We start from the raw sequence: 56,731 nt of genomic DNA on the forward strand, positions 1-56,731 counted from the left end.
AGCCGGTCGCCGAGGCCGTCGAGGCCGAGGTCGCCCCTGAATCGATCGTCAAGATCGTCGAGGTCGAAGCATCCCCCGAGCCGGAGCCGGTCGCCGAGGCCGCTGAAGCCGAGGCCGCCCACGAGACCCCGGTCGTCGAGTCGGCCATCGTGCCCGAGCCGGTCGCCGAGGTCGTAGAGGCCGAGCCGGTCACCGAGGTCGCCGCAGCAGCCACGGCCCCCGCTGCCGGCGGTAAGCCCGCCGTCACCCTCGCCCGGGTCAAGGCCGCCGCGCCCGAGCTCGTCACCCCGTACAAGGCGGCGCAGGCCGGGCTCAAGGCGCACGGGCTCACCGCCCTCCGGGCGAACGTCTACCTGGTGCTCGACCGGTCCGGGTCGATGCGGTCGTTCTACAAGGACGGCAGCGCGCAGCACCTGGGCGACCGCACCCTGGCACTCGCCGCGCACCTGGACGAGAACGCCACCGTGCCCGTCGTCTTCTTCTCGACCGACATCGACGGCACCGGCGCGATCGACCTCACCGCCCACGAGGGCCGGATCGACGAGCTGCACGCGGGTCTCGGGCGCCTGGGACGTACCAATTACCACCGGGCCGTCGAGGAGATCGTCACGCACTACGAGAAGTCCGAGGCCACCGGCCCCGCTCTGGTGATCTTCCAGACGGACGGCGCTCCGGACGCCAAGCAGGCCGCGAAGCAGGCGCTGGCGGACGCGGCACGGCTGCCGCTGTTCTTCCAGTTCGTCGCGTTCGGTGACGAGGACGCGAAGGGCTTCGACTTCCTGCGCAGGCTGGACGTCGAGAACGCCGGGTTCTTCCACGCCGGTCCGGCCCCGCGCGAGGTGCCCGACGCGACGTTCTACCGCGAGGTGCTCGCCGGGCTCCCCGCCTGGGCCGCCGCCCGCGGAATCGTCGCCGGGGACTGATCCACCGGCGGCCGTACGGTCACGGCGAGCCCGCCCCCGGGCCGGGCAGCGCCGTGACCGTACCGCCGTGGCCACAGCAGAGGGCCGTCGACCGGGCCCAGGAGGGCAAGCGCCGCGCCCCCGCCGTACACGGTGGGATGTTCCGCAGAGCCCTCCGAGTGCCGGGCCGCCTTTATCGATGTGATCGGAACCCCCGAGGGCCGTTAGGATTTCGACCATGGCGGCCACTGGATCCGAGAAGCAAGGGGGCGACGGCGTGAAGAGTTTCTACGTATCGACCCCCATTTACTACGTCAACGACGCTCCTCACCTGGGGCACGCCTACACGACCGTCGCAGGCGACGTGCTCACCCGCTGGCACCGCCAGCGCGGCGAGAAGGTGTGGTACCTCACCGGCACGGACGAGCACGGTCAGAAGATCATGCGCACGGCCGAGGCGAACGACGTCACACCCCAGGCCTGGTGCGACAAGCTCGTCGAGGAGGCCTGGAAGCCCCTCTGGGAGCACCTCAACATCGCGAACGACGACTTCATCCGTACGACGGAGAAGCGGCACACCGACCGTGTGCAGGAGTTCGTGCAGGACCTGTACGACAAGGACCAGATCTACAAGGGCGGGTACGAAGGCCCGTACTGCGTGGGCTGCGAGGAGTACAAGCTCCCCGGCGACCTGATCGAGTCCGAGGACGGCACGAAGCTGTGCCCGATCCACAAGAAGCCGGTGGAGCTCCTCAAGGAGGAGAACTACTTCTTCAAGCTGAGCGAGTACGGCCCGAAGCTCATGGAGTTCTACGCGGCCAACCCGGGCTTCATCCAGCCCGAGTCCGCGCGCAACGAGATCGTGAACTTCGTCAAGCAGGGTCTGCAGGACCTGTCGATCTCGCGCTCCACGTTCGACTGGGGCGTCCCGGTGCCGTGGGACCCGAAGCACGTCATCTACGTGTGGATCGACGCGCTTCTCAACTACGCGACGGCGGTCGGCTACGGCGCCAACCAGGAGAAGTTCGACGGCACGTTCCCCGCGAACGTGCACCTGATCGGCAAGGACATCCTGCGCTTCCACTCGGTCATCTGGCCGGCGATGCTGATGGCGCAGGGCCTGCCGCTTCCCGGCAAGGTCGTCGCGAACGGCTGGCTGATGGTCGGCGGCGAGAAGATGTCCAAGTCGAACCTGACGGGCATCAAGCCGCAGGACCTGACCTCGCACTTCGGCGTGGACGCGTACCGCTGGTACTTCCTGCGGGCCATCGCGTACGGCAGCGACGGCTCGTTCTCCTGGGAGGACTTCAGCGCCCGCTACACCTCGGAGCTCGCCAATGACTACGGCAACCTCGCTTCGCGGGTCGCGGCCATGGTCGGCAAGTACTTCGGCGGCGCGCTCCCGGAGGCCACGGCCGCCGGTGACGCCGAGAGGGCGGTCCAGGAGGGCCTCGCGCAGGCCGTCGCCACGGCGGACCTGAAGATCGGCGAGGAGCTGGACTTCCAGGGCGGCATCCTGGCGATCTTCGACTTCGTGAAGCAGGTCAACGGCTACATCACGGAGCAGGAGCCGTGGAAGGTCGCCAAGGACGAGTCGCCCGAGGGCCAGGCCCGGCTCGCGACCATCCTGTACACGGCGGCCGAGTCGCTGCGCGGTGTCGCGGTCCTGCTCAACGCCGTGATGCCGGACACCTCGCAGAAGCTGTGGGAGTCCCTGGGCGCCGAGGTGTCGCTGGGCGCCCTGAGCGAGCAGCGGGTGCAGGACGCGGGCCGCTGGGGACAGCTGGCCGTGGGGACGACGGTGACGAAGGGCGCGGTGCTGTTCCCGCGCCTGGAGGAGAAGCCCGCCTAGGAGTACGCGGCCTTCCGCAGGCAGCAGCGGAGCCCGGGACCGGCCATCGGTCCCGGGCTCTCGTGCGTACGGTGCTCACACCCCCAGCGCAGCGGCGTCCCCCATCACGATCACGGGGTACTTCACCGGGTCCAGGATGAGCAGGAGCTCCCTCATCCGTTCCTCGGGAAGCGAGACACAGCCCTGCGTCGGGCCGCCGTGGTCCACGTGGATCCAGATGCCGCCGCCCCTCTCCTCGCCGAGCGGCCGGGTGCGGTCCAGCGGGGTGGTGCCCGGGATCCGGTTGTAGTTGATGGCGATGACATAGTCGAAGGAGCCGTCCAGGGGCTCCCCGTAGAAGCCCTCGCCGCTCACCGCGAAGCGCGGCTGCTCGTCGTACGGAAGCAGCGCGCCGGGATCGGGGAGGCGGCCGCCCGCGTCGGTGAGGCTGTGGACGCCGATGGGCGATCTGAGGTCGTCCGCCATGTGGAAGTCCGTCCACCCCTCCATGCCGTTGTGAGCGGGCCAGGGGCCTGCCTCCGGTCTCCAGCCGAGAGCGGGGTCGTCGCGGGTGTAGAGGACGGCCGTGGAGCGGTTGGCGTCGGGGCCCTCACCGGTCACCACGACGGCCTGCCGGGCCGAGTCCGGGATTTGCGCCCGGGTGTTCGGGCCCAGCCCCGGAATCTCCCGGGGAGGGACGGGCTCGGGAGAGGGGGACGCCGCGGCCGAGGACTCGGGACCGGCGGCACCACGGGGCGCCGAGGTCTGCACCGCACCGGCGGAGCAGCCGATGACCAGCAGGAACAGAACGACGAGAAGGGCATACGGGCGGCGCAGGAGTGACACGGTGCGGAGCTCCTCAATGACGGGCGGTGGGTCTTCCTCGGTGCCAGTCATTGCCGGGCCCCGCGGCGTCGAATCGGAACCGGGGCCATCCGGCTGTACGGGTTCCATGCGCCCGGGGCCGGGGAAGTTCCGCACGGCCGTCCGTGCGCGGCGGGAAGGGCCCGGAACCGTGCGGTTCCGGACCCTTCTCCAGGTGACGGAGAGCCCTAGAGACCGGTGCCGTCGTTGGTCTCGTCCGGGTCGACGCCCATCGTGATCGAGCCGGTCACACCGCGCGCCATGCGGCCCTTGCCGTAGCTGAGCTCGAGCAGCCCGCCCGTGACACCGCTCCGGTCGTAGATGGTGTCCTCGGTCAGCGTCGTGCGGGTGGTGGTGCTGGTCGAGTACGGCTCGATCCTGGCCGAGTCGAGGACCGCCGACTCCGCGAAGAAGAACTGGCCGGTGTGGCAGGTGTGTCCGCCCTCGTACCCGGCGTCGGTCATCTTCCCGCCGACGTGCACCTTGGTGTGGACGTGCACGGCACGGCCCTGGTACCAGCCGGGGAAGACCGTCCTGAACTCCACGTACCCGTGCTTGTCCGTGAGCTGTGTGCCCCGCAGGTACCGCTCGTCGTCGGTGGGCTCGCTGTGCCCGCCGCCTCCGCCGCCGGGGCCGCCGGACGGGGGAGTACCGGTCGGAGTGCCCGTGGGCGCGTCGGTGGGTGCGCCGCTCGGCGGGGTCCCGCCACCGCCGGGGCCGCCCTGGCTCATGCTCTCGTAACCGGAGTAGATCCCCAGCGCGTCGCAGTGCCAGATGTCGACGGCGGCCCGCTTCAGCGGCTTGCAGGTGTCGGAGTCGATCACCTTGAGCCGGAGGGTCAGCGGAATGCCCTCCTTGTCCTCCGTGATGTCCTTCCGGATCTTGTCGGCGTCGATGTAGTACGGGCCCTCGGTCGTCTCCGAGGTCAGCCGGTAGCACGCCTCGCCCTGAGCGGTCTTCTTGGTGGTGCCGCTCTTCCCCTCGCCGGCCGAGGCGGTCGCGACGACCCCGGCACCGATGCCCGCGGCGGCCACGGCCGCACCACCTGCGAGGATCACGCGTCGGCGGGTCAGATCCTTTTTGTGTGCGGGTCCCTGATTCTCTGTCATGAGGGGTGAGGCTAGGCAGCCCAGCTGGCAGGGACGTGGGCGCAGGCTGTGCGTTGCTGTGCGTATCCCGTGCGCGCACGAAACAGTCCCCGGCCTGAGCGGCCGGGGACTGTTTCACGTGGAACCGAAGCGGAACCGCTTACTTCGCGCCGGTGTCCCTGGCCACCGAGTCCTTGGCTTCCGCCTTCTCCTTGGCCGACGCGACGGGCTTGCGGAGCTGGATGTTCAGCTCGCGCAGGCGGGTCTCGTCCAGCTCGCTCGGGGCGCCCATCATCAGGTCCTGGGCGTTGCCGTTGAGCGGGAAGGCGATCGTCTCCCGGATGTTGGGCTCGTCGGCCAGCAGCATCACGATGCGGTCGACGCCCGGGGCGATGCCACCGTGCGGCGGGGCGCCGAGGCGGAACGCGCGCAGCATGCCCGCGAACTCCCTCTCGACGGTCTCCGCCTCGTAACCGGCGATCGCGAAGGCCTTCAGCATGACCTCGGGCTCGTGGTTACGGATGGCGCCGGAGGACAGCTCGATGCCGTTGCAGACGATGTCGTACTGCCACGCCAGGATGTCGAGCGGGTCCTTCTCCTCCAGGTCCTTCATGCCGCCCTGGGGCATGGAGAACGGGTTGTGCGAGAAGTCGATCTTTCCGGTGTCCTCGTCCTTCTCGTACATCGGGAAGTCGACGATCCAGCAGAAGCGGAAGACGCCCTCCTCGAAGTGGCCGGCGCGCTTGGCGGCCTCGACGCGGACGACGGACATGATCTTGGAAACCTCGTCGAACTCGCCCGCGCCGAAGAAGACGGCGTGGCCGGGGACGAGGGACAGACGCTCGGTGAGGGTCTTGACGTCGGTCTCGGTGAGGAACTTGGCGATCGGTCCCGCCAGCGTGCCGTCCTCACCGACGCGGACCCAGGCGAGGCCCTTGGCGCCGTGCTCGACCGCGTACGCACCGAGGCCGTCGAAGAACTTGCGGGACTGGCCCGCGGTGTCCGGCACCGGAAGGGCGCGGACGTGCTTGCCGGCGAAGGCCTTGAACTCCGAGTCCGCGAAGATGTCGGAGATGTCGACGAGTTCCAGCTGGGCACGCAGGTCCGGCTTGTCGTTGCCGTACTTCAGCATCGACTCGCGGAACGGGATGCGCGGGAACGGCGAGGTCACGGGGCGGCCGTTGCCGTACTCCTCGAAGAGCTCCGTCATGAGCTTCTCGATCGGCTGGAAGACGTCCTCCTGCTCGACGAACGACATCTCGACGTCGAGCTGGTAGAACTCGCCGGGCGAGCGGTCGGCGCGGGCGTCCTCGTCGCGGAAGCACGGCGCGATCTGGAAGTAGCGGTCGAAGCCGGAGATCATCAGGAGCTGCTTGAACTGCTGCGGCGCCTGCGGCAGGGCGTAGAACTTGCCCGGGTTCAGACGGGACGGGACCACGAAGTCGCGGGCGCCCTCGGGGGACGTCGCGGCGAGGATCGGGGTCGCCATCTCGTTGAAGCCGAGGGCCACCATCTTGGAGCGGATGGAGGCGATCACGGACGAGCGCAGCATGATGTTGCGGTGCATGCGCTCGCGGCGCAGGTCGAGGAAGCGGTACTCCAGGCGCCGCTCCTCGTTGACCCCGTCCTCGGTGTTGATCGTGAAGGGCAGCGGGGCGGCCTCGCCCAGCACCTCGACCTCGGTGACCTCGATCTCGATCTCGCCGGTCGGGAGCTCCGGGTTGACGTTGTCGGCGCCGCGTGCGGAGACCTTGCCGTCGATCCGGACGACGGTCTCCTTGGTCAGCTTCGACAGGGCGTCGTTGCCGGGAGTGCCGGGGCGGGCGACGAGCTGCACCAGACCGTAGTGGTCGCGCAGATCGATGAAGAGGATGCCACCCAGGTCTCGGCGATTGTGCAGCCAGCCGCTCAGCCGGACGTCGGTGCCGACGTCAGAGGCGCGGAGCTCGCCGCAGGTGTGGGACCTGTACCGATGCATCGTCGTTCATCCAGTCTTCGCGGTCGGGGTGGATTGACACCCCAGGCTACCGCCCGTAGGCGCACCACTTCATTGACATTGACCCCGCACGGGCTCCCGGGCCGCACCGGACGCAGCCGGTGACCCTGCGCGGACGGCCGTCGGGCGGCCGTCCCTCGGTGGCGTCCGTGGAGAACATCTTCCTAAAGTGGGGCAATGCGCACCGAGGAGATCCTGGCTGCGATCGTGACCGGTCTGTGGAGCTGGGACAGCTCAGCCGGCACCGTCACGCTCGACGCGGAGGCGGCCCGGCTGCTCGGTCTGCCTGCCGAGGCCTCGGTCTACCCGTCGGAGGAGGTACGCCCCCGCTTCCATCCGGCCGACTGGAACGAGATCGACGGGGTCGTGAACTTCGCGATCGCCGAGGACACCGTGGCCGAGGCCAGACTGCGGATCGTGGACGAGCAGGGCACCGTGCTCCGTACCGTGCGCAGCCGCTCGAAGCCCGTCCCCGTCAAGAGTCCGGGCCGCTTCGAGTACGTGCTGATGGGCATCCTCCAGGAGGTCGCCGAACCGTCGGCGGGAGTACCGGCAGCGCTCACCCCGATCACCGGGGACTGGCGCCGCTCGCGCGAGGCCTTCCTGCTGGACGCGGGGCGCGCGCTGGCCGAGGCCGGGTCCACCGAGGAGGTCCTGCGGGTCGCCGGGTCCCTGTCCATGCCCGGGTTCTCGCCGGACGGGCTGGCCGTCTTCGGCGTCTCGGGCGAGCGCCTGACGGTCGTCGGCCACCACGGGCACAACATGGGCGACGAGAAACCCTTCATCGACATGCCGCTGGAGACCGACTATCCGGCCGCCGAGGTGGTGCGGACGGGGCAGGCCATCTACCTCCCGTCGCCCGAGGCGTACCGGCAGCGCTTCCCGACCACGTGGCCGCTCGCCCGCGGCTTCGGACGCCGCTCCTGGGCCTTCGTGCCGCTGATCGTGTCGGGGCACACCATGGGCGCCTGGATGGCCGCGTTCCGGCACGCCGTGGCCTTCTCGCCGGACGAGCGGGCCGTGCTGACGACCGTGGCCAAGATGCTGGCACAGGCGCTGGCCCGCGCCGGGGCGGCCGAGACGGAGCGCGAGCTGTCGCTGGGGCTGCAGAAGGCGATGATGCCGTCCCTCGGCCCGGGTGTCCCCGGCCTGACGGTGGCCGCCCGCTACATCCCGACCGGCGGCGGGCTGCAGGTCGGCGGCGACTGGTACGACATGATTCCGCTCCCCAACGGCCGTATCGCCCTCGTCATCGGTGACGTCCAGGGCCACGACGTGCGGGCCGCGGGACTGATGGGCCAGCTGCGGATCGCCCTGCGGGCCTACGCCTCCGAGGGGCACCGCCCCGACGCCGTGCTCTCCCGGGCCTCGCGCTTCCTGTCCGGGCTCACCGAGGCGTACGACGTCGCGGAGGACGAGGACGAGCCCGCCGCGGCACGCTTCGCCACCTGTCTGTACGCGGAGGCCGACCCGGACACCGGCACCCTCGACATCGCCCGGGCCGGCCACCCCGACCCGGTGGTGATCAGCGTCGACGGCACCGCGGTGATCCGCCAGACCGCCGGAGGGCTGCCGCTCGGCATCGAGAAGGACGCGGACTATCCGACGACCCGCGTCGTCCTGGAACCGGGCGAGACGATCATGTTGTGCACGGACGGGCTCATCGAGACCGGCGGGCACGACATGGCCACCGGCTGGACCAGGCTCAGACCGATCCTCGAGGAACCCACCGAGGATCTGGAGAAGCTCGCCGACGCCCTGGTCCAGGCGGTGCACGGGCCGGGCTCGCACTACACGACCGGGCCCCTGGTGGACCGCCGCGAGGACGACATCGCGGTGCTCGTGCTGCGCCGGGAGGGCGCGACGACCCGCACGGCACCGGGGCGCCGCTCGGCGATGACCATCGCCCAGGCCGAGCCCGAGCGCATCGCCGCCGCCCGGCAGCAGCTGCGTGAGCTGCTGCACGACTGGTCCGACGGGGAGCAGATCGACGCGGCGGAGCTGCTGGTCTCGGAGATGTCGACGAACGTCCTGGTCCACACGGACGGGGACGCCCTGCTGGTCGCCGAGGTGAGCGGGGAGCGGGGCGAACGGCTGCTGCGCGTCGAGGTGGCCGACGCCAGCGACGAGCTCCCGCACAAGCGTCGTCCCGGCGAGATGGCGTCCAGCGGGCGGGGACTGGTCCTGATGGAGATGCTCGCCGACACGTGGGGGGTGGATCCGCGGGGGGAGGGGAAGTCGATCTGGTTCGAGCTGTGCGAGTCGACGGAACCACCGGAGTCCTGAGGCGTGCGGCCGTCGCCGGCCGGGCGGTCATGAGGGTTCAGCGGCCTCGTAGCCCTTGCGCAGCTCACCGATCACGCCGAACACCGCCGCGCAGAGCGGCACCGCGAGCAGCATGCCCAGCAGGCCCGCGACGCTCGCGCCCGCCGTCAGAGCGATCATGATCATGGCGGGGTGCATCTGGACCGTGCGGCTCTGGATGGCCGGCTGCAGGACATGGCCCTCCAGCACCTGGACCGCGAGCACCACCCCGAGCGCCCAGAGCGCGATCACGAACCCCCGGTCGGCGAGCGCGACCAGTACCGCGACCGCGCCGGAGAGGAAGGCCCCCAGATAGGGGATGTAGGCGCCCACGAAGACCAGCGCCCCCAGCCCCACCGCGCCGGGCACCCGCAGGATCAGCAGGCCCACCGTGATGCACAGGGCGTCGATGAGGGCGATGAACGTGGTACCGCGCATGAAACCCTCGACGGCCTCGAAGGCCCTGCGCCCCATGGCCTCCACGAGGGCGCCGGTACCGCGCGGGGCGATGCTGTGGGCGAGGCCCGCGGCCCGGTCGGAGTCACGCAGGAAGAAGAAGGTCAGCAGCAGCGCCAGCACACCGGTGGTGATGAGCGAGCCGATCAGGCTGATCCCACTGAGGAGTCCGCCCGCGGCACTCGCACCGAACTTCTCGACGAGGTTCTTGGCGTTGTCGACGAGGTCGTCCACGTCGGCGACCCCGGCGATGTCGAAGTGGTCGACGACCCACTGCGCGGTGTCCTTCAGCGAGTCGACGATCTGGGCACCCGTGTCGACGAGCGCCGTGACGACGATGTACCCGGCGCCGCCGACCACCCCGACGAGTGCCACGCAGGTGAGCCCGGCGGCCAGCGACCTGTTCACCCTGTGGGCGGTCAGCCAGCGGTGGACCGGCCCCAGCAGTGCCGTGCCGAGCAGGGCGAGCAGGACCGGGGTGACCGCCGTCTTGAGCACGACGACCAGCCAGATCGCCACTGCCGCGACACCGGCGGCCAGGAGCAGCACGCCGCACCAGGCGGCCGTCCGCCGCGCGATGTCGGGCAGGAGGGGCTTCCGGGTAGGCACCCTTCCACCCGATCACGGGGCCGACGCGGTGTCCCGCCCGCACGGGCGTACGGGTGACGGTCCGTCACCCGTACCCCCCGCGGTGCGGTCACATGCCGTGGACGGCGGGCACCGTGCCGAGGCGGCCCGCCTGGAAGTCCTCGAAGGCCTGCTTGAGCTCGTCCTGGGTGTTCATCACGAACGGCCCGTAGTGCGCCATCGGCTCACGGATGGGACGGCCGCCGAGCAGCACGACCTCCAGGTCCGGGGTGTTGCCGTCCTGCGCCTCGTCGGCACGGACGGTCAGCGAGGACCCCGTACCGAACACGGCGGTCTGCCCCATGCGGACCGGGCGGCGCTCCTGGCCGACGCTCCCGCGTCCTGCCAGGACGTACGCGAGGCCGTTGAAGTCCTCGCGCCACGGCAGGGTCACCTCGGCGCCCGGCCGGACCGTCGCGTGGACCATGGTGATCGGGGTGTGCGTGATCCCCGGGCCCTCGTGGCCGTCCAGGTCACCGGCGATCACGCGCAGGAGCGCGCCGCCGTCCGGGGAGGCGAGGAGCTGGACCTGGCCACCTCGGATGTCCTGGTAGCGCGGGGCCATCATCTTGTCGGCCTTGGGCAGGTTCACCCAGAGCTGGAGGCCGTGGAAGAGGCCGCCGGACATGACGAGGGACTCCGGCGGGGCCTCGATGTGGAGGAGGCCGGAGCCTGCCGTCATCCACTGGGTGTCGCCGTTCTCGATGGTGCCGCCGCCACCGTTGCTGTCCTGGTGGATGAAGGATCCGTCGATGAGGTAGGTGACGGTCTCGAAGCCGCGGTGCGGGTGCCAGGGGGTGCCCTTGGGCTCTCCGGCGGCGTACTCCACCTCACCCATCTGGTCCATCATGATGAACGGGTCGAGGTGCCGGTAGTTGATCCCGGCGAAGGCGCGCCGCACCGGGAAGCCCTCACCCTCGAATCCGCTCGGCGCGGTCGTGACGGTCAGCACGGGACGGGCCACGGCATCGGCCGGGGCGGCGACCTTGGGCAGGGTCAGCGGGTTTTCAACGGTCACTGCGGGCATGGGAGCCACCTCCGGAGGTCTTCTGCATTCAATTTAGTTGAATGGTGAACATCTAGCAAGGCGACATTCATTCCCGCCCGGCCCCGGACCGCACGAAGGGGCCCGTACCCAGTCGGTACGGGCCCCTCCCCGGGTCCCGCGATCAGCCGCGGCGACGTACGCCTCGAGCCTGCGCCACCCTCAGCCGTACATGCGGCGCATGGCGAAGTCGACCATCTGCTCCACGGCCTTGGCGTCGAAGACCATGCGGTGATCGCCCTCCATGTCCAGGACGAAGCCGTAGCCGGTCGGCAGCAGGTCGATCACCTCGGCCCCGGTGATCACGAAGTACTTGGACTCCTTGCCCGCATAACGCCGCAGCTCCTTGAGCGTGGTGAACATGGGGATCACCGGCTGCTGGGTGTTGTGCAGAGCCAGGAATCCGGGGTTGTCACCGCGTGGGCAGTAGACCTTCGACGTCGCGAAGATCTGCTGGAAGTCCTCCGCCGACAGGGACCCGGTCGTGAAGGCCCGTACCGCGTCGGCCAGGGAGGGCGGCGAGGGTTCGGGATACAGCGGCTGCTCGCCGTAGCCGCCACCCATCTGCTGCTGTGCACCCGGGTTCTGGTCGTAGCCATACATGCCGCAAAGAGTAATCGGACACATCGAGCCTTGAGGGGTTGCGTCTTATTACTGACGGGTAGCATCATCGTAGGGGTCAGCTGATATACCCACGTCCGCCCGTCGCCCGATCCTCACTCCTCCACGGGGCGCTGCGCGCCACTGCTATTGATTACGGAGCCTTCCCATGGGGCACTACAAGTCGAATCTCCGCGACATCGAGTTCAACCTCTTCGAGGTCCTCGGGCGCGACAAGCTGTACGGCACCGGCCCGTTCGCGGAGATGGACGTCGACACGGCGAAGACCATCCTCGACGAGATCAACCGGCTCGCGGAGAACGAGCTCGCCGACTCCTACGCCGACGCCGACCGCAACCCGCCGGTCTTCGACCCGGAGACCAACACCGCGCCGGTCCCCGACACCTTCAAGAAGTCGTACCAGGCCTTCATGGACTCCGAGTACTGGCGCCTGGGCCTTCCCGAGGAGATCGGCGGCACCACCTCCCCCCGCTCCCTGATCTGGGGTTACGCGGAGCTGCTGCTCGGTTCCAACCCGGCCGTCTGGATGTACTCGTCCGGCCCGGCGTTCGCCGGCATCCTCTTCGACGAGGGCAACGAGGCGCAGAAGAAGGTCGCGGAGATCGCCGTCGAGAAGCAGTGGGGCTCGACGATGGTGCTGACCGAGCCGGACGCCGGTTCGGACGTGGGCGCCGGCCGCACCAAGGCCGTCGAGCAGGAGGACGGCTCCTGGCACATCGAGGGTGTGAAGCGCTTCATCACCTCGGGCGAGCACGACATGTCCGAGAACATCCTCCACTACGTGCTGGCACGCCCCGAGGGCGCGGGCCCGGGCACCAAGGGGCTCTCCCTCTTCCTGGTCCCCAAGTTCGAGTTCGACTGGACCACCGGTGAGCTCGGTGCGCGCAACGGCGTCTACGCGACGAACGTCGAGCACAAGATGGGCCTCAAGGCGTCCAACACCTGCGAGATGACCTTCGGCGACCAGCACCCCGCGAAGGGCTGGCTCATCGGTGACAAGCACGAGGGCATCCGCCAGATGTTCCGCATCATCGAGTTCGCCCGCATGATGGTCGGCACGAAGGCCATCGCCGCCCTGTCGACCGGCTACCTCAACGCGCTGGAGTACGCCAAGGAGCGCGTCCAGGGCACCGACCTTTCGCAGTTCATGGACAAGACGGCCCCCAAGGTCACCATCACGCACCACCCCGACGTGCGCCGCTCCCTCATGACGCAGAAGGCGTACGCGGAGGGCATGCGCTCCCTCGTGCTGTACACCGCCTCCGTCCAGGACGCGATCCAGGTGCAGGAGGCCGCGGGTGAGGACGCCAAGGCGCTGAACGGCCTCAACGACCTGCTGCTCCCGATCGTGAAGGGCTACGGCTCCGAGAAGTCCTACGAGCAGCTCGCGCAGTCGCTCCAGACCTTCGGCGGCTCCGGCTACCTCCAGGAGTACCCGGTCGAGCAGTACATCCGTGACGCCAAGATCGACACCCTGTACGAGGGCACGACGGCGATCCAGGGCCAGGACTTCTTCTTCCGGAAGATCGTCCGCGACCAGGGCGCCTCGCTGAACACCCTCTCCGAGGAGATGAAGAAGTTCCTCGCGGGTGCTCAGGGCAACGAGGAGCTGTCCGGCGCGCTGGACAGCCTCGCCAAGGCCGTCGTGGACCTCGAGGCGATCGTCGGCACGATGATCACCGACCTCACCGCGACCGGCGAGGACGTCAAGAACATCTACAAGGTCGGCCTCAACACCACCCGCCTGCTCATGGCCTCCGGCGACGTCGTCGTCGGTTACCTGCTGCTGAAGGGTGCGGCCGTGGCAGCCGAGAAGCTGCCGAGCGCCTCCGCGAAGGACGTCGCCTTCTACCAGGGCAAGATCGCCGCCGCGAAGTTCTTCGCCGCGAACGTCCTGCCGGGTGTCTCGGCCGAGCGCGCGCTCGCCGAGGCCGTGGACAACTCGCTGATGGAGCTGGACGAGGCCGCGTTCTAAGGTCTCCCGTTCGGCCTTCGGCAGAGACGGCCCGCCCCGGGTACCCGGGGCGGGCCGTCTCCATGACCGGCGCACGGGCGGCGGCCTTTTCCGGACGATGGGCCGCGGCCCTCGTCCGACGCGGCGAATGATCCCGTTCAGCCGTCGTTAAAGTGAAGAGCATGAGTTCTCCCCTCCGCTTCGACCGCGGTCACACCGACGACCTGATGGCCTTCCTGATGGCCGGCCCCTCCCCGTACCACGCCGTGGCCGCCGCCGCGGCCCGGCTGGAGAAGGCAGGTTTCCGGCAGGTGGAGGAGACCGCGGAATGGGACGCCACCACGGGCGGGAAGTACGTCCTGCGCGGCGGGGCGATCGTGGCCTGGTACGTGCCGGAGGGGGCCACGGCCCACACCCCGTTCCGGATCGCGGGTGCGCACACCGACTCCCCCAACCTGCGGGTCAAGCCGATGCCCGACACGGGGTCCTACGGCTGGCGGCAGATCGCCGTCGAGATCTACGGCGGAACGCTCCTCAACACCTGGCTCGACCGCGACCTCGGCCTCGCCGGCCGGATCTCGCTCCGGGACGGTACGCACCGGCTGGTGAACATCGACCGCCCGCTGCTGCGCGTGCCGCAGCTGGCCGTGCACCTGGACCGGTCGGCCAACACCGAAGGGCTCAAGCTCGACCGTCAGAAGCACATGCAGCCGATCTGGGGGCTCGGTGAGGTCGAGGAGGGCGACCTCATCCGCTTCGTCGCCGAGGAGGCCGGCGTCGACGCCGACGACGTCACCGGATGGGACCTGATGCCGCACGCCGTCGAGGCGCCCGCCTACCTGGGCCGCGACCGCGAGCTGGTGGCCGGACCCCGCATGGACAACCTGCTCTCCGTACACGCCGCGACGGCCGCGCTGGCCGCCGTGGCCGGGCTGAACGACGACGAGATCCCGTACATCCCCGTGCTGGCCGCCTTCGACCACGAGGAGAACGGCTCCCAGTCCGACACCGGCGCGGACGGCCCGCTGCTCGGCGCGGTCCTGGAGCGCTCCGTGTTCGCCCGTGGCGGCAGCTACGAGGACCGTGCCAGGGCGTTCGCCGGAACCATCTGCCTCTCCTCCGACACCGGTCACGCCATCCACCCCAACTACGGCGAGCGCCACGACCCGACGCACCACCCGGTGGTCAACGGCGGTCCGATCCTCAAGGTCAACGTCAACATGCGGTACGCGACGGACGGCAGCGGCCGGGCCGTGTTCGCGGCGGCGTGCGAGAAGGCGGGCGTGCAGTGGCAGACGTTCGTCTCCAACAACGCGATGCCCTGCGGCACGACGATCGGCCCGATCACCGCCGCCCGGCACGGCATCCAGACCGTCGACGTCGGCGTCGCGATCCTGTCGATGCACAGCGCCCGCGAACTGTGCGGCGCCGACGACCCCTACCTGCTGGCGAACGCCCTGGCGGCGTTCCTCGCCGGCTGACCCTCCGCCGCCTCAACGGGGCACCGGGACATGGTTGTTGCCGGGCCGGGTACGCGACCGGTACACCGGCCCGGATTCACCGGGTCGTCGAGGAGGCGGAAATCATGGGGCTCGGAGGATGCATTCTCCTGATCGGTGCCGGGGCGATTCTCGCTTTCGCCACCGACTGGAAGCTGGACACGGTCAACGTCGACATGGTCGGCTGGATCATGATGCTGGTCGGCCTCGTCGGGGTCTTCGTCTACATGAGCATCGCGCGCCGTCGCCGCATGGTCGTGCCGCCCACCACCACGGTCGTGTCGGACAACGAGCGCCCCTACCAGTGACCCGAGTACGCGGACGCGGCGTCGTACGGGGTGGAGCCGGCCCCCGGGGCGACGCGTTCCCGGGACCCTGTTCGACTCACGGCGGTTCGGGGAACGGCTGATGCGGCGCCGTTGCGCAGCCCGACGCCACGGGCTGCGCAACGGCGCCGACGGCTTCCGCGTCCTCAGCCCCGGTCGTCCATGCCTGCCAGCACCAGCGGGAGCCTGGACACCCCGTCGGCGGTGACGCGGACGGGCACCCCCCAGTCCTGCTGGTGCACATGGCAGGCCGGGTACTCGTTCTCCGGGTCGTCGTCGCAGGACGCCGCCATCGCGGAGACGTGCAGGACGCCCTCGGTGACACCGTCCGCCAGGACCAGGTCGCGCCCCAGGTCCGTACCCGGCCCCGAACCCTCCGCCAGCATCTCCGGCGGGGTCGAGGAGACCAGCAGCCGGGTCGAGGGACCGTACCGGGTGTCCAGCTTCTGGCCCGCGGGTGCCTGGAAGACCACGTCCAGCCGCAGCGTTCCGTCGGCGATCTCGGTGGCGGCGCGCTTGGTGCGGTGCGCCTGGTCGGCAACACGTACCGCCTCTTCGGGCAGCCGCAGCCTGGTCAGCCGGTGCCGGGCCGACTCGACGACGACCAGATCGCCGTCGACGAGCACGGCGTCACTCGGCTCACGCAGATCCGTGGCGAGCGTGGTGACCTCACCGCTCCCGGGGTCGTAACGCCTCAGGGCGTGGTTGTACGTGTCGCTGACGGCGACGGAGCCGTCGGGCAGGGCCGTGACACCCAGCGGGTGCTGGAACAGGGCCTGGCCGGCCGGGCCGTCGCGGTGGCCGAAGTCGAAGAGTCCGGTACCGACCGCGGTGTGTACGGCGCCCTCCCGGTCGACGTAGCGCAGCGAGGACGTCTCCGAGTCGGCGACCCAGAGCCGGTCCTCGGCCGCGGCGAGACCGGACGGCTGCGCGAACCACGCCTCGGCGCCGGGTCCGTCCACCAGCCCCTCGTTGGTCGTCCCCGCGGCGACCCGCACCGTGTCCCCGGCCGGGTCGTACGTCCACAGCTGGTGCACCCCGGCCATGGCGATCCACAGCCGGTCACCGAACCAGGCGATGTCCCACGGCGAGGAGAGGTCCACGTCCCGGGCCGGACCGCTGGTCGCGGAGCCCTGCCACCACTGACGGCCGGTTCCGGCGAGTGTCGTCGTGAGTCCGGTCGTGAGGTCGAGCGCACGGATCGCGTGGTTCACCGTGTCCGCGACCGCGATCCTGCCGTCGGGCAGGACCGCGAGCCCTTGCGGCTCGCTGAACCGGACCTCGTCCGGACCGCCGTCCACGAGCCCGCGCTCACCGGCACCGAAGTGCCTGCGGACCGTCTCACCGTCCGCGTCGAGCTCGACCAGACGGTGCCGGGTGGTGTCGGAGACGAGGAAGCCACCGTCGGACAGCAGCAGCGCCTTGCCGGGGAAGCGCAGATGCGTGGCGACGGGCTCGGGCGCCACGTACGGGCCGTCGCCGCGGCGCAGCGTGCCCTTCTCCGCGTGCTCGGCCTCCAGCTCCTCGACGAGCTTCTCGATGGCGTGCGCGTGCCCCTCACCCGCGTGCTGGGCGACGATGTAGCCCTCGGGGTCGACGACGACGAGCGTCGGCCAGGCCCGCACGGCGTACTGCTTCCAGGTGGCGAGCTCGGGGTCGTCGAGTACGGGGTGGTGCACCTCGTAGCGCTCGACCGCGTCGACGACTGCCTGGTGCTCCGCTTCGTGGACGAACTTCGGCGAGTGGACGCCGATGATCACCACGGTGTCGCGGTGCTTCTCCTCCAGCTCGCGCAGCTCGTCCAGGACGTGCAGACAGTTCACACAGCAGAAGGTCCAAAAATCCAGGATCACAACGCGTCCTCGCAGATCAGCGAGGGTGTACTGCTGGTCGCCTGTATTGAGCCAGCCGCCCTTGCCGATCAGTTCGGGGGCGCGAACGCGTGCACGTGCAGTCATGACAACAGTCAACATCACCTCTGCCTGCGCGCATTCCGGTGGGGTGTCGTGGAACCTGTGATCCATGAGACTTCTCGTACGTGAGCGTCTGTTCGCCGTCGGTGACGACTACTGGATCGAGGACACGGACGGGCGCAAGCTCTTCCTCGTCGACGGCAAAGCCATGCGGGTCCGCGACACCTTCGAGCTCAAGGACGCGGACGGCCTGGTCCTGGTGGAGATCCGCCAGAAGCTGCTCAGCCTGCGCGACACCATGATCATCCAACGGAACGGGGAGGATCTCGCCAAGATCCGGCGGAAGACGCTCTCCCTGCTCCGCAACCACTACAGGGTCACCCTGGTGGACGGCACCGAACTCGACGTCAGCGGCAAGATCCTGGACCGCGAGTTCGCCGTGGACTACGACGGCGAACTGCTCGCGCAGATCTCCCGGCGTTGGCTCACCGTCCGGGACACGTACGGCATCGACATCGTGCGCGAGGACGCCGACGCATCTCTGCTCATCGCGGTGGCGGTGTGCGTGATCGTCCTCGCGGACAAGGAGCACGACAAGGAGGCCGACGAGGGCTGACAGCCGGACCAGGGCTGTTTCACGTGAAACAGCCCGCCCGTACCTACGTGAGCGACGGAGGGGCGAGACCCAGGCGCCGGTCCTTGAGTGCCGGGAACTGCTCCCGCGTGGTGGCCGTTCTCGCCGGGTCGAATTCCACGGTGAGCACCTCCTCCGCGGCCCCCGCCTCGGCGAGCACCTCGCCCCACGGGTCGACGACGATGCTGTGCCCCGCCTGCTCGACCCCGCCGTGGGTACCGGAGGAGCCGACAGCCAGGACGTACGCCTGGTTCTCGACGGCCCGGGCCTGCGCCAGCAGCGTCCAGTGCGAGCGGCGGCGCTCCGGCCAGCCTGCCGCGACGACCAGCGTGTCGGCGCCCGCGTCGACCAGCCCCCGGAACATCTCCGGAAAGCGCAGGTCGTAGCAGGTGGCAAGACCGAGAGTGGTCTGCGGCAGGGCGACCGTGACGAGCTCCTCGCCGGCACCCATCATCACCGCCTCGCCCTTGTCGAAGCCGAAGCGGTGGATCTTGCGGTAGGCGGCGGCCCGCTCACCCTGGGGCGAGAAGACCAGCGAGGTGTTGTAGAGGGTCCCGTCATCGGCCCGCTCGACGAAGGAACCCGCGTGAAGCCAGACCCCGGCCTCGGCCGCGGCCTTCGCCATCACGTCATGGGTGGGCCCCTGGAGCGGTTCGGCCTCGTCGGCGAAGGCGGTGTACGCGAAGGCGCCGACCGGCCAGAGCTCGGGCAGGACCACCAGATCCGCATCCCCCTGGGCCACGACCAGCGAAGCCGCTCGTTCCCTACGGGAATTGACTGATTCGTCCGGGTCTACTGCGATCTGGATGAGGGAGGCGCGCACACTACCACCGTCCTGGCATTCGAGCCGTCAACACGGGCCTACGATCGTCACACGAAAGCACTGCCGGGGTGCCTGCTCGCAGCGTAACTTAGCGAGCGAACCTCCCACGCAGCCCGCAGACAGCGCCGTCAGTGCCGGCCAGCCGCCAGCACTCCCTGCACTCCAGCCCATGCACCGCAGAACCGCCCGAGGGGTCCCGTGACCGTCCATCCCAGCCTCCAGACCTACGCCGATGCCTGGACCCAGTCCGTCGAGTCGATAGCCGAGCTGGTGAAGCCGCTCGCCGAGGGGGAGTGGAACCGCCGCACACCCTGCCCGGGCTGGTCGGTGCGCGACATCGTCTCGCACGTCATCGGCATGGAGTGCGAGCAGCTCGGCGATCCGCGCCCGATCCACACACTGCCGCGCGACCTCTACCACGTGCAGAACGACCACCAGCGGTACATGGAGATGCAGGTCGACGTACGGCGCCACCACACGGCGCCGGAGATGACCTCCGAGCTGGAGTACACGCTCATCCGCCGGATGCGCCAGCTGCGCAACGAGGCGCGGGCGCCCGAGACGATGGTGCGGGCGCCGCTGGGCGCCGAGCAGACGCTGGAACTGGCCCTGCACATGCGGGCCTTCGACGTCTGGGTCCACGAGCAGGATCTGCGTGCGACGCTGGGCCGGCCGGGGAACATGGACTCCCCCGGCGCCCTGATCGCGCGGGACACCCTCCTGGCCGCGCTGCCCGATGTGGTCGCCAAGGACGCGGGCGCGCCGCCCAATTCGGCGGTGGTGTTCGATGTGCACGGTCCCGTGGAGTTCCTGCGCACGGTCCGCGTCGACGGGGACGGACGCGGTTCGGTCGACGGCGCGCCGTCCCTGGGCCCCGCGGCGACCCTGGGGATGGACTGGGAGACGTACTACCGCCTGGCCTGCGGCAGGGTGCGCCCGCATGCGGTCGAGGACCGGATCAAGGTCGACGGCGACCAGGACCTGGCGGCCGGTATCCTGCGGAACTTCGTCGTGACGTCGTAGTGCCGTCGAGGCACTGACGGGGCTTGCGTACCGGAGTGACGTGACCGGCGGCGCCCGTCCGTCGAAGGACTGGGACGGGCGCGCCGCCGGGGCGCGGTCACGCGGGTACGTGCACGGCTTCCACCCGGCTGACCACGTGGTGGTCGCGTTCCCGGTGCGTGGCACTCGCGTGCAGCCGCAGGATCTGCAGCACCCCGAGCGCCTCCAGGACGAACACCGAGGCGAACGCGATGCGGTAGTTGTCACCGGTCGCGTCCAGCAGCACGCCGACCGCGAACAGCGTGGTCATCGAGGCGACGAATCCGCCCATGTTGACGATGCCCGACGCGGTGCCCTGACGCTCCGGCGGATTGGCGGGCCGGGCGAAGTCGAAGCCGATCATCGACGCGGGTCCGCAGGAACCGAGCACCACGCACAGGGTGACCAGCAGCCACATCGGAACGTGGTCCGCGGGGTGGAGGATCGTCGCCGCCCAGAGCAGCGCGGTCACCGCGACGGTACCGAGGGCCAGTGGGGTGCGCGCCGCATGGTGCCGGGCGATGATCTGCCCGTAGACGAGGCCCACCACCATGTTGGAGAGCACCACCAGGGTGAGCAGTTCACCGGCGGTGCCCCTGCTCAGCCCCTGCGCCTCCACCAGGAACGGCATGCCCCACAGCAGCAGGAAGACCATCGCGGGGAACTGGGTGGTGAAGTGCACCCACATGCCGAGCCGGGTGCCCGGTTCCCGCCAGGCGGCGGCGATCTGCCGGCGCACGTAGGCGGCACCCGCGTGTTCGGCGGGCGGCGGTTCGTGGCCCTCGGGGTGGTCCTTCAGGAAGAGCATCAGCACGACCAGCACCACCACGCCGGCGAGCGAACTGCCCACGAAGGTCGCGGTCCAGCCGAACCCGTGCAGCGCGCGGGCGATGAAGAGGGTCGAGACGAGGTTGCCCGCCATGCCGAACAGCGCGGCGACCTGGCCGATCAGCGGGCCGCGCCGGGCGGGGAACCAGCGGGCACCTAGGCGCAGCACGCTGATGAACGTCATCGCGTCGCCGCAGCCGAGCAGAGCGCGGGAGGCGAGCGCCAGGCCGTACGAGGGGGAGAGCGCGAAGCCGAGCTGTCCCAGGGTGAAGAGCACCGCCCCGATGGTGAGGACCTTCTTGGTGCCGAGCCGGTCGACCATCAGGCCGACCGGTATCTGCATGCCCGCGTAGACGAGCAGCTGGAGGATGGAGAACGTCGACAGCGCCGAGGCGTTGACGTCGAACCGGTCGGCGGCGTCGAGCCCCGCGACGCCCAGGCTCGTACGGAAGATGATGGCCACGAAGTAGACGGCCACCCCGATGCCCCAGATCCGGGCGGCACGCCGGCCGCCGGGCGGATCGCCCGGCAGGGAGAGGGTGGGGGCGCCGGATGTCACCGGTCATCACCCCTGACCAGCACCCTGACCCGGCTGACGTGGCGGCGCACGACCTGCGCGGCGCCTTCCGCGTCACCGGCCCTGATGGCGTCCAGCAGCTCGCCGTGCTCGGTGATGTTGGCGGCGACCCTGCCGGGGTGCGCCTCCATCACGGCGACGCCCATCCGCAGTTGCCGGTCGCGCAGCTGGTCGTAGAGGCGCGAGAGGATCTCGTTGCCCGCGTTCCGCACGATCTCTGCGTGGAAACAGCGGTCCTTCACCGATACGGCGGACAGATCCCCCTCCTCGGCCAGCTGCCGTTGTTCCGCCAGCAGCTGTTCGAGCCGGGCGATCAGCCGTGCCGGAGCGGGAACGGCCTTGCGGGCGGCGAACTCCTCGACGAGCAGCCGGGTCTCCACGACGTCCGCGATCTCCTGCGCGGACACGGCGAGCACCAGGGCGCCCTTCTTCGGGTAGAGCTTGATCAGCCCTTCGACCTCGAGGCGCAGCAGTGCCTCCCGCACAGGGGTACGGGACACTCCCACGGCCTCTGCCAGGTCGCCCTCCGTGAGGAGGGTGCCGCCCTCGTAACGACGGTCCAGGACCGCCTTCTTGATGTGCGTGTACACACGCTCGGCGGCGGGGGGCTGCTTGACGGGGGCAGGGGGTGCGGCGGGCATGCACACAGCATAGATACAACATGTACCCATGACAGGAGCCGTCCACGATGCGGGACCCGACCCGGAGCCGCACTGCCCGTCGGCCGGGCGGCCGAAATCACCCGCTCGGGGATACATCCATTCGCGGCTTTCAGGAGTCTCACCTTCGAGCGGCACCCTCATGTAGCCGCATTTCGGCGGTATTTGGAGCGTTTGACTTGAAAATCGGTCTTAAGGGCATAAATCGCGCAACCGTTGCCGCCACCGTGGTCTTCACCGCGGGCGCTGTCCTCACGGGCAGCGCGTTCGCCTCCACGGCACAGGCAGCGACTCCGCCCACGCCCACGATCGCCGCCAAGGGCGGCTTCGTGATGGACAACGGCACCGCGAGGGCGCTCTACAGCAAGAGCGCGGACATCCGCCGCTCCACCGGCTCCACCACGAAGATAATGACCGCCAAGGTGGTGCTGGGCCAGAAGAACCTCAACCTGGACACCAAGGTCACGATCCAGAAGGCCTACAGCGACTACATCGTCTCCAAGACCGCCTCGTCGGCCCGGCTGATCGTCGGCGACAAGGTGACGGTCCGCCAGCTCCTCTACGGGCTGATGCTGCCGTCCGGCTGCGACGCGGCGTACGCCCTGGCCGACAAGTTCGGCACCGGCACCACCCGCGCGGCGAGGGTCAAGTCCTTCATCGGCAAGATGAACGCCGATGCCAAGGCCCTCGGCCTGAAGAACACGCACTTCGACTCGTTCGACGGCATCAGCAGCGGATCGAACTACTCGACGCCCCGCGATCTGACGACGATCGCCAGTGGCGCGATGAAGAACTCCACGTTCCGCGCCATCGTGAAGACGAAGTCGACGAAGCAGAAGGTCACGACGAAGACCGGCGGCTACCGCTACATGTCGTGGTCCAACACCAACACCCTGCTCGGCAGCTACACCGGCGCCATCGGTGTGAAGACCGGCTCGGGCCCGACGGCCAAGTACTGCCTGGTCTTCGCCGCGACCCGTAACGGCAGGACCGTCATCGGCACCGTGCTCACGTCGACGTCCTCGACCACCCGGACCGCGGACGCGACGAAGCTCATGGACTACGGCTTCAAGAAGTAGCTCCAAACACGTCATACGGAGAGAGGGGCCTCCCGCATCGCGCGGGAGGCCCCTCTCTCCGTATGTGGAACAGGCTCACTAGGCCCAGGTGATCAGTCGCTTCGGCTGTTCCAGGATCGCCGCGACGTCCGCGAGCACCTTCGAGCCGAGCTCGCCGTCGACCAGCCGGTGGTCGAACGACAGTGCCAGCGTGGTCACCTGGCGGGGCTTCACCTTGCCCTTGTGGACCCACGGCTGCGGCTTGATCGAGCCGACCGCGAGGATCGCGGACTCGCCCGGGTTGAGGATCGGCGTACCCGTGTCGACGCCGAAGACGCCGACGTTCGTGATGGTCACCGTGCCGCCCGCCATGGCCGCCGGGGACGTCCTGCCCTCGCGCGCCGTGGAGACCAGCTCGCCCAGTGCCGCGGCCAGCTGGGGAAGGGTCTTGTCGTGCGCGTCCTTGATGTTCGGCACGATCAGTCCGCGCGGGGTGGCCGCGGCGATACCCAGGTTGACGTAGTGCTTCCGCACGATCTCCTGGTTGGCCTCGTCCCAGGCCGCGTTGACGTCCGGGTTGCGCTTGATCGCGACCAGGAGCGCCTTGGCGATGATCAGGAGCGGGTTGACCCGGACTCCGGCGAGGTCCTTGTCCTCCTTGAGCTCCGCCACCAGCTTCATCGTGCGGGTCACGTCGACCGTCACGAACTCGGTGACGTGCGGAGCCGTGAAGGCGCTGCCGACCATGGCCTGCGCGATGGCCTTCCGTACGCCCTTGACCGGGATACGGGTTTCCCGGGCGCCCGGTACGGCCTCCACCGCGGGAGCGGCGGGAGCAGCCGGAGCGACCACCGGCGCCGGTGCGGCGGGGACCTCGGCAGCCGCGGGCGCGACCGCGGCGTGGACGTCCTCGCGTGTGATGACGCCGCCCTCACCGGTCGGGGTGACCGTCGCGAGGTCGATGCCCAGGTCCTTGGCGAGCTTGCGCACCGGCGGCTTGGCGAGCGGCCTGGTCTCCGGGACCACGGCACCGTGGCCGTTGATCTCGGCCTGGATCGCGGCCGCTGCCGGACCCGGGACCTCGACGCCCTTGCGGGCACGGCGCTTGGTGGAGGCCTCGGCCACGCCGTAGCCGACGAGCACCGGCTGACGGCCCTTGGGTGCCTCCGGCTCCGCCTTCGCCACGGGCTCCTGTGCGACCGCCGAAGCGGCTTCCGGAACGGCGGGGGCGTCACCGCTGCCGGGCGCCACGTCCACCGAGATGATCACCTCGCCGACATCGACGGTCGTGCCCTCGGGGAAGCGCAACTCGTGCACCACCCCATCGAACGGAATCGGCAGCTCCACGGCGGCCTTCGCCGTCTCGACCTCGCACACCACCTGTCCGTCGGTGACGGTGTCGCCGGGCTGGACGAACCACTTGAGGATTTCCGCCTCGGTCAGTCCTTCGCCCACATCCGGCATCTTGAACTCGCGGAAACGAGCAGACGTTTCGGTCATCGTCGTCACGATCCCTCTCCTCAGTACGCCAGCGAGCGGTCGACGGCGTCGAGCACCCGGTCGAGACCCGGCAGGTACTCGTCCTCGAGCCGGGCCGGCGGGTAGGGGACGTGGTAGCCGCCGACCCTCAGTACCGGTGCTTCGAGGTGGTAGAAGCAGCGCTCGGTGATCCGGGCGGCGATCTCGGCACCGGAGCCGTAGAACACCGGCGCCTCGTGGACCACCACGAGCCGGCCGGTCTTCTCGACCGACGTCTGAACGGCGTCGAAGTCGATCGGGGACATCGACCGCAGGTCCAGGACCTCGAGCGACTTGCCCTCCTCCTGCGCGGCGGCGGCCGCTTCCAGGCAGACCTTCACCATCGGGCCGTACGCGGCGAGCGTGAGGTCGGAGCCCTCACGTGCCACGGCGGCCTTGTGCAGCGGGCCGGGGATGGACTCGGTGTCGAGCTCTCCCTTGTCCCAGTAACGCCGCTTCGGCTCGAAGAAAATGATCGGGTCGTCGCTCAGCACGGCCTGCTGCATCATCCAGTAGGCATCGCTCGCGTTGGACGGCGAGACGACCTTCAGGCCCGCGACGTGCGCGAACAGGGCCTCGGGCGACTCACTGTGGTGCTCGACGGCACCGATGCCGCCGCCGTACGGGATACGGACGACGACCGGCATCTTGATCTTGCCGAGCGCGCGGGCGTGCATCTTGGCGAGCTGCGTGACGATCTGGTCGTACGCGGGGAAGACGAAGCCGTCGAACTGGATCTCGACGACCGGGCGGTATCCGCGCAGGGCCAGGCCGATCGCCGTACCGACGATGCCGGACTCGGCGAGCGGGGTGTCGATGACACGGTCCTCGCCGAAGTCCTTCTGGAGCCCGTCAGTGATGCGGAAGACCCCGCCCAGCTTGCCGACGTCCTCACCCATGATGAGGACCTTGGGGTCGGTCTCCAGCGCCTTGCGCAGCGACTCGTTGAGCGCCTTCGCGATGGACATCTTCTCAACGGCCATGGCTAGTTGCCCTCCTCGGCGAACGATGCCTGGTAGGCGGCGAACTGTGCGCGCTCCTCGTCGACGAGCGGGCTGCCGTCGGCGTAGGCGTGGTCGAAGATCGCCAGCCGGTCCGGGTCGGGCATGGCCCGTACCGCTTCGCGTACCCGCTTGCCGAGGGTCTCGCTCTCCTCCTCCAGCGCGGCGAAGTACTCCGCGTCGGCGAGGCCCTGGTTCTCCAGGTACGTGCGCAAGCGCAGGATCGGGTCCTTGGCCTCCCATGCCACCCGCTCCTCGTCCGCCCGGTACTTGGTCGGGTCGTCGGAGGTGGTGTGGGCGCCCATCCGGTAGGTGAACGCCTCGACGAGGGTGGGGCCCTCGCCCCGGCGGGCACGCTCCAGCGCCGACCTGGTGACGGCCAGACAGGCCAGCACGTCGTTGCCGTCGACCCGGACACCAGGGAAGCCGAAGCCCTGTGCGCGCTGGTAGAGCGGCACTCGGGTCTGCTTCTCGGTGGGCTCGGAGATCGCCCACTGGTTGTTCTGGCAGAAGAACACCACGGGGGCGTTGTAGACGGCGGAGAAGGTGAATGCCTCCGCCACATCGCCCTGGCTGGAGGCGCCGTCACCGAAGTACGCGATCACGGCCGAGTCCGCACCGTCCTTGGCGACGCCCATGGCGTAGCCGGTGGCGTGCAGGGTCTGCGAGCCGATGACGATCGTGTAGAGGTGGAAGTTGTTGGTCGTCGGGTCCCAGCCACCGTGGTTCACACCGCGGAACATCCCGAGCAGATTGGTCGGGTCGACCCCCCGGCACCAGGCGACACCGTGCTCCCGGTAGGTCGGGAAGACGTAGTCGTCGTCGCGCAGAGCCCGGCCGGAGCCGATCTGCGCGGCTTCCTGGCCCAGCAGCGAGGCCCACAGGCCCAGCTCGCCCTGGCGCTGCAGCGCGGTCGCCTCGGCGTCGAAACGGCGGGTCAGAACCATGTCGCGGTACAGACCGCGCAGCTCCTCGGCGCTCAGGTCGATCTCGAAGTCCGGGTGCTCGACGCGCTCGCCCTCGGGCGTCAGCAGCTGTACCAGCTGGGGCTCGGAACTCTGTGGTGTCTTCGCGGCGCTGGTCCGCTTGCTGGCGCGTCGCGGTTTGCGCGCGGCAGTGCTCTCCACGGTCACGTGCGTGCTCCTCCGTCGGTCCGGCCCCCGGGATGGCCGGGAAGCCAGTGCGGCTCGCCTGTGTCCGGACCCGTGCACGGGGTGGGTGCGCTCGGCCGGGAACAGGCGTGACAGGTGCCCCGGCGAGCGCCCTGTCATAGGCACGTTACCCAGTGCACCGCATAACTGCGAAACACCTTGTGACCTGCGATTTTGCTTGGATTTCCAAGTAAATCGAAAAAATCGCGAAGTCTTGCTGGTCACAGCACTGGCAACAGCCTTGCAGGCCGCCGGAACAACGGCACGTTATCCCGGCCGCCACCGCCAGGGAAGGGCATACAGGAAAGGAATGTGTGAGACTGCGATTGTGCCCGAAGATGGAAAAATCACTGTATTTCTGCTGGACGACCACGAGGTGGTACGGCGCGGAGTCCACGAGCTGCTCTCCGTCGAGGAGGACATCGAGGTCGTCGGCGAGGCCTCCACGGCCGCTGACGCGCTCGTACGCATCCCGGCGACACGGCCGGATGTCGCCGTCCTGGACGTACGGCTGCCGGACGGCAGCGGAGTCGAGGTCTGCCGCGAGGTCCGCTCGAAGGACGAGTCGATCAAATGCCTGATGCTCACCTCGTACGCCGATGACGAGGCCCTCTTCGACGCGATCATGGCCGGCGCCTCCGGATACGTGCTGAAGGCGATCCGCGGCAACGAACTGCTGAATGCCGTACGGGACGTCGCGGCCGGGAAGTCCCTGCTGGACCCGGCGGCCACCGCGCGGGTCCTGGAGCGGCTGCGCGAAGGAAAGAACGGCAAGGGCGACGACCGGCTCTCCGGCCTGACGGACCAGGAGCGCAGGATTCTCGACCTGATCGGCGAAGGGCTGACGAACCGGGTCATCGGCGAGCGGCTGCACCTGGCCGAGAAGACCATCAAGAACTACGTCTCCAGCCTCCTGGCCAAGCTGGGCATGGAGCGGCGCTCGCAGGCCGCGGCGTACGTGGCCCGGCTCCAGGCCGAGAAGCGCTGAGCTGCGCGGCCGGGACTTTGGTCCCGGCACGACCGGGGCGGCCGACTCTTACACGGCCCCTACAGGTGCCGGAGAGTGGAGCGCATGCCCTCTCCCCGCCCCTCCGACGAACTGCACGCCATCGAACTGCTCGGCAGCGTCCGCTACGGCCGGCTGGCCACCAGCATGCGCGCCCTGCCCTTCCTGGCCGTGGCCCGTCACCTGGTGATCGAGGGACATGTCGTCCTGCGGATGCACAGGGGGCTCGGCCATCACGAGTCCTGCGACGGGAGCGTCATCGCTTACGGCGCGGACAACTTCAACTCCCGGACGGACGGGGCGTCCGACGGCACGGAGGACCTGTGGTCGGTCCAGTTCACCGGCCCCGCCGAGATCGTGCACCCGACCGCTGACCAGCGGGAACACTTCGGGGAAGGCCCCGCCGAGGTGAACGGCGAGACCTTTGACCCGGTGTTCGTCCGGCTCGATCCGCACGTTGTTCAGATGCACACTCTGAGCTTCCGCGCAAGTCAGAGAAATCAGCCACTCAGCGTCACCTAACATGTGGCGAGTGCTGCGCTCATCTGTGACCCTCCCGCCTGTTCCGCCGGTCGGCGAGGTGCTGCGCCGCTATCCGGACGCCGGCGAGCCCCTCGCCTGCGAGCCGCTCACCAAAGGCCTGCTCAACCACGGCTACCGGATCTCCACGACTCGCGGTGCGTACTTCCTCAAGCACCACCTGGACAAGCACCACCTCGACGACGCCAGCGGCGACCACGCCACGATCGTCCGGCAGCACCGGGCGACCCAGCAGCTCCACTCCCTGGGCGTACCGGTCGCCCCTCCCCTCGCGGACACAGAGGGTGACACCGTCACGGTGATCGACGGTCAGCACTATGCCCTGCACCCCTGGGTGGACGGTCTCCACCGGGACGGCGCCCAGCTGACGACCGCCCAGTCGCAACGGCTCGGGGCGCTCCTCGGGGCCGTACACACGCATCTGGAGCAGGTCATGGAGGCGGATCCGCCTCCTCCGCTACGAGGGCAGAGCCCCGATCCCGCCGACACCTTCGCGCTGATCGACGACCTGCTGGCGGCCGCGCGCGGCATGGGCCCCCGGGACGCCTTCGACGAGCTCGCCGTGCACCGCCTCCTCGAACGCCGCACCCTGCTGGAGCAGCACGCGCACCGACGCCCGCCCACCCCGGCGGGGCCGGCCAGGGGCTGGGTGCACGGCGACTTCCACCCCCTGAATCTGCTCTACCGGGGTGCGGACCCCGTCGCGATCGTGGACTGGGACCGGCTGGGCGTGCAGCCCCGTGCCGAGGAGGCCGTGCGGGCAGCGGCAATCTTCTTCGTCCGGCCGGACGGGGAACTGGACCTGGAGAAGGTCCGGGCCTACGCGCGCGCCTACCGGCGGTCGGCCGGGGCCGGAGCGGCCGAACTGGCGGCGGCGGTGCACCGCGTGTGGTGGGAGCGGCTGAACGACTTCTGGATACTTCGCTGGCGCTACCGCCTGCACGACCGCAGGGCCGACCCGCAGTTTCCTGCGGTGTCGGCCCTGGCGGTGTGGTGGACGCGGGAGTACGAGGCGGTGTGCGGGGCCTTCACCGGCTGAGGGACCCGCGGCGTCTACCCGGTGGCGCCTCCAGCGGGATCGCCCGCGGCAGCACCACCCGGGGTACCAGCGGTGCTTCCGTCCGTGGTCCCCGTCGTAGTCGCTCCGGTGTCTGTTCCGGTTCCGCCGTCGTCGGTGCCGCCGTCGTCGTCGCCCGTTCCGCCGTCCGTCGTCGTGGTGCCGTCGCTCGTCCCCGGGTCCGGCGACGTCGGGGTCTCCGACGGCTCCTGAGTCGGCTCGGTCGGCTCGGAGGACGGGGTCCATGTCGGGTCCTTGGTGGGCCAGGTCTGGCCGCCCGTGGAGTCGTCCGGTTCCTCCGTCTCCTCCGTCTCCTCGTCCGTCGGCTCCGGGGAGGTCTCCGACTCGGACGGGGAGACGGAGACCGACGGGTCGGTCGGTGTCTTCTTGTCGTTCGCGTCGTTCGCCGCGTTGACGGCGAACGCGACACCCGCGCCGATCGCGATCAGGGCCAGCAGGACGAAGAGCCACATCTTGCCGCGCCCACCACCGTTGTGGTGCCCGCCGGCGTACGCCCCGTCGTCGGGGTTCATGGGCGGCAGGATCGGGCCCTGCGAGGTGTCCCCGTGCATCGGGTGACCCATCGCCGCCGTACCGCCGCCGATGTTCATCGGCGCGGTGTGGCCGCCTTCGTGCATCACGACCGGGCCGGTGTTCCAGGTGCCCGTGTGGCCGCCCTGGACCTGGAGCATCTGCAGGCTGTACTGGACCAGTCCGCGCATCTCCTCGGCGCTCTGGAACCGGTCGTCCGGGTCCTTCGCGAGCGAGCGCATGACGAGGCCGTCCAGCTCCGGCGGCACGCCGTCCGAGACCTCGGAGGGCGGCACCGGAATGTCCTGGACGTGCTGGTACACCACGGAGAGAGGGGTCTCACCGGTGAACGGCGGGCGCAGGGCGAGAAGTTCGTAGAGCAGGCAGCCGGTGGCGTACAGGTCGGAACGGTGGTCGACCGCCTTGCCGAGCGCCTGTTCGGGGGAGAGGTACTGAGGCGTACCCATGACCATGCCCGTCTGGGTCATCGTCGACTGGGCGCCGTGCAGCGCACGGGCGATGCCGAAGTCCATCACCTTGACCGCGCCGGAATGCGTGATGATCACGTTCGCGGGCTTGATGTCACGGTGCACGATGCCGTGCTGGTGGGAGTACGCGAGCGCCTCCAGCACACCCGAGACGATGATCAGCGCCTGCTCGGGCGGCGGGGCCTCGGCGTTGAGCAGCAGATCACGGATCGTGCGGCCCTCGACCAGCTCCATGACGATGTACGGAACGGTCGCGCCGGCCACGACGTCCTCGCCGGAGTCGTACACGGCGACGATCGCATGGTGGTTGAGGCCCGCGACCGACTGCGCCTCGCGCGTGAAGCGGGCCTTGGACACCGGGTCCTCGGCGAGATCGGAACGGAGCAGTTTCACCGCGACCGTGCGTCCCAGACGCACGTCCTCCGCGGCGAAGACCTCGGCCATACCGCCGCGACCCAGCCGGTGGGTCATGCGGTAACGGCCGTCCCCGACCACGCCGCCGACGATCCCGGAGTCGGTGCCATCCGAGAATCCGCCGCCGTTTGCTTCGGGTTCGGGTGCCATCAGTCCTCGCCGTCGTATCTGTCCGCGCTTCTGCGCGTTCTCACGGTGCCTTGCTGCATTGCCACGTCACGCTACAGCCTCTGCCGGACACACCGGTTCCGAGAGGGACGGGTCATCCAATCGGCTGGCGCGCCGCTCACGCAAATTCCATGCGGTTCCTGTAACGCTTCCGAGACGCTTCTTGTGCGTAGGGTCACGGAACGGGCACCTGGCTTGACGTGTCGGACCCCTCGGGCAGACTTGGCCCGTAATAGGGATCACGCGTCCGTGGGCGCCGAGGGGGATGCAAGTCATGAGCCAGGACGGCGCACACGGCGCACAGGGTCGCTACGCGGGCGGTTCCGTGGCCGGCGGCCGCTACCAGCTGCGCGACCTTCTCGGCGAAGGCGGGATGGCGTCCGTCTACCTCGCGTACGACGCCGCCCTCGACCGGCAGGTCGCGATCAAGACGCTGCACACGGAGCTGGGGCGCGAGCAGTCCTTCCGCGAGCGGTTCCGGCGCGAGGCGCAGGCCGTCGCCAAGCTGCAGCACACCAACATCGTCTCGGTGTTCGACACGGGCGAGGACGAGCTCGGCGGCGCGCTGATGCCGTACATCGTCATGGAGTACGTCGAGGGGCAGCCGCTCGGCTCCGTCCTGGCGGCGGACATCCAGAACCACGGCGCCATGCCCGCCGACAAGGCGCTCAAGGTGACGGCCGACGTGCTCGCCGCGCTGGAGACCAGCCACGAGATGGGCCTGGTCCACCGCGACATCAAGCCCGGCAACGTGATGATGACCAAGCGCGGCGTCGTCAAGGTCATGGACTTCGGCATCGCCCGCGCCATGCAGTCGGGCGTCACCTCGATGACCCAGACCGGCATGGTCGTCGGTACACCCCAGTACCTCTCGCCCGAGCAGGCCCTCGGCCGCGGCGTGGACGCGCGGTCCGACCTCTACTCGGTCGGCATCATGCTCTTCCAGCTGCTCACCGGCCGGATCCCGTTCGAAGCGGACTCCCCGCTCGCCATCGCCTACGCGCATGTGCAGGAGGAGCCGGTCGCACCGTCCAGCATCAACCGGTCGATCACTCCCGCGATGGACGCGCTCGTCGCGCGCGCGCTGAAGAAGAACCCGAACGAGCGCTTCCCCAGTGCCGCCGCGATGCAGGACGAAGTGGTCCGCGTGCTGAGCGCCGGCGGCCACGGCGGCGCTCCGGTGATCATCGGTGGCGCCGCTCCGGCGAACAGCGGCTCGGGCGTCGGCTCGGCCGTCTTCCCGCCCGTCGACCAGACCACACCCGCACCGCACGGCGTGCAGACCCCGTACCAGCCGCAGACCCACCAGCACCACCAGCCCGGCCCGTACGGCCCGGTGACCCCCGCGCCCACTCCCGGCTACGGCTACCCGCAGGCACCCCAGCCTTACGGCACCCACGCACCCCTGGCACACCAGACGCCGCCCCCGTACGTGCTGTCCCCGCAGTCCGCCACCGCCGTCAACGGCGGTGGCGGCTCCAAGCGCAACATGCCGGTCGTCGTGGGCTCGATCGTGGTCGCCCTGCTCGCGATCGGCGGCCTGGTCACCTTCCTGAACATGAAGGACGACCCGGACAACGGCAAGGGCGGCGACCCGGACAGCAGCGAGTCGACGGTGGCGGGCGAACACAAGCCGCCGGAGCGGAACCGGACGATGGACACCGAGGACTGCACCGACGCCATGGAGGACACGGACGACCCGGCGAAGGTCCAGGCGCCGAGGTTCGTCTACAAGGACATCCTCTCGGCGAGGGATTGTGCTCTGGCCGCAGGCTGGACCATCAAGGAGATCAAGGAGCCGGGCAACACCTATGCCGAGGGCCAGGTCGTGGGCCAGTTCCCGTCCTCCGGCACCGCTGTGTCCGAACGGGGCGCGCACTTCGAGCTGAAGGTCTCCACCGGCGATCCTGCCTGAGACGGGGGGCCGTGACGGGAAGTGACTCCCGAGCCGGCTTCCGAAACTCAGTCGGCTCACGCCCACGTGAGCGGTAAGGTCCCCCAGAGCGTAAACCGAACGCTTGGTCTATTTGGGGGACTGATATGAAATCGCGCAGCTTACCTGTGCTCGTCACTGCAGCCGCAGCTGCCATCTTCGCAGCTATGGGCACGGCCCCGGCCTCTGCCGCTTCGTATGACCTGAACACGGAGACGACCGGGGCCTTCGGTCACGGCTCGGTCGACTTCAACAGCCGGACCTACCTCAGCAGCATCCATCTGCGCAGCGTCGACACCGCCTCCGACGGACACCACGTACGCATCCGCCTGGTCACGAAGCGGAATGACGGGACCAATGCCTACTGGGCATGGCGTGCCAACTACGGCGGACACGGCAATCAGGAGGAGTGGTACACGAGCCTCTCGGACGCCCGCGGAGTCAAGGCAATCCTGCTGCAGACGTGCCGCGCCGAGGGAACCACGCTCTTGAACTGCGACAACAGCCCATGGCGGAATAACCCTTACTACTGATCCGGCCGGCTGCATCAGGTGGCGAGTTCGGCGCCGGGCGCGCCGGACTCGCTTCACGTCCCGGAATGCTGAACAAGCAGCCCCGTGTGACGCTGTCCTCATGGCTCCAGGACTCCATCCACGGGCATCACGATGCGTGGTCTGCCTGGTGCTGGCGGTCGGAGCAGCGCTGGCGCCTCATACCTGCGCGGGGGCAGATCTCGCCCACGACACCTCCACGGCCCGCGCGCGCGTCATGGCAGCTACGGATCCCGCGACAGCGTGGATCGAAGCGAACGCGCGCGCGTTGCGAGCCCCAGCGAGCCCTCCCCCCTCCGCCGAGGAGTCGTCCATGGCCGGAAGGGAGGCCGGGGAGGGCCGGGCGCGGCCAGGTCGATCGCTCACCCCCATGGAACTCGCGGACGCCTCGGCCGCCGCGGACGAGGTCCCGCCGGAGGCGGATCCCGACGAGGTACCTGTGGCCACACCCCCGCCCGACGCGTTCCCCGAGCCCGGCCGGACCTCACGGCAGGCACTGGACGAGCCCGCCGTACGACAGATGCAACAGGTGTCTCTGGGGGCGGGGATCGCCCTGGTCGGACTGGGTCTGGGGTTCCTGGGACTGCGGCTGCGCCGCCTGAACTGATCGCCGGAGGGACTTGCCCTCGACAACATACTCGGTATACATACTCAGTATGTCGATCCGTCACGGGCTGCTGGCCCTCCTGGAGCGAGGGCCTCGGTACGGCTCCCAGCTCCGTACCGAATTCGAGTCCCGCACCGGCTCCACCTGGCCGCTGAACGTCGGCCAGGTCTACACGACCCTCAACCGGCTGGAACGCGACGGCATGGTCGCCCAGGACGGTGAGGACGACGCGGGCCACGCGTTGTACTCGATCACCGACGACGGCCGCACCGAACTGCGGAACTGGTTCGAGACCCCGGTCGACCGCAGCAACCCGCCCCGGGACGAGCTGGCCATCAAACTCGCGATGGCGGTCGGGGCGCCCGGCGTCGACATCCGGGCCGTCATCCAGTCCCAGCGCAGCCACACCGTGAAGGCCATGCAGGACTACACCCGGCTGAAGGCACAGGCACTCGCGGACGTCCCCGCCGACCGCGACGAGGTCGCCTGGCTCCTCGTGGTGGAGCAGCTGATCTTCCAGGCCGAGGCCGAGGCCCGGTGGCTGGACCACTGCGAGTCCCGCCTCGTCCGCCTCGCCGAAGCCGCCGCCACCGAACCCGCTGCCGGGCCGGGGTCCGCCGCGGCCGCCGGTCGCGGAAGCGCCCGCACAGCATCGTCCCGGCTGCGCGGCATCCGCCGCTGACCAGGAACAGCTGACCGCTCGCGCCTGCGCCTGGCCAACGTGACAGACCGCCGGCCCCGCACCGACCATGTGCACGTCGTTCCTAGGGGGAACCACCCACCATGTCCTCGTCCGCACCGTTCCCGTCCACCGGCCTGCCCGTGGACGCCCCCGTCCTCGAACTGAGAGCGCTGACCCGTACCCACGGCTCCGGCATCGCGGAGGTGCACGCCCTCCGCGGCATCAACCTCGCCGTGCACGCGGGAGAGCTCGTCGCCGTGATGGGTCCCTCCGGCTCCGGCAAGTCCACCCTGCTGACCCTGGCCGGCGGTCTCGACACCGCGAGCAGCGGCCAGGTCGTCATCGAGGGCCAGGACCTCTCCACGCTCGGCCGCAAGGGCATCGCCGCACTGCGCCGGCGCAGCGTCGGCTACGTCTTCCAGGACTACAACCTGATCCCCGCACTCACGGCCGCGGAGAACATCGCCCTGCCCCGTGAGCTCGACGGCGTATCCGTCCGCAAGGCGCGCAAGGAGGCCCTCGCCTCGCTGGAGGAGATGCACCTCACCGAGATCGCCGACCGCTTCCCGGACGAGATGTCCGGCGGCCAGCAGCAGCGCGTCGCCATCGCCCGCGCACTCGTGGGCAACCGCCGCCTCGTACTCGCCGACGAACCGACCGGGGCGCTCGACTCCGAGACCGGCGAGGCCGTCCTCGCCCTGCTGCGCAACCGCTGCGACGAGGGAGCGGCCGGCGTGATGGTGACGCACGAGCCGCGGTACGCGGCCTGGGCCGACCGTGTCGTCTTCCTCAGGGACGGATCGATCGTCGACCAGACCCTGTCCTCGGGCGCCGACTCGCTGCTCGCCGCAGAGGGTGCCAAGTGAGCGTCTTCACGGGGTGGCGCGCCGCCCTCCGGATCGCCCGGCGCGACGCCCTGCGGTCCAAGGGCCGCAGCGCGCTCGTCGTCGCCATGATCGCCCTGCCGGTCCTCGGCGTGACCGCCGCCGATGTCACCTACCGCAGCTCCACGCCGACAGCCGCGGAGGAGCTGACGGCCACGATGGGGTCGGCCGACGCCGTGTTCAGTTCGGCCGGCATGGGGCCCGTCCCTGTCGAGCAGCTGCCCGACCTCAGGACCTACGGCAGCCCGCCCGGCGCGCCGCAGCCGGACAGCGCCCCGAAGCCGGTCGACGTACCGAGCGCCTTCCCCGCAGGCTCGCGGTACATCACCGAGCAGGCCGTGCCCGCCACGGTCACCACCGAACACGGCATCGCCAACATCGAGATCGTCGAACTGCGCACCTCCGACCCCGCGGTCCGCGGCAAGCTCGACCTCGTCGACGGGGCCTACCCGAGCGGCAGGAACGAGGTCGTCGCGACCGAGCACTTCCTGGAGTCGTCGGGGCTGGGCATCGGCTCCCGCACCACACTGTCCGGTCCCGGGCAGACGTACACGATCACCGGCAGCGTCGAGCTGCACAGCGAGCTCGGCAAGAGCGCGCTGTACGCCGATCCGGGTGCGGTCCTCGCACCGTGGACGGCGGCGGCCGCCCGTGACGACAAGATCGTTCCGCCCCACCCCGGAGATGTGAAGTGGCTGGTCCAGGGCCCGGCCGACGCCGGTGTCACCTGGCCGGACGTGCTCGCGGCCAATCAGAAGGGCGTCCTGGTGCTGTCCCGCCAGGTCGCCCTCGACCCGCCGCCTGACTCCGAGGTGCCGATGGCCACGCGCGGCGGCACGGGCTTCCCCGACGGCTCGGCGGAGCTGAGCGCGGCCGTCGTGACCGTCGTCGCCATGGCGGTCCTGGAGGTCGTCCTGCTGGCCGGCCCCGCGTTCGCGGTCGGTGCGCGCCGCTCGCGCAGGCAGCTCGGCCTCGTCGGCACCTGTGGCGGTGACCGGAGCCAAGTAAGGGCAGTGGTGCTGGCAGGTGGCGTGGTGCTCGGCGGATTCGGGGCTGTGGCCGGTGTTGCCGCCGGTCTCGGGCTGACCGTCCTGTTCCGCCCGTTGATCGAGGGCTGGACCGAGAGCCGCTTCGGGGAGCTCGAGATCCGCCCCTGGGAGCTGCTGGCGATCGCCGTGATCGGCCTCGTCACCGGGATCCTGGCGGCGCTGGCCCCGGCGATCGTGGCCGGCCGCCAGTCAGTGCTGGAATCCCTCACCGGCCGCCGCGGAACACGCCGGAGCTCACGCGTCCTGCCGGCGGTGGGCTGCGTGGCACTGGCCGGCGGCATCGCTGTCGCCGTGTTCGGCGGCACCACGGGCAACACGGAACTGGTCGCCGGCGGCTCGGTCGTCGCCGAACTCGGCGTGCTCGCCTGCATCCCCGTGATCGTCGGCTTCCTCGGCCGGCTCGGCTCCAGGCTCCCGCTCTCCCCGCGGATGGCTCTGCGCGACGCGGCCCGCAACCGGGGTCGCACAGCGCCCGCCGTCGCCGCCGTGATGGCCGCGGTCGCGGGCACCGTGGCCATCGCCACGTACACGGCCAGCGTGATGGCGGAACACGACTACGACCACATACCGATGCTCACGCCCGGTACGGCGGCGCTCGTGGGATCCACGCCGACGGAGGGCGATCAGCTCCCGCTGGCCCGTGCCGCCGTCGAACGGAATCTGGCCGTCAGCGGCGGCCGTGCCGACTTCGGACGCGTCTGGGCGGGCTCCGACTGCTCCGTCTACTACGAGGAGGAGAACGGCTGCGGCACGCTCGACATGGTCAAGCCGACCGGCGAGGGCCACAGCTGCGCGCTCCAAGGAGCGGGCGCCAGGAAACTCGCCGAAGGGCTCTCCGCCGACGCGCACAAGAAGCTGATGAGCTCCCCCGCCTGCGTCGACGAGTACAGACAGGCGTACTCGTTCGATTCGGGTATCGCCAAGATCATCGTGGGCGACGCCTCCCTGCTGCCCTCGTACGTGAAACTCGACGACCCCGCGGCGGCGAAAGCGCTGGCGGACGGCACACCCGTGCTGCTCAACCCGGCGTACGCGGAGCACGGCCGGATCACCCTGAAGGCCGTCCACACGTACAACAAGCGCGACACCGAGAACCGGAAACTGCACCCGGGCGGGGCCAGGACCACCACGAACCGGATCAAGGTGTACGTCGCGCCCGAAAAATACGCCGCCACCCCCGGAATCCGCATGATCCTGCCGCAGAAGACCGCGGAGCGTCTCGGACTGCACACCCAGGACTACGGCAGCATCTACACCGTCACGCACACCCCGACGGATGCCGAGCAGCAGTCGGTGCAGGCGGCGTTCGCGCAGACCGGGGACTCCGCCTACCTCCAGGTGGAACAGGGCCGGGACTCCCAGGAGGAGGATGTGATCCTGCTGATCCTCGCCCTGTTCGCGGGCGTGGTGACCCTGGGGGCAGCCGCCATCACGACCGGCCTCGCCAAAGCCGACGCGGAGGCCGACCTCACCACCCTCAGCGCGGTGGGCGCGCCCCCGGGCGTGCGGCGTTCGCTCTCCGGCTTCCAGTGCCTGGTGGTCGCGCTCACGGGGGTGCTGCTCGGCACGGTGGCAGGCATCGTGCCCGCGGTGTCGCTGCGTCTCATCGACCTGCGCAAAGCGATGGAATACATGCGTGAGGAGCCCATGGACTCCGCGTACACGCCGATCGTGCTGCCGTGGGAGACCATCGGGCTGCTGGCCTTGGTCGTGCCCGTCCTGGCCGGGCTGCTCGCCGCCGCGTTCGCCGGGTCGCGGCTGAAACTGGCCCGCCGCGCAGGGTGAAGGACCGCTGACCGGCTGTTCCGGTGCCCCCGGAAAGGGTGGATCATCCCTTTCCGGGGGCACCACCGTGATGTGCAGCAGGTATACGAGACAATGGCGGCATGGAGATGCCGAGGAATGACCGGTCGCAGGAGCACCCGCAAGTCCTTGTGGTGGGACAGGACGGAATGGCTATCGGCGGCGGTGGCAGTGACGACGAGTCGCGCGAGGTCCCGGTGACGGAGATGGTCGAACAGCCCGCGAAGGTCATGCGCATCGGCAGCATGATCAAGCAGCTTCTCGAGGAGGTCAGGGCGGCTCCTCTCGACGAGGCGAGCCGGGTCAGGCTCAAGGAGATCCACCAGAGCTCGGTGAAGGAGCTCGAGGACGGGCTGGCGCCGGAACTGGTGGAGGAGCTGGAACGGCTCTCGCTGCCGTTCACCGAGGAGTCGGTCCCGTCCGAAGCCGAACTGAGAATTGCGCAGGCCCAGTTGGTCGGCTGGCTGGAGGGCCTCTTCCATGGCATCCAGACGGCCCTGTTCGCCCAGCAGATGGCGGCCCGTGCGCAGCTGGAGCAGATGCGACGCGCACTTCCTCCAGGCGTGAGCCACGAGGACGAGGAAGGCGGTACGGACCCGCACGGTCCGGCCCGATCCGGCCCGTATCTGTAGGCCTGGCCTTCGTCATCCGACCTCAGGTCGCCGAACGCGGTACGCGCAGGGGCCCGGCACACGCTGTGTGTGCCGGGCCCCTGCGCGTCGGTGGTGCTGCGCGTAAGCGGCGCCTCGGTGCCGTGCTCGGCGTTCCGTGGTCTGTTGCCCGGTGCTTGATGCCCGGGGCTCGATGCCTGGGCCCGGTGCCCGGTGCTTGATGCCCGGGGCTCGATGCCTGGGCCCGGTGCCCGGGGCCACGCCGTGGCCGTAGCTCGGCTCAGGCGCCCGGTGCGAGCAGGAGAACCTTGCCGATGTGCGCGCTCGACTCCAGCACCCGGTGGGCCTCCGCAGCGTCCGCCATCGGCACCGTGCGGTCCACGACCGGCCGGACGATGCCCTCACCGATCAGCGGCCAGACATGTTCCCGTACGGCTGCGACGATCGCGGCCTTCTCCGTGAGCGGACGACCGCGCAGAGAGGTGGCCGTGACGGCAGCACGCTTGCTCAGCAGAGCGCCGAGGTTCAGCTCGCCCTTGACGCCCCCCTGGAGCCCGATGATCGCCAGCCTGCCGTTGACGGCCAGGGCCCGCACGTTCCGGTCCAGGTACTTGGCCCCGACGATGTCGAGAATGACGTCGGCACCCGTGCCGTCCGTCGCCTTGCGCAGCTCCTCGACGAAATCCTGCTCGCGGTAGTCGATGAGGATGTCGGCGCCGAGCTCCTGACAGCGTGCCAGCTTCTCCGGCCCGCCCGCGGTCACCGCGACGCGCGCACCGACGGCCTTCGCGAGCTGGATCGCCATCGTGCCGATCCCACTGGACCCGCCGTGGACCAGCAGCGTCTCGCCGGGGCGCAGATGGGCGACCATGAAGACGTTCGACCAGACCGTCGCGGTCACCTCGGGCAGCGCGGCAGCCGTCACCAGGTCCACGCCCTCGGGCACGGGCAACAGCTGCCCGGTCGGCACGGCAACCTTCTCCGCGTAGCCTCCGCCCGCCAGCAGCCCGCACACTTCGTCGCCCACCGACCAGCCGGTCACTCCCGGACCGAGGGCGGCGACACGGCCCGCGCACTCCAGACCGGGGTAGGGGGAGGCGCCGGCCGGGGGGTTGTAGAAACCCTGCCGTTGCAGGACGTCGGCCCGGTTGACGGCGCTGGCCACGACCTCGACGAGGACCTCGCCCTCGCCTGGTACGGGATCGGGGACCTCGGCCCATACGAGCGCCTCGGGGCCACCGGGTTCGGGGATCGTGATCGCATACATGGCCGCGAGGCTACTCCGCTCGGCCCGGCGAACGCGGCACACGAACACGGCGCGGTCCCGGCGGCGGAGGTCCTAGGGACGCTTGGCCTGCGGCGGATGGTTCATGGGCGGGATGTGCAGCGGGCTGGCGCGCACGATCGTGATCACCCGGTCCGTCAACTGCAGGGGGCTGGCCGCCGGATCGTCGTAACCGAGCAGCCTGTGGCCGCGCAGCACACTCACCACGAGGTCCTCGGTCTCCCGGACGCTCTTGCCCACCTCGGCCTTTATCACCGGCCGTTCGACGAGATCGAGACCACTGCCCTGCTGAATGAGGTCCTCCATCACGGTGCCCGCGCTCGGGCTGAGTACGGAGAGCCCCAGCAGACGGCCCGCCGCGCTCGCGCTGGTGATCACGGCATCGGCGCCGGACTGGCGCAGCAGAGGCGCGTTCTCCTCCTCGCGCACGGCGGCGACGATTTTCGCGCCCCGGTTGAGCTGACGCGCGGTCAGTGCCACGAGTACAGCTGTGTCGTCGCGCTGCGTGGCGATGATGATCTGACGCGCTTTCTGGACCTCTGCCCGCAGCAGTACATCGCTGCGTGTCGCATCGCCCAGCACGCCGACGAAGCCTTCGGCATTGGCCGCTTCGATCACCTTGCCGGCCGGATCGACGATGACGATCTGGTCCTTCTTGAGACCCGTGGCGCAGAGCGTCTGGATCGCCGAACGGCCCTTGGTGCCGAAACCGACGACAACTGTGTGTTCACGCAAGTTGGTTCTCCAACGGTTCAGCCGGAAGTCCTCCCGGGTCCGTTCCGTCAGGACCTCGAGGGTGGTGCCGACCAGGATGATCAGGAAGAGCACGCGCAACGGCGTCACCAACAGCACATTGACCAGGCGGGCCGTCTCGCTGTAGGGGACGATGTCGCCGTATCCGGTCGTCGACAGCGTCACCGTCGCGTAGTAGACGGCGTCGAGAAGGTCGACCTTCCCGTCGGCGTTGTCGTGGTACCCGTCTCGGTCGATCCAGACGATGAAGACCGTGGTGGCCAACACCGTCAGAGCCATCGCCAGCCGTTTGGCGACCTGGCGCAGCGGTCTGTCGACGACCCGTCGGGGCAGGAGCACCCGAGTGGGGACGACGTGCTCGTCCGCGCGCCTGGCCATCGCGTCCTGGCCCGGAAGTTTCACGTGAAACACCCTTCCGTCCACGGCGTTGCCGAGGCCCACGGTAGATCGAGGATCTCCACCTCGGTGCCGGACCGTACCCCGCCGGGCGGCACAACGGCCAGTCCGTCAGCAGCGGCGATCCCGCGCAACATCGCAGGTCCGTTGTAATGCAGGGGAACGACGTGGTCCGTGCTGCCCGCTCTGTCCGCACGATGGACCACCGGGACGAGCCGGGTGTCGTGCGGATGCCCGTGCACGTCGTCCCGCACAATCGCCCGGTACGGATCCTGAGCGGCTCGTCCGGCGAGCCCCCGGAGCAGAGGCTCAGCCAGCGTGAGCAGCCCGGAAACGGCGGCAAGCGGATTGCCGGGCAGCCCGACCACGTAGGCGCCGCCGTCGGCCTGCCGGGCAAGGAGCATGGGGTGCCCCGGGCGCACGGCCACCCCGTCGACCAGCAGTTCGGCCCCCCTCTCGGCCAGGACCGGGTGGACGTGGTCGACGGGCCCGGCGGCGGTGCCACCCGTGGTGAGGATCAGATCGGCGTCCGAGGTGGCAAGGGCGTGCCGGAGCGTCTTCGCGTCGTCGCCCAAGCGTTGAGGGGCAGTCACATCGGCGCCCAGGGACCGGAGCCAGGGCGCGAGCATGGGGCCGAGCGCGTCCCGGATCAGCCCGTCGTGCGGCAAGCCGGCGTTGAGGAGCTCGTCGCCGAGAACGAACACGTCCACGCGGGGCCGGGGTACGGCAACGAGGGCGTCGTAACCCGCAGCGGCCGCCAGCCCCAGTACGGGAGGGGTGACCAGGGTGCCGACGGGCAGGAGCTGGTCGCCGGAGCGGCACTCCTGACCGCGGGGCCTGATGTCCTGCCCTGGGACGACCTCGCGGGTCGCGTGGAGCAGCCCCTTGGCCTCGTCGCTGCGGGCGTGTTCGCTGCGGATGACCGCGGTGGCGTCCACCGGAATACGGGCCCCGGTGGCAATCCGTACCGCTTCACCGTCGGGAAGCGGCGCCGACGCGCTGCGTCCGGCGAGCAGCCCTTCACCCGCACGTACGGTCCACGGGCCCGGTCCGGCAACGGCCCAGCCGTCCATTGCGGACGTGTCGAAGGACGGCAGATCGGTGAGTGCCACAACCGCCTCGGCCAGGACGTGGCCGAGCGCCCGGTCCAGCGGAAGTCGGTGCGCGGCAAGAGGTGCGGCACGGCCGAGGCGCTCGGCCAGAGCGCGGGCTTCGGCCCATGGGGTGCTGTGGGCGCGGGTGCGGCGGGCTTGCGCGGAGGGGGAGACGCGGTTGGCGGACGAGGCCCCGGAGCGACTCGGGGAGCTCGGGGAGCTCGGGGAGTCCGGGGATGTGTCGCTGGGGAGCTGGTGTCGGGGGGGCTGGTCTCCGGGGGACTCCGCCTTGCCCGAGTCCGGCGGCGAGGACGGCTCCGGCGAGGAGGACAGGCCCACCGAGTGCGCCGGACCCTGTGCCGGGTGCGAAGCCTGTGGCCGGCGCCCGACGAGAGCCAGGGCCTGCTCGACGGCACGCTCCTCCTCAGCGGCCCGCGCCTCCTCGACCGACACGTCCTCGACCGACATCGACGAAGTCCGGCCCTCGTTCGGGGCCGGGGTTCGGGACCCGCTGCCCGTACGTCCGGACGGCAAGGGACCCCCGTCGTCGGCTCCGAGTGCCGTCATGGCGTGCCGGCCCCGTTGCCGCTGCCCGCTTCGTCCTCCCACCGGAGGGCGAGCGCGGTGGCCTTCCTGGTGGCCTCCGCCACCGCTTCGGCCGCGGCCTCCGGGCTCGCGCCGCTGCTCGCCTTCGCTGCCGCGTACCCCACCAGGAAGGTGGTCAGAGGTGCGGCAGGCCGGGCGACGCCATGGGCGGCATCACGGGCGAGATCGAGCAGAACGCCGGTGTCGACGTCGAGCTCGATGCCCAGTTCGTCCTTGACTGCGTTGATCCATTCATCCAGCACGGTCCCATGCTCCCTGATGCGCGCCCTGGCGGCAGCAATGTCTTCCCAGGTGTCGCAGTCGAACGAGGCCAGAGGACCCGCCTCGACCCGGACCAGGTCCAGTTCAGCGGTCAGCAGCCGCAGTGGCAGCCCCGCGAGACTGCCGTGCTCGGTGGCGAGAAGTGCGAGCTCACGGCGCAGCGGCTCGGCTCGGTAGACCGCGACGAGCGGCTGTTCCCGCCCGGCCGGGTCGGTGCACAGGGCGCCTTCGTGAGCTCCCGTCGCGGCAGCGGCCAGCAACGAACCGACGGTTGCCTCCCCCAGGAACGGCAGATCCGCGGAGAGCACCAGAACGCTCTCCGCGGACGTGTGCCGCATTCCCGCACCGAGCGCGGCCAACGGCCCGCCACCCGCAGGTACTTCGCGCGTCCAGGTGACCGGGCGCATGGTAGGCCTTCGCCCGCCCACCACTACGGTGGCCCCGGCGTCGACGCAGACGCCGAGCACCCGGTCGAGCAGCGCGCGCCCGCCCACCCGGACCCCTGGCTTGTCGGCTCCCCCGAGCCGCTTCGCGGCCCCTCCGGCAAGAACGATGGCGTCATACACGGTCATGCTCCGAGTATGAGTGCCACCCCGCCCCACCGATCCCGCGGGGGGAGCCCGCGTCCGGCTACAGCGTGCGCAGCAGAACCGCCGGCTGCTCCACGCAGTCGGCCACGTACCGCAGGAATCCGCCCGCCGTCCCGCCGTCGCAGACCCGGTGGTCGAACGTCAGCGAGAGCTGGACGACCTGGCGGACCGCCAGCTCACCCTGATGCACCCACGGCTTGGGCACGATCCGGCCGACCCCGAGCATGGCCGCTTCGGGGTGATTGATGATCGGTGTCGACCCGTCCACGCCGAACACCCCGTAGTTGTTCAGCGTAAACGTCCCGCCGGTCAGATCCGCCGGGGTCAGCTTCCCCGTCCGGGCCACCTCGGTCAGCCGGGCGATCTCCGCGCCGACCGACTCCACATTCCGGGAGTGCGCGTCCCGAACCACCGGAACGACGAGCCCCCGCTCGGTCTGGGCCGCGAAACCCAGATGGACCTCGGCCAGCCGGACGATCTCCCGCGCTTCGGTGTCCACGGTCGAGTTGAGTTCGGGGAACCGGGCCAGGGCCGCTGTGCAGATGCGCGCCAGCAGGGCGAGCACCGACACCTTGGGCGCCGCGGCGGAACCACCGGCCTTGTTCATAGCTGCCCGCGCCGCCATCAACTCGGTGGCATCGGCGTCGACCCAGCACGTGGCATCGGGAATCTCGCGCCTACTGCGCGCCAGCTTGTCGGCAACAGCGCCACGCACCCCGCGCAACGGAATACGCTCGCCCGTCGCACGGGACGCCGAAGCAGCCACCGGAGGAGTCGACGGAGCCACAGTGACAATCTGCTCCTCCTCCGCGACCCTGATCGCGGATTCGACATCGGTACGCAGAATCAGCCCGTCCCGCCCGGAACCCGCCACCAGCCGGAGATCGAGACCGTGCTGTCGCGCGAGCTTCCGAACGAGAGGAGAGATGACCGCCACGGGCCCCGGCGCCTCCTCCGCAGCAGGAACCGGAGCCGTGGCCGGAGGCGTGGCCGGAGCCGGAGCCAAAGCCGTGGCCGTGGCCGTGGCCGTGAATGCCTCGGGCCGGACCCGGCGGCGGCGCGCAGCGGGTGCGCCCGTGCCGTAGCCCACGAGCACATTGCCGGACGCCGAGTCGCTGCCGGACGCCGGCTCGGTCGCCGTCGCGGCACGGGATCCGGACGAGGAACCGGAAGCCGGCCCCTGTCCCGTCACCGGCTCCTGCGACCCGACAGCCACCGTCAGAAGCGGTGCGCCGACCGGAAGTTCGGCACCCTCCTCGCCGAACCTCGCCGTCACCACACCCCCGTAGGGGCACGGCACCTCCACCATCGCCTTGGCCGTCTCGACCTCGACGACCGGCTGGTCGATGGCGACAACATCGCCGACCTCCACCAGCCAGCGCACGATCTCCGCCTCGGTCAGCCCCTCACCGAGGTCGGGCAGTTTGAATTCGAGCACCTGCGGCATCAGTTGTCCGCCTCCCACTGGAGCCGGGCCACCGCGTCGAGCACCCGGTCCACACCAGGCAGATGGTGGCGCTCCTGCATCGGGGGCGGATACGGGATGTCGAACCCGGCCACCCGCAGCACCGGCGCCTCCAGATGGTGGAAGCACCGCTCGGTGACCCGGGCGGCGATCTCTCCACCCGGACCGCCGAAGCCCGAGGACTCGTGGACGACGACCGCACGCCCCGTACGCCGTACCGAAGCGGCGACCGTCTCGTCGTCGAACGGCACCAGCGAACGCAGGTCCACGACCTCGAGATCCCAGCCCTCGGCCGTGGCGGCCTCCGCGGCTTCCATGCACACCGGCAGCGACGGCCCGTAGGTGATCAAGGTCGCGCTGCGTCCTGAGCGGCGGACAACGGCCCGCCCGATCGGCTCGACCACGGCAGGCGCATCCGGCGACCACGCCGCCTTCGACCAGTAGAGCCGCTTCGGCTCCAGGAAGACCACCGGGTCGTCGGAGGCGATCGATTCCCTCAGCAGCCCGTACGCGTCCTCGACCGTGGCAGGCATGACGACGTGCAGACCGGGCGTCGCCATGTAGTACGCCTCGGAGGAGTCGCTGTGGTGCTCGACTCCGCCGATCCCGCCGCCGTACGGCACCCGGACCGTGATCGGCAGCGGCATGGCTCCCCGGGTCCGGTTCCTCATCTTCGCGACATGGCTGATCAGCTGCTCGAACGCCGGATAGGCGAACGCGTCGAACTGCATCTCCACGACGGGCCGCAGCCCGTACATCGCCATTCCGACCGCCGCGCCGAGGATTCCCGCCTCGGCCAGCGGCGTATCCGTACAGCGGTCGTCGCCGAACTCCTTCGCCAGACCGTCCGTGACGCGGAAGACACCGCCGAGTGTGCCGACGTCCTCACCGAGCACGTGCACGGTCGGGTCCTCGGCCATCGAATCGCGCAGCGCACGGCCGAGCGCCTGCGCCATGGTGGCCGGCTTGGCCGTGCCCGCCCGCTCACCGGGCTTCGCCGCCACAGTCGTCATCGACCTTCCTCCGCGCCGCTCTCGCCGTGCTCGGCGTCCAGCTCGACCCTCAACCGGGCCGCCTGCTCACGCAACTGCTCGGTCTGTTCCTCGTAGACATGGGAGAACAGGTCCATCGGATCGAGCACCGGATCTGCGTTCATCTGCTCGCGCAACCCCGCCGCCATGCGTTCCGCCGCCTCCCGCACCGTCCCGATGCCGTCCTCGTCCAGCAACCCGCGCCCGGTCAGCTCCCGCTCCAGCAGCCGGATCGGATCGTGCCCACGCCACGCCTCCACCTCGCTGTCGACGCGGTACCGGGTGGCGTCGTCGGCGTTCGTGTGGGCTTCCATGCGGTACGTGACGGCCTCGACCAACGTCGGTCCCCCACCACGCCTGGCCCGCGCCACCGCCTCGCCGAGCACCTGGTGCACGGCCGGCGCGTCGTTTCCGTCGACCAGGCGGCCCGGCATGCCGTAGCCCACGGCCTTGTGGGCCAAGGACGGCGCCGCCGTCTGCTTGGCCAGCGGCACGGAGATGGCGAAGCCGTTGTTCTGCACGAGGAAGACCACCGGTGCCCGCCAGACAGCCGCGAAATTGAGCGCCTCGTGGAAATCGCCCTCGCTCGTCCCACCGTCACCGACCATGGCGAGCGCCACTACGTCGTCCCCCTTGAGCCGCGCCGCGTGGGCCAGACCCACGGCATGCGGCAACTGGGTGGCCAGCGGGGTGCACAGCGGGGCGATGCGGTGCTCACGCGGGTCGTAACCGGTGTGCCGGTCTCCCCGGAGCAGCGTCAGCGCCTCCACCGGGTCGAGACCGCGCGCCACGGCGGCGAGAGTGTCCCGGTAGCTGGGAAACAGCCAGTCACGCTCCTCCAGCACGAGCGCCGCCGCGATCTCGCACGCCTCCTGACCGGTGCTCGACGGATACACCGCGAGCCTGCCCTGCTTGGTCAGAGCGGTGGCCTGCGTGTTGTACCGGCGGCCTCGCACCAGCTCCCCGTAGAGCCGGAGCAGCAGCTCGGGTTCGACGTCGGCAGCGGCGTCCGTACCGAGCACGCGGTACGGCTCAGGGTCCGGGAGCAGCGGCGCGGGGTCGGTGAGCGGCTTCCAGGCCGGGGGCGGCGTGGGCCTGTAGGCAGCTGCGCCGGGCAGCTCTTGGACCGTCATGACAAGCACCTCCTGGCATCGAGATACATCGAGGGGTGTTCGAAATCTTCAAGAATGTCAAGGAATAGGCGAGACACCGGTGTGGTGTGCCTCACCTACCGATTGTTCGGTCGTGGGGGCATTTTGGCTACAGGCACCGTCAGCCTGTGGACAAACGGTTCTCCACAGCCTGGGATGGAGTCAGGTCGTCCACAACAGGGAGGCAGGGGCAGATGGCAGCTGAACAAATGGCCGACAGGGGCGACGGCCCCGGCCAGGTTCCGCCCGCGCGGCCGCTGGACTCCATCGACCGCGACATCCTCCGCATCCTGCAGACGGACGGCCGCGCCTCCGTACGGGCGGTCGCCGAACGCGTCCACGTATCGCGGGCCAACGCCTACGCACGGATCAACCGCCTCGTCGAGGACGGCGTCATCCGTGGCTTCAGCGCACGGGTGAATCACGAGCGGGCGGGGCAGGGCGCCTCCGCGTACATCACGCTCAAGATCGTCCAGAACTCCTGGCGCACCGTGCGCGAACAGCTCCAGGCCCTTCCGGGGGCCACCCACATCGCCCTGGTCAGCGGCGATTTCGACGTCCTGCTCCTGGTCCACACCCCGGACAACAGGGCACTGCGCGAACTGGTCCTGACCAGGATCCAGGCCATACCCGAGGTGCTCTCCACCCGCACCCTGCTGGTGTTCGAGGAGACCGACCTGGGCCCCCGCCCGGACCGCACGACAGAGCTCACCTAGGGCTTTGCGTTCGGATCAGGCCGGATCAAGCCTGATCAGCGGCTGGCCCGCATCCCCTCGAAGGCCAGCTGGACAACGGTGTCGGCCAGTTGTTCCCGCTCGGCCGAGCCACCCGGCTGCGGGCGGTACCACTCGACCAGGGAGTTCACCATCCCGAAGAGCAGCCGTGTGGCCATGCGTATGTCCACGTCGGCGCGCAGGTCGCCGTCCGCCACGGCGGCCTTGAGCAGTTCCGACACCCGCTGATCGAACTCGCGCCGCCGCTCCAGGGCCGAGCGCTCGGTCGCGGTGTTGCCGCGCACGCGCAGCAGCAGCGTGACGTACGGCAACTCGTCCATCAGCACCTCGACGGTGCGGCGCGTCACGTACTCGACCCGCTCGATCGCCCGTCCCCGCGTCGCGCCCGGCTCCTCGAGAATCCCGAACAGACCGTCGAGCGCCCGGCTCACCGCGCGCCGCAGCAGCTCTTCCTTGCCGGTCACATGGTGGTAGATCGACGATTTGGAGATGCCCGCCGCCTTGGAGAGGTGCTCCATGGACGTGCCGTCGTAACCGCGCTCGTTGAAGACACGGACGGCAACGGTGAGGAGGGTCTCCGGGGTGTACGTGTCCCGCTTGGCCGTGGTCATGACCGCGATCCTCCCCCATGAGTTGTCCACAGGTTTCCTGGGGCCCCTTGTCCCGACCGATCGTTCGGTTACTCTAACTCCGTCCGCACATCCCTGCCCAGCTCGACGAGGAGTTGGTCCGTCATGGCCGCCGAGCTTTCCACCGAGAAGCTGTCCGAGACCCACCGCCCTACGCTCGACCAAGCCCTCGACGCGATCCGTACGCGCGCCTACTGGTCCCCGCACCCCGAGCACCCGAAGGCCTACGGCGAGGGCGGCCTTCCCGGCAGCCTGGGCGCGGCCGAGGGCAAGGCCGCGTTCGACGCGGTGCTGAACACCAAACTCGATCTCGGCCAGCCCGGGACCGACGGCTGGACCGGAGGGGAGGTCTCGCCCTACGGGCCGGAGCTCGGCGTCGAGTATCCGCACGTCGATCCGGACGTCCTGCTCCCGGCGATGTCCGCCGGGTCGGGCGCCTGGCGTGCGGCCGGACCGGAGACCAGGGCCCTGGTCTGCCTGGAGATCCTCGCCCGGATCAGCGGCCGCACCCACGAGCTCGCCCACGCCGTGATGCACACGAGCGGGCAGGCTTTCATGATGGCGTTCCAGGCAGGCGGCCCGCACGCGCAGGACCGCGGCGTGGAAGCGGTGGCCTACGCGTACGCGGAGCAGATCCGCACGCCCCGGACCGCCGACTGGTCAAAGCCCCAGGGCAAGCGTGACCCGCTCCAGCTGCACAAGTCGTACACGGCGGCCGGCCGCGGCATCTCCCTGCTGATCGGCTGCAACACGTTCCCCACGTGGAACGGCTACCCGGGCCTCTTCGCCTCGCTGGCGACCGGCAACCCGGTCCTGGTCAAGCCGCACCCCGGGGCGGTCCTGCCGCTCGCGCTGACCGTTCAGCTGGCACGCGAGGTGCTGTCCGAGGCCGGCTTCGACCCGAATCTGATCGCGCTGGCAGCCGAGCGGCCGGGCGAGGGCATCGCCAAGTCCCTCGCGGTACGCCCCGAGATCAAGATCATCGACTACACGGGCTCCTCCGCCTTCGGCGACTGGCTGGAGGCCAACGCCAGGCAGGCCCAGGTCTACACGGAGAAGGCCGGCGTCAACACGATCGTCGTCGACTCCACCGACAACTACCGGGGCATGCTCGCCAACCTGGCCTTCTCGCTGTCGCTCTACAGCGGCCAGATGTGCACCACCCCGCAGAACCTGCTCATCCCCCGGGACGGCATCACGACCGACGCGGGCGCCAAGTCGTACGAGGACGTGGTCACGGACATCGCGGAAGCCGTCAACGGGCTCCTCGGTGACGACGCCCGGGCCAACGGGCTGCTCGGCGCCCTGGTGAATCCCGACGTCAAAGCCCGCCTGGAGGCGGCAGCGTCACTGGGTGGCGTCGCCCTCGCCTCGCGCGCCGTGACCAATCCCGACTTCCCCGACGCGGTGGTCCGTACACCGGTCATCGTCAAGCTCGACGGCACCAAGCCGGATGAGGGGGCGGCCTACCTCTCGGAGTGCTTCGGCCCCGTATCGTTCGCGGTCGCGGTCGACTCGACCGCCGACGCGCTGGAGCTCCTGCGCCGCACCATTCGGGAGAAGGGCGCGATGACCGTCGGCGCGTACACCACGTCTCCGGACGTGGAGCGCGCGGTTGAGGACGTCTGCCTCGACGAATCCGCCCAGCTCTCGCTGAATCTGACGGGCGGGGTGTACGTCAACCAGACCGCGGCGTTCTCCGACTTCCACGGTTCGGGCGGCAACCCGGCAGCCAACGCGGCGCTGTGCGACGGAGCCTTCGTCTCCAACCGTTTCCGGGTGGTGGAGGTCCGCCGCCAGGCGTAGGGATCCACCGGCGGCCGGTGTCGGACGTCCGGTACCCCCGGTGTCCGGTGGGGTGGGGCGGGGCGGGCACAGCATGCGCCCCGCTCCACCGGCTACTGGGCCCGCGGGTCCGGGATGTCCGCGTACCGCTGCACCCACGCGTGCATCGCGATGGCCGCTGCCGCGCCTGCGTTGATCGACCGAGTCGAGCCGAACTGCGCGATCGAGCACACCATCGACGCGTGCCTGCGCGCGTCCTCCGTCAGCCCGGGCCCTTCCTGCCCGAACAGCAGCACGCACCGTCGCGGCAGCTCCGTACGCTCCAGCGGCACGGCCCCGGGAAGGTTGTCGATCCCGATGATCGGCAGTTGCTCGGCCGCCGCCCACGCGGTCAGGTCCGCGGTGTCGGGGTGGTGCCGCACGTGCTGGTAGCGATCGGTGACCATCGCCCCCCGCCGGTTCCAGCGCCGCCGACCCACGATGTGGATCTCCTTGGCGAGGAAAGCGTTGGCGGTGCGCACCACCGAACCGATGTTGAAGTCGTGTCCCCAGTTCTCCACCGCGACATGAAAGTCGTGCCGTCGCAGATCGAGATCGGCGACGATCGCCTCCCTCGTCCAGTACCGGTAGGAGTCGCCCACGTTGCGCCTGTCCCCCTGGGCGAGCAGCTCGGGGTCGTAGCGCTCCCCCTCGGGCCAGGGCAGCGGATGAGGGCCGACGCCGATCTCCGTGCCGTAGCCGTCGTCGTACTGGATCGGTTCGGCGGACGGATCGGGGGCCGTGGTCGCCGGGGGCTCTTGTGTACTACCGGTCTCGCTGCTCACCCGACGAGCGTATGGCTACCGCCACCGCCGTGCTGCGGTGCCTCCTGTTCCTGACCGCCCGGCCGCCGCTGCCCGGGCAGCACGGGCAGCACGGGCGTGCCGGCCGGGCGGGAGAACAGCCGCTGCCGGCCACGCGTCACCTTGGCTCCCAGCCACATCAGGAAGACGGTCGGCAGGAAGACGGCGTCCGCGGCGATCATCGCCATCGAGAAGAACGGCAGGCCCAGGAGGACGGCGATTCCGGCGTGCTCACCGATCATGACGACCAGCAGGACGTTCTTGACCCGGCGGTTGAACAGCGTGAAGGGGAAGGCGACCTGCACGATGACCGTGGCGTACGTCAGCACCATGACGGCCAGGGCGCTGGACGCGAGAAGTCCGGACAGTCCTGGCCAAGGCGTGAAGTAGTCGAGCTTGAGCGGGTAGTAGAGCGCGGTGCCGTCCTGCCAGCGCGAACCCTGGATCTTGTACCAACCGGCGGTCGCGTAGATCAGGCAGACCTCGGCCATGATCACGACGAGGGCGGCGCTGTGGGCGAGGTTGGCCACGACGTCGAGCAGCGTGCGCAGCTCACGGTCAGGTGCGTAGCGGTTCACCAGCCACCAGCCGGCGTTCCCCAGCCACAGCACCCACAGGAGTGACTTCAGCCACCACGTGCCGCCGAGCCCACCCATCAGTGTGGCCACGAGCAGGACGGGGCCGACCGCGGCCCAGAGAAGCGGACCCGCCACGTCCCGGACCGGAGCACGGCCCTCCGCGACCCTGGCCGCGTCCAGTCCCGCCCGGCGCGCATCCAGCGACCAGACACGCGCGCAGCGCGTCAGCACCAGGTAGACGGCCAACAGGTGGATGACGTTGTCGCCGCCGTCGCCCATGAAGATGCTGCGGTTCTGCAGCGAGAGGACCCCGACCATGAAAAGGACGGACGAGACGCGGGTGCGCCACCCGATCATCAGAAGGGCGGCCGACAGCACCGTGAGCGCGTACACGATCTCGAACCAGAGCGCGCTGTCGGACCACATGAGGGCCGTGAAGGCTTCGTTGCTGTGGAGCAGCTGACGCGCCATGTCCCAGCGCCAGGGGCCGTCGGGGCCGTACAGCTCATGGCGGTGCGGCAGCTCACGCAGCAGGAACAGCAGATAGGTGGCGGAGACACCGATCCGGACGACGGCACTCTGGTACGCGCCGAGGGGCGAAGCGGTGACGCGCTGGATGCCACGGGCGAGACGGTCGGCATTCCGTACGTTCTTCCGGATCCGAGAGGTGGGTGCGCTCACTTCTCCGCCTCCTCGCCCTGGGCTGCCCGGTCCGCCGCAGCTGACTCGGGGAGATCGTCCGAAGTGACTGTCCACCATGGGAGCACCCGGTAGTGCGGCTTGGTGCTGATCTTCTCGCTGCTCCACGGCGGCGCCCCGACGGAACGCACGGCGGACCGTATCTGGATGCGTTCGACCGTGCCGGCGTAGTTGTGGTCGATGAGGCGCAGCATCACGATCCGGCGGATGTAGCGCTCGGAGAGCTCGCCGCGCAGACCGTTGGGGCGGTTCTTGTTGTCGTGGGAGCCCACGTAGAAGTCCCAGGCACGACGGAGCTCGTTCTGGTGGACGTGGCTGGGGAGGGGGTTTCCGCGTATCGCCTCACCGTCCTCGCCTGAGAGGCTCATCCAGCGCGTGGTGCGTCGGCCGTCGTCGCCGACGATGTCGGCCCTTACATGCACGGCGACATTCTGCTGGAGCGGATTGGGAGCGAACAGCTTCCAGTTCTGCTCGAACTCCGGGTAGACCCAGGCGTCGACCGATTCGCCGTGCTGCTTCGTCAGGGTGTTGGACGGTGCGACGTGCAGGAACACCATGGCCAGATGGCCGAAGGCCAGCAGCCCGATGACCGACAGCGCCAGCGCTGCGGTGACCTGGTACGGAAGCGAGAGCGCCGCTATTCCGCCGCTCGGACGGCGAGGCTGCCCGGAAGCCGCGCCGACTGCTGGGGCGGTGCCGGGTGCCGGTCCGGGATCCGCGCCGGCTGCGAAGCCGGGTGCGGGAGCTGCACCGGGTACGACGGCGGGCGCGGTGCCGGGTGCGGGAGCTGCACCGGGTGCGACATCCATGGCCGTGTCCGGCCGGCGGCCTGCCCCGGTGCCGGGTATCTCCGCCGACGCGGCACCCGCGTCTTCGTCCCCGCTGTCGGGGTGCGGGGTGGCAGCGTGCGGCTCCCCGTCCGGACCGGCTTCCCGGTGACTCACCACCTCCGGCCAGGCGAGCTTCTTCTCGCTTCCGGCGTGCCCACCGTGGTCCGAATCCATCCCGCCCCGATCACCATCGATCACCACTCAGTTATCCACAGGGTTGACACCCTACGGGCCTCCGACTCACCATTGAAGTCAATGAACCGAACGATCGGTCGGTAGGGAGTGCGGGATGGCGGCAGTGACTGCGGACCAGACGACGCAGGGGACGGCAGGCACGGCGGACGCTGCACGCGCCGCGGCATTCGACGCCGCGGTGGCAGCCGACGACCGGATCGAGCCGCGGGACTGGATGCCTGACGCCTACAGGGCTTCACTGGTCCGCCAGATGGCCCAGCACGCGCACTCCGAAATCATCGGCATGCAGCCCGAGGCCAACTGGATCACCCGCGCGCCCTCGCTGCGCCGCAAGGCGATCCTGATGGCGAAAGTGCAGGACGAGGCGGGCCACGGGCTGTATCTGTACAGCGCCGCCGAGACGCTCGGCACCAGCCGCGAGGAGCTGCTCGACAAGCTCCATGCGGGCCGCCAGCGCTATTCGTCGATCTTCAACTACCCGACGCTGACCTGGGCGGACGTCGGTGCGATCGGCTGGCTGGTCGACGGCGCCGCAATCACCAACCAGGTGCCGCTGTGCCGCTGCTCCTACGGCCCGTATGCGCGGGCGATGGTCCGGATCTGCAAGGAGGAGTCCTTCCACCAGCGTCAGGGGTACGAGCTCCTCCTCGCTCTCAGCCGAGGCACCGCCGCCCAGCACGAGATGGCTCAGGACGCGGTGAACCGATGGTGGTGGCCGTCGCTGATGATGTTCGGCCCCCCCGATGACGCATCGGCGCACTCGGAACAGTCGATGGCCTGGAAGATCAAGCGGCACTCCAACGACGAGTTGCGTCGGCGCTTCGTCGACATCTGCGTCCCGCAGGCACAAGCGTTGGGCCTCACCCTCCCGGACCCCGACATCCGGTGGAACGAGGAGCTCGGACAGCACGACTACGGGGCGATCGACTGGACGGAGTTCCAGGAGGTCCTCAAGGGCAACGGCCCCTGCAACGACGAACGGCTCGCCCAGCGACGCACGGCCCACGAAGAGGGCGCCTGGGTCCGGGACGCGGCAGCGGCATACGCAGACAAGCACGCAGCAAAGCCCGGGGCATCCGGAGCAAGCGCAGAGCCCGGGGAGGCAACAGCATGAGCAGCTCGACCGACTGGCCGCTGTGGGAGGTGTTCGTGCGCTCACGGCGCGGGCTCTCGCACACCCACGCAGGCAGCCTCCACGCGCCTGACGCGGAGATGGCCCTGCGCAACGCACGCGATCTGTACACGCGCCGCTCGGAAGGCGTCTCCATCTGGGTCGTTCCCTCGACCGAGATCACCGCTTCCTCGCCGGACGAGAAGGACTCGTTCTTCGAACCCGCCGGGGACAAGCCCTACCGCCACCCCACGTTCTACGAGATCCCCGAAGGGGTGAAGCACCTGTGACCGCGGCCCTCGCACTCGGCGACGACGCGCTGGTGCTCTCGCACCGGCTGGGGGAGTGGGCAGGGCATGCCCCCGTTCTGGAGGAGGAAGTGGCCCTGGCCAACATCGCCCTGGACCTGTTGGGACAGGCCAGACTGCTGCTCTCGTTCGTCGGCGACGAGGACGAGCTGGCCTTTCTCCGCGAGGAGCGCTCCTTCCGCAACCTTCAGCTGGTCGAGCAGCCCAACGGCGACTTCGCCCACACCATCGCCCGCCAGCTCTACTTCTCCGTCTACCAGCACCTGCTCTACGAGCAGTTGGCCGCGGGCGAGGGCGAGTTCGCGGACCTCGCGGCGAAGGCGGTCAAGGAGGTCGCCTACCACCGCGACCACGCGGAGCAGTGGGTCCTGCGGCTCGGCGACGGCACCGCGGAGAGCCATGAGCGCATGCAGCGCGGCCTGGACACGCTGTGGCGGTTCACCGGCGAGCTGTTCCAGCCCGTCGAGGGAGTCGATGCCGACTGGGAGGCCTTGCAGAACAGTTGGCTGACTGCCGTCACCTCCGTGGTCGAGCGGGCCACGCTGACGCTCCCGTCCGGCCCGCGGTCCGGAGCGTGGACGGCAGGAGCGGGCCGGCAGGGTCTGCACACCGAGCCGTTCGGGCGGATGCTCGCCGAGATGCAGCACCTGCACCGCAGCCACCCGGGGGCGTCATGGTGACCGAGACCCTCCTGGAAGCGGAGCTCCACCGGCTCGCGGGCTCCGTGCCCGACCCCGAGCTGCCGGTCATCACCCTGGATGAGCTCGGTGTGCTCCGCGGTGTGCAGATGCACGGCCCGGACAGGGTCACCGTGCAGCTCACTCCGACGTACACCGGCTGCCCGGCGATCGAAGCTATGTCCGCCGATATCGAGCGGGTGCTTCACGAACACGGTGTGGCCGAGGTCTCCGTCGTGACCGTCCTCGCCCCGGCCTGGTCGACGGACGACATCAGCGACGAGGGCCGGCGCAAGCTCGCCGAGTTCGGCATTGCTCCGCCCCGTCCCGGAGGCGGGCCGAGCGGACCGGTGCCGCTGACCCTCGCGGTGCGCTGCCCGCACTGCGGTTCCACCGATACGGAGCTGCTGAGCCGGTTCTCCTCCACCGCGTGCAAGGCACTGCGCCGCTGCGTCGACTGCCGCGAACCGTTCGACCACTTCAAGGAGTTGTAGATGTTCCATCCGCTCCGGGTCAGCGCCATCGAACGGATCACGGACGATGCGGTGGCTGTCACCTTCGCCGTGCCGGCCGAACTGCGCGAGACCTTCCGCCACAGCCCCGGCCAGCACCTGAATGTGCGTTACAGCGCCGCAGGCGAGGAGATCCGCCGGTCGTACTCGATCTGCGCA

The 56,731-nt window shown here is 69.8% G+C and carries 51 protein-coding genes (1 of these 51 only partly in view); 26 read left to right on the forward strand and 25 right to left on the reverse strand.

Annotated elements, in window-relative coordinates:
• The coding region (locus ABZS61_RS06800; RefSeq protein ID WP_356417041.1) for a VWA domain-containing protein at positions 1–923 on the forward strand (923 nt) is incomplete at its 5' end.
• Positions 924–1,140: 217 nt separating this feature from the next.
• A complete protein-coding gene (metG, locus tag ABZS61_RS06805) occupies positions 1,141–2,754 on the forward strand; it encodes a methionine--tRNA ligase (protein WP_356417043.1) in 1,614 nt (537 codons plus the stop codon).
• A gap of 75 nt (positions 2,755–2,829) precedes the next feature.
• On the opposite strand, the gene ABZS61_RS06810 is transcribed toward metG, so the two are convergent.
• From ABZS61_RS06810 to aspS, 3 genes are all read right to left on the reverse strand, one after another.
• On the reverse strand, positions 2,830–3,579 hold the full coding sequence (locus tag ABZS61_RS06810; RefSeq protein ID WP_356417045.1) for a hypothetical protein: 750 nt from the start codon (positions 3,577–3,579) through the stop codon (positions 2,830–2,832).
• A gap of 206 nt (positions 3,580–3,785) precedes the next feature.
• Positions 3,786–4,706, reverse strand: coding sequence for an intradiol ring-cleavage dioxygenase (locus ABZS61_RS06815; RefSeq protein ID WP_356417047.1), 921 nt, complete (start codon positions 4,704–4,706; stop codon positions 3,786–3,788).
• A 139-nt stretch (positions 4,707–4,845) separates the two neighbouring features.
• Positions 4,846–6,663 (reverse strand): aspartate--tRNA ligase, encoded by a 1,818-nt coding sequence (aspS, locus tag ABZS61_RS06820; RefSeq protein ID WP_356417049.1) that lies wholly within the window; start codon positions 6,661–6,663, stop codon positions 4,846–4,848.
• A gap of 195 nt (positions 6,664–6,858) precedes the next feature.
• Between aspS and ABZS61_RS06825 the strand changes: the two genes are divergently transcribed.
• A complete protein-coding gene (locus ABZS61_RS06825) occupies positions 6,859–8,967 on the forward strand; it encodes a SpoIIE family protein phosphatase (protein WP_356417051.1) in 2,109 nt (702 codons plus the stop codon).
• Between the two features lie 27 nt (positions 8,968–8,994).
• Here ABZS61_RS06825 and ABZS61_RS06830 read toward each other — a convergent pair whose 3' ends face one another.
• The 3 genes from ABZS61_RS06830 to ABZS61_RS06840 form a co-directional block, all read right to left on the reverse strand.
• On the reverse strand, positions 8,995–10,050 hold the full coding sequence (locus ABZS61_RS06830) for an AI-2E family transporter (protein ID WP_356417053.1): 1,056 nt from the start codon (positions 10,048–10,050) through the stop codon (positions 8,995–8,997).
• An 88-nt stretch (positions 10,051–10,138) separates the two neighbouring features.
• Positions 10,139–11,095, reverse strand: coding sequence for a pirin family protein (locus ABZS61_RS06835; RefSeq protein WP_356417055.1), 957 nt, complete (start codon positions 11,093–11,095; stop codon positions 10,139–10,141).
• Between the two features lie 180 nt (positions 11,096–11,275).
• Positions 11,276–11,716, reverse strand: a complete 441-nt coding sequence (locus tag ABZS61_RS06840; RefSeq protein WP_307126116.1) for an SseB family protein — start codon at positions 11,714–11,716, stop codon at positions 11,276–11,278.
• A 166-nt stretch (positions 11,717–11,882) separates the two neighbouring features.
• Here ABZS61_RS06840 and ABZS61_RS06845 point away from each other — a divergent pair, with 166 nt between their 5' ends.
• The 3 genes from ABZS61_RS06845 to ABZS61_RS06855 all read left to right on the forward strand — a co-directional run bounded on the left by ABZS61_RS06845 (position 11,883) and on the right by ABZS61_RS06855 (position 15,495).
• Entirely contained in the window at positions 11,883–13,709 is a 1,827-nt protein-coding gene (locus ABZS61_RS06845; RefSeq protein ID WP_356417058.1) for an acyl-CoA dehydrogenase, read from the forward strand.
• A gap of 161 nt (positions 13,710–13,870) precedes the next feature.
• Complete coding sequence (locus ABZS61_RS06850; protein WP_356417060.1) at positions 13,871–15,169, forward strand: M18 family aminopeptidase; 1,299 nt, start codon at positions 13,871–13,873, stop codon at positions 15,167–15,169.
• Positions 15,170–15,273: 104 nt separating this feature from the next.
• A complete protein-coding gene (locus ABZS61_RS06855) occupies positions 15,274–15,495 on the forward strand; it encodes a DUF6458 family protein (protein ID WP_356417062.1) in 222 nt (73 codons plus the stop codon).
• 164 nt (positions 15,496–15,659) lie between these two features.
• Here ABZS61_RS06855 and ABZS61_RS06860 read toward each other — a convergent pair whose 3' ends face one another.
• Complete coding sequence (locus tag ABZS61_RS06860; RefSeq protein ID WP_356417064.1) at positions 15,660–17,471, reverse strand: NHL domain-containing thioredoxin family protein; 1,812 nt, start codon at positions 17,469–17,471, stop codon at positions 15,660–15,662.
• Between the two features lie 64 nt (positions 17,472–17,535).
• Between ABZS61_RS06860 and ABZS61_RS06865 the strand changes: the two genes are divergently transcribed.
• Entirely contained in the window at positions 17,536–18,042 is a 507-nt protein-coding gene (locus ABZS61_RS06865) for an LURP-one-related family protein (protein WP_356417066.1), read from the forward strand.
• Positions 18,043–18,085: 43 nt separating this feature from the next.
• Here the strand turns inward: ABZS61_RS06865 and ABZS61_RS06870 are convergent, their stop codons facing one another.
• Positions 18,086–18,883, reverse strand: a complete 798-nt coding sequence (locus ABZS61_RS06870; RefSeq protein WP_356417068.1) for a carbon-nitrogen family hydrolase — start codon at positions 18,881–18,883, stop codon at positions 18,086–18,088.
• A 198-nt stretch (positions 18,884–19,081) separates the two neighbouring features.
• On the opposite strand from ABZS61_RS06870, the gene ABZS61_RS06875 reads away from it, so the two are divergent.
• Positions 19,082–19,906, forward strand: a complete 825-nt coding sequence (locus tag ABZS61_RS06875; RefSeq protein WP_356417070.1) for a maleylpyruvate isomerase family mycothiol-dependent enzyme — start codon at positions 19,082–19,084, stop codon at positions 19,904–19,906.
• Between the two features lie 97 nt (positions 19,907–20,003).
• Here ABZS61_RS06875 and ABZS61_RS06880 read toward each other — a convergent pair whose 3' ends face one another.
• The gene (locus ABZS61_RS06880; protein WP_356417072.1) at positions 20,004–21,311 is read right to left on the reverse strand and encodes an MFS transporter; all 1,308 of its coding nucleotides are present in this window, start codon (positions 21,309–21,311) and stop codon (positions 20,004–20,006) included.
• Positions 21,308–21,970 (reverse strand): GntR family transcriptional regulator, encoded by a 663-nt coding sequence (locus ABZS61_RS06885; RefSeq protein WP_356417074.1) that lies wholly within the window; start codon positions 21,968–21,970, stop codon positions 21,308–21,310. Before ABZS61_RS06885 ends, ABZS61_RS06880 begins: the two co-directional genes overlap by 4 nt.
• A 197-nt stretch (positions 21,971–22,167) precedes the next feature.
• Here ABZS61_RS06885 and ABZS61_RS06890 point away from each other — a divergent pair, with 197 nt between their 5' ends.
• The gene (locus tag ABZS61_RS06890) at positions 22,168–23,067 is read left to right on the forward strand and encodes a D-alanyl-D-alanine carboxypeptidase (RefSeq protein WP_356417076.1); all 900 of its coding nucleotides are present in this window, start codon (positions 22,168–22,170) and stop codon (positions 23,065–23,067) included.
• Positions 23,068–23,145: 78 nt separating this feature from the next.
• Here the strand turns inward: ABZS61_RS06890 and ABZS61_RS06895 are convergent, their stop codons facing one another.
• From ABZS61_RS06895 to pdhA (ABZS61_RS06905), 3 genes are read right to left on the reverse strand one after another with little or no spacing between them, the layout of a single operon-like run.
• Positions 23,146–24,555 carry a dihydrolipoamide acetyltransferase family protein gene (locus ABZS61_RS06895; protein ID WP_356417078.1) on the reverse strand — a complete coding sequence of 470 codons (1,410 nt, stop codon included), beginning with the start codon at positions 24,553–24,555 and terminating at the stop codon, positions 23,146–23,148.
• An 11-nt stretch (positions 24,556–24,566) separates the two neighbouring features.
• Positions 24,567–25,547, reverse strand: a complete 981-nt coding sequence (locus ABZS61_RS06900) for an alpha-ketoacid dehydrogenase subunit beta (RefSeq protein WP_356417080.1) — start codon at positions 25,545–25,547, stop codon at positions 24,567–24,569.
• 2 nt (positions 25,548–25,549) lie between these two features.
• Entirely contained in the window at positions 25,550–26,698 is a 1,149-nt protein-coding gene (gene pdhA, locus ABZS61_RS06905) for a pyruvate dehydrogenase (acetyl-transferring) E1 component subunit alpha (RefSeq protein WP_356417082.1), read from the reverse strand.
• Between the two features lie 346 nt (positions 26,699–27,044).
• Between pdhA (ABZS61_RS06905) and ABZS61_RS06910 the strand changes: the two genes are divergently transcribed.
• From ABZS61_RS06910 to ABZS61_RS06920, 3 genes are all read left to right on the forward strand, one after another.
• On the forward strand, positions 27,045–27,704 hold the full coding sequence (locus ABZS61_RS06910; RefSeq protein ID WP_356417084.1) for a response regulator transcription factor: 660 nt from the start codon (positions 27,045–27,047) through the stop codon (positions 27,702–27,704).
• A gap of 84 nt (positions 27,705–27,788) precedes the next feature.
• Entirely contained in the window at positions 27,789–28,244 is a 456-nt protein-coding gene (locus ABZS61_RS06915; RefSeq protein WP_356417086.1) for a pyridoxamine 5'-phosphate oxidase family protein, read from the forward strand.
• 58 nt (positions 28,245–28,302) lie between these two features.
• Positions 28,303–29,301 (forward strand): phosphotransferase, encoded by a 999-nt coding sequence (locus ABZS61_RS06920; protein ID WP_356417163.1) that lies wholly within the window; start codon positions 28,303–28,305, stop codon positions 29,299–29,301.
• A 14-nt stretch (positions 29,302–29,315) separates the two neighbouring features.
• Here the strand turns inward: ABZS61_RS06920 and ABZS61_RS06925 are convergent, their stop codons facing one another.
• A complete protein-coding gene (locus ABZS61_RS06925; protein ID WP_356417088.1) occupies positions 29,316–30,902 on the reverse strand; it encodes a protein kinase in 1,587 nt (528 codons plus the stop codon).
• Positions 30,903–31,194: 292 nt separating this feature from the next.
• On the opposite strand from ABZS61_RS06925, the gene ABZS61_RS06930 reads away from it, so the two are divergent.
• The 7 genes from ABZS61_RS06930 (at position 31,195) to ABZS61_RS06960 (ending at position 39,061) form a co-directional block, all read left to right on the forward strand.
• Complete coding sequence (locus ABZS61_RS06930; RefSeq protein WP_356417090.1) at positions 31,195–32,835, forward strand: protein kinase; 1,641 nt, start codon at positions 31,195–31,197, stop codon at positions 32,833–32,835.
• 185 nt (positions 32,836–33,020) lie between these two features.
• A complete protein-coding gene (locus tag ABZS61_RS06935; RefSeq protein ID WP_356417092.1) occupies positions 33,021–33,386 on the forward strand; it encodes a hypothetical protein in 366 nt (121 codons plus the stop codon).
• Between the two features lie 331 nt (positions 33,387–33,717).
• Entirely contained in the window at positions 33,718–34,011 is a 294-nt protein-coding gene (locus ABZS61_RS06940; protein ID WP_356417094.1) for a hypothetical protein, read from the forward strand.
• 49 nt (positions 34,012–34,060) lie between these two features.
• Complete coding sequence (locus ABZS61_RS06945; RefSeq protein ID WP_356417096.1) at positions 34,061–34,693, forward strand: PadR family transcriptional regulator; 633 nt, start codon at positions 34,061–34,063, stop codon at positions 34,691–34,693.
• A gap of 101 nt (positions 34,694–34,794) precedes the next feature.
• Positions 34,795–35,559: an ABC transporter ATP-binding protein gene (locus ABZS61_RS06950; protein WP_356417098.1), complete on the forward strand. Its 765-nt coding sequence runs from the start codon at positions 34,795–34,797 to the stop codon at positions 35,557–35,559.
• Positions 35,556–38,411: an FtsX-like permease family protein gene (locus ABZS61_RS06955; protein ID WP_356417100.1), complete on the forward strand. Its 2,856-nt coding sequence runs from the start codon at positions 35,556–35,558 to the stop codon at positions 38,409–38,411. The genes ABZS61_RS06950 and ABZS61_RS06955 overlap by 4 nt, the downstream gene beginning before the upstream one ends.
• A gap of 101 nt (positions 38,412–38,512) precedes the next feature.
• Positions 38,513–39,061, forward strand: coding sequence for a bacterial proteasome activator family protein (locus ABZS61_RS06960; protein ID WP_356417102.1), 549 nt, complete (start codon positions 38,513–38,515; stop codon positions 39,059–39,061).
• A gap of 259 nt (positions 39,062–39,320) precedes the next feature.
• Here ABZS61_RS06960 and ABZS61_RS06965 read toward each other — a convergent pair whose 3' ends face one another.
• From ABZS61_RS06965 to pdhA (ABZS61_RS06995), 7 genes are all read right to left on the reverse strand, one after another.
• Positions 39,321–40,307 carry an NAD(P)H-quinone oxidoreductase gene (locus ABZS61_RS06965; protein WP_356417104.1) on the reverse strand — a complete coding sequence of 329 codons (987 nt, stop codon included), beginning with the start codon at positions 40,305–40,307 and terminating at the stop codon, positions 39,321–39,323.
• A gap of 72 nt (positions 40,308–40,379) precedes the next feature.
• On the reverse strand, positions 40,380–41,519 hold the full coding sequence (locus ABZS61_RS06970; protein WP_356417106.1) for a potassium channel family protein: 1,140 nt from the start codon (positions 41,517–41,519) through the stop codon (positions 40,380–40,382).
• Entirely contained in the window at positions 41,477–43,036 is a 1,560-nt protein-coding gene (locus ABZS61_RS06975; protein ID WP_356417164.1) for a molybdopterin molybdotransferase MoeA, read from the reverse strand. Before ABZS61_RS06975 ends, ABZS61_RS06970 begins: the two co-directional genes overlap by 43 nt.
• Positions 43,037–43,131: 95 nt before the next feature.
• Positions 43,132–44,007 carry a DUF6457 domain-containing protein gene (locus ABZS61_RS06980; RefSeq protein WP_356417108.1) on the reverse strand — a complete coding sequence of 292 codons (876 nt, stop codon included), beginning with the start codon at positions 44,005–44,007 and terminating at the stop codon, positions 43,132–43,134.
• Positions 44,008–44,065: 58 nt separating this feature from the next.
• Complete coding sequence (locus ABZS61_RS06985; protein WP_356417110.1) at positions 44,066–45,472, reverse strand: dihydrolipoamide acetyltransferase family protein; 1,407 nt, start codon at positions 45,470–45,472, stop codon at positions 44,066–44,068.
• Positions 45,472–46,503 (reverse strand): alpha-ketoacid dehydrogenase subunit beta, encoded by a 1,032-nt coding sequence (locus ABZS61_RS06990; protein ID WP_356417112.1) that lies wholly within the window; start codon positions 46,501–46,503, stop codon positions 45,472–45,474. The genes ABZS61_RS06985 and ABZS61_RS06990 overlap by 1 nt, the downstream gene beginning before the upstream one ends.
• A complete protein-coding gene (gene pdhA / locus ABZS61_RS06995; protein WP_356417113.1) occupies positions 46,500–47,654 on the reverse strand; it encodes a pyruvate dehydrogenase (acetyl-transferring) E1 component subunit alpha in 1,155 nt (384 codons plus the stop codon). The genes ABZS61_RS06990 and pdhA (ABZS61_RS06995) overlap by 4 nt, the downstream gene beginning before the upstream one ends.
• Before the next feature lie 212 nt (positions 47,655–47,866).
• Here pdhA (ABZS61_RS06995) and ABZS61_RS07000 point away from each other — a divergent pair, with 212 nt between their 5' ends.
• Positions 47,867–48,388 (forward strand): Lrp/AsnC family transcriptional regulator, encoded by a 522-nt coding sequence (locus ABZS61_RS07000; protein ID WP_356417114.1) that lies wholly within the window; start codon positions 47,867–47,869, stop codon positions 48,386–48,388.
• A 35-nt stretch (positions 48,389–48,423) separates the two neighbouring features.
• On the opposite strand, the gene ABZS61_RS07005 is transcribed toward ABZS61_RS07000, so the two are convergent.
• The gene (locus ABZS61_RS07005) at positions 48,424–49,017 is read right to left on the reverse strand and encodes a TetR/AcrR family transcriptional regulator (protein WP_356417115.1); all 594 of its coding nucleotides are present in this window, start codon (positions 49,015–49,017) and stop codon (positions 48,424–48,426) included.
• A 123-nt stretch (positions 49,018–49,140) separates the two neighbouring features.
• Here ABZS61_RS07005 and paaN point away from each other — a divergent pair, with 123 nt between their 5' ends.
• The gene (gene paaN / locus ABZS61_RS07010) at positions 49,141–50,841 is read left to right on the forward strand and encodes a phenylacetic acid degradation protein PaaN (RefSeq protein WP_356417116.1); all 1,701 of its coding nucleotides are present in this window, start codon (positions 49,141–49,143) and stop codon (positions 50,839–50,841) included.
• A gap of 92 nt (positions 50,842–50,933) precedes the next feature.
• Here the strand turns inward: paaN and ABZS61_RS07015 are convergent, their stop codons facing one another.
• Genes ABZS61_RS07015 through ABZS61_RS07025 form a run of 3 tightly spaced genes read right to left on the reverse strand, consistent with a single transcriptional unit; the run spans position 50,934 to position 53,943 of the window.
• Positions 50,934–51,644, reverse strand: coding sequence for a TrmH family RNA methyltransferase (locus ABZS61_RS07015; RefSeq protein ID WP_356417117.1), 711 nt, complete (start codon positions 51,642–51,644; stop codon positions 50,934–50,936).
• Complete coding sequence (locus tag ABZS61_RS07020) at positions 51,641–52,921, reverse strand: HTTM domain-containing protein (RefSeq protein ID WP_356417118.1); 1,281 nt, start codon at positions 52,919–52,921, stop codon at positions 51,641–51,643. The genes ABZS61_RS07015 and ABZS61_RS07020 overlap by 4 nt, the downstream gene beginning before the upstream one ends.
• Entirely contained in the window at positions 52,918–53,943 is a 1,026-nt protein-coding gene (locus ABZS61_RS07025) for a DUF5819 family protein (protein ID WP_356417119.1), read from the reverse strand. The genes ABZS61_RS07020 and ABZS61_RS07025 overlap by 4 nt, the downstream gene beginning before the upstream one ends.
• Before the next feature lie 115 nt (positions 53,944–54,058).
• Between ABZS61_RS07025 and paaA the strand changes: the two genes are divergently transcribed.
• The 5 genes in view from paaA to ABZS61_RS07050 are tightly spaced (each overlapping or abutting the next) and all read left to right on the forward strand, a layout consistent with a single transcriptional unit that may run on beyond the window.
• On the forward strand, positions 54,059–55,078 hold the full coding sequence (paaA, locus tag ABZS61_RS07030; protein WP_356417120.1) for a 1,2-phenylacetyl-CoA epoxidase subunit PaaA: 1,020 nt from the start codon (positions 54,059–54,061) through the stop codon (positions 55,076–55,078).
• Positions 55,075–55,365, forward strand: coding sequence for a 1,2-phenylacetyl-CoA epoxidase subunit PaaB (gene paaB / locus ABZS61_RS07035; protein WP_030972485.1), 291 nt, complete (start codon positions 55,075–55,077; stop codon positions 55,363–55,365). The genes paaA and paaB overlap by 4 nt, the downstream gene beginning before the upstream one ends.
• On the forward strand, positions 55,362–56,063 hold the full coding sequence (gene paaC / locus ABZS61_RS07040; protein WP_356417121.1) for a 1,2-phenylacetyl-CoA epoxidase subunit PaaC: 702 nt from the start codon (positions 55,362–55,364) through the stop codon (positions 56,061–56,063). The genes paaB and paaC overlap by 4 nt, the downstream gene beginning before the upstream one ends.
• Entirely contained in the window at positions 56,057–56,554 is a 498-nt protein-coding gene (gene paaD / locus ABZS61_RS07045) for a 1,2-phenylacetyl-CoA epoxidase subunit PaaD (RefSeq protein WP_356417122.1), read from the forward strand. The genes paaC and paaD overlap by 7 nt, the downstream gene beginning before the upstream one ends.
• Positions 56,555–56,731, forward strand: partial view of a 2Fe-2S iron-sulfur cluster-binding protein gene (locus ABZS61_RS07050; RefSeq protein WP_356417123.1) — the 5' end (the start) only. Its footprint extends 885 nt past the window's final position; 177 of the gene's 1,062 nt are visible here — the first part of the coding sequence; it begins with the start codon at positions 56,555–56,557; its stop codon lies beyond the right edge, outside the window. It abuts the gene before it with no gap.

The organism is Streptomyces sp. NPDC005566 (assembly GCF_040605575.1).
Lineage (GTDB): Bacteria > Actinomycetota > Actinomycetes > Streptomycetales > Streptomycetaceae > Streptomyces.

What these genes read in the sequence shown, in the direction of transcription:
- metG (WP_356417043.1), top strand. Translation starts at nt 1,141, where the DNA reads ATGGCGGCCACTGGATCCGAGAAGCAAGGGGGCGACGGCGTGAAGAGT.
- ABZS61_RS06815 (WP_356417047.1), bottom strand. Translation starts at nt 4,706, where the DNA reads ATGACAGAGAATCAGGGACCCGCACACAAAAAGGATCTGACCCGCCGA.
- aspS (WP_356417049.1), bottom strand. Translation starts at nt 6,663, where the DNA reads ATGCATCGGTACAGGTCCCACACCTGCGGCGAGCTCCGCGCCTCTGAC.
- ABZS61_RS06825 (WP_356417051.1), top strand. Translation starts at nt 6,859, where the DNA reads ATGCGCACCGAGGAGATCCTGGCTGCGATCGTGACCGGTCTGTGGAGC.
- ABZS61_RS06835 (WP_356417055.1), bottom strand. Translation starts at nt 11,095, where the DNA reads ATGCCCGCAGTGACCGTTGAAAACCCGCTGACCCTGCCCAAGGTCGCC.
- ABZS61_RS06840 (WP_307126116.1), bottom strand. Translation starts at nt 11,716, where the DNA reads ATGTATGGCTACGACCAGAACCCGGGTGCACAGCAGCAGATGGGTGGC.
- ABZS61_RS06845 (WP_356417058.1), top strand. Translation starts at nt 11,883, where the DNA reads ATGGGGCACTACAAGTCGAATCTCCGCGACATCGAGTTCAACCTCTTC.
- ABZS61_RS06850 (WP_356417060.1), top strand. Translation starts at nt 13,871, where the DNA reads ATGAGTTCTCCCCTCCGCTTCGACCGCGGTCACACCGACGACCTGATG.
- ABZS61_RS06855 (WP_356417062.1), top strand. Translation starts at nt 15,274, where the DNA reads ATGGGGCTCGGAGGATGCATTCTCCTGATCGGTGCCGGGGCGATTCTC.
- ABZS61_RS06860 (WP_356417064.1), bottom strand. Translation starts at nt 17,471, where the DNA reads ATGACTGCACGTGCACGCGTTCGCGCCCCCGAACTGATCGGCAAGGGC.
- ABZS61_RS06865 (WP_356417066.1), top strand. Translation starts at nt 17,536, where the DNA reads ATGAGACTTCTCGTACGTGAGCGTCTGTTCGCCGTCGGTGACGACTAC.
- ABZS61_RS06885 (WP_356417074.1), bottom strand. Translation starts at nt 21,970, where the DNA reads ATGCCCGCCGCACCCCCTGCCCCCGTCAAGCAGCCCCCCGCCGCCGAG.
- ABZS61_RS06900 (WP_356417080.1), bottom strand. Translation starts at nt 25,547, where the DNA reads ATGGCCGTTGAGAAGATGTCCATCGCGAAGGCGCTCAACGAGTCGCTG.
- ABZS61_RS06915 (WP_356417086.1), top strand. Translation starts at nt 27,789, where the DNA reads ATGCCCTCTCCCCGCCCCTCCGACGAACTGCACGCCATCGAACTGCTC.
- ABZS61_RS06925 (WP_356417088.1), bottom strand. Translation starts at nt 30,902, where the DNA reads ATGGCACCCGAACCCGAAGCAAACGGCGGCGGATTCTCGGATGGCACC.
- ABZS61_RS06930 (WP_356417090.1), top strand. Translation starts at nt 31,195, where the DNA reads ATGAGCCAGGACGGCGCACACGGCGCACAGGGTCGCTACGCGGGCGGT.
- ABZS61_RS06935 (WP_356417092.1), top strand. Translation starts at nt 33,021, where the DNA reads ATGGGCACGGCCCCGGCCTCTGCCGCTTCGTATGACCTGAACACGGAG.
- ABZS61_RS06940 (WP_356417094.1), top strand. Translation starts at nt 33,718, where the DNA reads ATGGCCGGAAGGGAGGCCGGGGAGGGCCGGGCGCGGCCAGGTCGATCG.
- ABZS61_RS06945 (WP_356417096.1), top strand. Translation starts at nt 34,061, where the DNA reads ATGTCGATCCGTCACGGGCTGCTGGCCCTCCTGGAGCGAGGGCCTCGG.
- ABZS61_RS06950 (WP_356417098.1), top strand. Translation starts at nt 34,795, where the DNA reads ATGTCCTCGTCCGCACCGTTCCCGTCCACCGGCCTGCCCGTGGACGCC.
- ABZS61_RS06960 (WP_356417102.1), top strand. Translation starts at nt 38,513, where the DNA reads ATGGAGATGCCGAGGAATGACCGGTCGCAGGAGCACCCGCAAGTCCTT.
- ABZS61_RS06965 (WP_356417104.1), bottom strand. Translation starts at nt 40,307, where the DNA reads ATGTATGCGATCACGATCCCCGAACCCGGTGGCCCCGAGGCGCTCGTA.
- ABZS61_RS06975 (WP_356417164.1), bottom strand. Translation starts at nt 43,036, where the DNA reads ATGTCGGTCGAGGACGTGTCGGTCGAGGAGGCGCGGGCCGCTGAGGAG.
- ABZS61_RS06980 (WP_356417108.1), bottom strand. Translation starts at nt 44,007, where the DNA reads ATGACCGTGTATGACGCCATCGTTCTTGCCGGAGGGGCCGCGAAGCGG.
- ABZS61_RS06985 (WP_356417110.1), bottom strand. Translation starts at nt 45,472, where the DNA reads ATGCCGCAGGTGCTCGAATTCAAACTGCCCGACCTCGGTGAGGGGCTG.
- ABZS61_RS06990 (WP_356417112.1), bottom strand. Translation starts at nt 46,503, where the DNA reads ATGACGACTGTGGCGGCGAAGCCCGGTGAGCGGGCGGGCACGGCCAAG.
- pdhA (WP_356417113.1), bottom strand. Translation starts at nt 47,654, where the DNA reads ATGACGGTCCAAGAGCTGCCCGGCGCAGCTGCCTACAGGCCCACGCCG.
- ABZS61_RS07000 (WP_356417114.1), top strand. Translation starts at nt 47,867, where the DNA reads ATGGCAGCTGAACAAATGGCCGACAGGGGCGACGGCCCCGGCCAGGTT.
- ABZS61_RS07005 (WP_356417115.1), bottom strand. Translation starts at nt 49,017, where the DNA reads ATGACCACGGCCAAGCGGGACACGTACACCCCGGAGACCCTCCTCACC.
- paaN (WP_356417116.1), top strand. Translation starts at nt 49,141, where the DNA reads ATGGCCGCCGAGCTTTCCACCGAGAAGCTGTCCGAGACCCACCGCCCT.
- ABZS61_RS07025 (WP_356417119.1), bottom strand. Translation starts at nt 53,943, where the DNA reads ATGGATTCGGACCACGGTGGGCACGCCGGAAGCGAGAAGAAGCTCGCC.
- paaA (WP_356417120.1), top strand. Translation starts at nt 54,059, where the DNA reads ATGGCGGCAGTGACTGCGGACCAGACGACGCAGGGGACGGCAGGCACG.
- paaB (WP_030972485.1), top strand. Translation starts at nt 55,075, where the DNA reads ATGAGCAGCTCGACCGACTGGCCGCTGTGGGAGGTGTTCGTGCGCTCA.
- paaD (WP_356417122.1), top strand. Translation starts at nt 56,057, where the DNA reads ATGGTGACCGAGACCCTCCTGGAAGCGGAGCTCCACCGGCTCGCGGGC.